This window comes from Cellulomonas hominis, assembly GCF_901521055.1.
GTDB classification, from domain to species: domain Bacteria; phylum Actinomycetota; class Actinomycetes; order Actinomycetales; family Cellulomonadaceae; genus Cellulomonas; species Cellulomonas endometrii.
On sequence record NZ_CABEGA010000062.1, the window covers coordinates 1 to 53154 of the forward strand.

Sequence of the window (53154 nt, forward strand, 5' to 3'; positions counted from 1 at the left end):
ACGGACACGTCGGCGTCGGCGAGCGGTCGGCCGGCGGTCGGGTCAGCGGTGCGGCGGGGCCGGCTCAGCGCGGCGCGGCGGTGGTGCGCCGCTGCACCAGGGACGTGGGGAGCCGGACGTGCGGCTCGTCCACCGTGGTGCCGTCGAGCAACGCGGTGAGCATCTCGATCGCCGCGGCGCCCATCTGCTGGATCGGCTGGTGCACGGTGGTCAGCGGCGGGTCCGTCTGGGCGGACTCCGGGATGTCGTCGAACCCGATCACCGACAGGTCCTCGGGCACGGACAGGCCCAGGTCCCGGGCGACCTCGATGGTGGCGATGGCCGAGAGGTCGTTCGCGGCGAACACGGCAGTCGGCCGGTCCGCGCGGGACAGCAGCTCGCGCGCCGGCTCGCGGGTCGACTCCTTGCGGTAGTCGCCGGCGCGGACCAGGGCCTCGTCGACCGGGACGCCGGCCGCCGCCATCGCCTGCCGGAAGCCCTGCTCGCGCAGCCGCGACGACTCCAGGTCGGAACGCCCGCCCAGGAACCCGATGCGCCGGTGGCCGAGCGCGAGCAGGTGCTCGGTGCCGAGCACGGCGCCCGTGAGGTTGTCGGAGTCGACGGTCGGGAGCCCGGTGGGGCCGGTGTGCGGGTCGATCGCGACCACGGGCACGCCGGCGTCCGCCTCGACGACGGTGGGCGTCACCAGGACCGCACCGTCGATGAGCGTGCCGCTGAGCCGGGAGAGGTACCGCCGCTCCCAGCCCGCGCCGCGGCCCTGGAGCCCGCCGGTGTAGGCGAGCAGCTCGTAGCCGGTGTCGGCCAGCGCGCTCGCCGCGCCCTTGAGGATCTCGGCGGAGAACGGCTCGAACTCCGCGACGAGGATCCCGATGACGTGCGTGCGGTGCGAGCGGAGGCTGCGCGCGACGAGGCTCGACTCGTACCCGAGGTCGTCGATGACCTCCATGACGCGGGACGACGTGGCCTGCGCGACGCCGTACCGCCCGTTGAGCACCTTCGACACGGTCGCGACGGAGACGCCGGCGGTCCGCGCGACGTCCGAGATGGTCACTCGCTGCCCCATGCCGAGATCGTAGCGCGCCGAAAACGTTATCGATAACGATACTGACCCGGCGTGGCGCTCAGCGGGCGGCGCGGCCCCGGCGCGGGTCCATGGCCGGGTCCATCGCGAGCCGCAGCGCCACGTCCAGCGGCAGCCGGGTCCGCGCCCGCCGGCGCCGGGCGAGCAGCGCGGCGCGCTCGCGTGCCCGGGTGTCGGGGAGCCGGTGTGCCGTGTCGTGCGCCATGCCACCACTGTGCCGCCGGGGACCGCGCCCCGTCGTCGGCCCCGCGGCGGAGATCCGCGTCCACCGAAAGGTGGACTCCCAGGTCGCGGAGGTGCCGCCCTGACCGTAGCGTCCGAGTCCAGGCACGGTGCGGCAGAGAGCGGGCGAGGCATGCGCGGGGCACGACGACGAGCGGGCGAGCGGCTGCCGGACGCGGCCGCCCGGACGGGCGCCGTCCCGCCGGGGGAGGTCACGACTGCGTCGGGCACGCGGCCCGGCGCCCGGACCAGCGGCTCGCTGTGGGCGGACAGCTTCGGGCGGATCGGCACCCGCTCGGTGCAGATCCTGGCGCTGCTGGCGGTGGTGGCGATCGCCACCTTCGCGATCACCCGCCTGACCCTCGTGGTGATCCCGGTGCTGATCGCGCTGGTGCTGGCGGCCGCGATCCACCCGCTGGTGTCGTGGCTGCGCCGGCACCGGTTCCCCTCGCTCCTGGCGACCTGGGTGGCGCTCGTCCTGATCGTCGCCGTGCTGGCGGGCGTGCTGACGCTCGTCGTCCGCGCCGTCATCGACCAGTGGGACGAGCTCGCCGACCAGGCGATCGAGGGGTTCGCGCAGCTGCAGGACTCGCTCACCGCGCTGCCGTTCCAGGTGGACGAGGAGCAGATCGCCGGCGCCCGGGAGAGCGTGACGGACTTCCTCACGTCGAGCAGCTTCGGTGCGAGCGCGGCTGCCGGGTTCTCGGCCACGGCGAACTTCGTCACCGGCTTCTTCCTCATGATCATCGTGCTGTTCTTCTTCCTGAAGGACGGCCCGAAGATCTGGGAGTTCCTGCTGCGCCCGTTCGAGGGCGAGAGCTACGCGCGCGGCAAGCGCGTCGGGTCCCGCACGGTCAGCACGCTCGGCGGCTACGTCCGCGGGACGGCGATCGTCGCCGCGGTCGACGCGATCGGCATCGGGATCGGCCTCGTCATCGTGGACGTGCCGCTCGCGATCCCGCTGGCCGTCCTGGTGTTCCTGCTGGCGTTTATCCCGCTGGTCGGCGCCACGCTGGCGGGCATCCTGGCCGCGCTGGTCACCCTGGTGGCCAACGGCTGGGTCGACGCGCTGATCGTGGTCGCGATCGTCGTGGTGGTGAACCAGCTCGAGGGCGACCTGCTCCAGCCGCTCGTCATGGGGCGCTCGCTCCGGCTGCACCCGCTGGTCATCCTGGTCGCCCTGACCGTCGGGACGGTGCTGGCGGGCATCACGGGCGCGGTGCTGGCGGTGCCGATCGCCGCGTCGATGTGGGGCGCCGTGCAGGTGTGGAACGGGGAGGACGAACCGGCGCGGCCCGCGCGGCAGAAGAGACCCGAGACCGCAGAGGGCCGCTGACCGGCCCACCGACCCGCACGCGTGCGGCACGATGGGGACGCCCGCCGACGACGACGGAAGGACCGGCATGGACATCCAGCAGCTCGCCCACGACCAGCTCGCCCTCGCGCACCAGGACGCCCACGGACGCAGCGCCCAGATCGTGGTGCACGACGGCCCGCTGCGTCAGACGGTGATCGCCCTGACCACCGGCACCCGCCTCGCGGAGCACAACTCGCCGCCGGCCGGGAGCATCCAGGTGCTGCGCGGCACGGTGGGCGTGAGCACGGGGGAGCGCGTCGACACCCTGCCGGCCGGGTACCTGGTGACCCTCACCCACGACCGGCACGGGGTGGAGGCGCTCAGCGACGCCGTCCTGCTGCTGACCACCGTGACGAACGTCGACGAGCCGTCGCACGGCTGACCCGGACGTCCGCGGTGCCCGACGCCCTGTTCGCCCACCCGCGCCTGGCCGCCGTCTACGACGCGTTCGACGCCGACCGGTCCGACCTGGCGCTGTACCGGGCCGTCGCGCGGGAGCTCGGCGCGCGGACCGTGCTCGACGTCGGCTGCGGCACCGGGACGCTCGCGCTGCTGCTCGCCGCGGACGGGCTGGAGGTGACGGGCGTCGACCCGGCCGCCGCGTCGCTGGACGTCGCGCGCGGCAAGCCCGGGGCGTCCGCGGTGACCTGGCTGCACGGCGACGCGACGGCGCTGCCGCCGCTGCAGGCCGACCTGGCGACGATGACCGGCAACGTCGCGCAGGTCTTCCTCACCGACGACGACTGGCTCGCGACGCTGCGCGGCGTGCACGACGCACTGGCACCGGACGGGCACCTCGTCCTGGAGACGCGGCGTCCGGAGCGCCGCGCGTGGGAGGGCTGGGCCGCGGCGGCCGGGCGCGTCGAGGTGGTCGACGTCCCGGGGGTCGGGCGCGTGGAGCAGGAGCTCGACGTGACCGAGGTGGCGCTGCCGCTCGTCTCGTTCCGGTCCACGTACCGGTTCGCGGCCGACGGCGCCGAGGTCGCGTCCACGTCGACCCTGCGGTTCCGCTCGCTCGACGAGGTCCGGGACACGCTGGCCGCGGCCGGGCTGCGGACCGTCGACGTCCGCGACGCGCCGGACCGGCCGGGCCTCGAGCACGTGGTGCTCGCCCGGCGCCCGGCGGAGTAGGGCCGTGGGAGCGGACGCCGGGGCGGCGCGGCCCGGCGCGGCGCGACCCGGCGCGGTGTGGCCGGGCGCGGTGTGGTCCGACACGGACGCGGCGGCCGACCCCGGCGGGCGGCACCTCGTCGTGCTGCTGCACGGGGCGGGCGGGGTCCCGCAGGACATGGTGCCGGTGTTCGACGTGCTGCCGCCCGGCGCCGTGGGCGTGTCGCTCGCGGGCCGGCTGGCGGTGCGGGACAGGCACGCGTGGGCGCCCGTCGACCGGTACGACCCCCGGGCGTTCGCGACGTCGGCGCGGAGGGTCGCGAGCTGGCTCACCGAGCAGCGCGGGTGGTCCTCCGTCGGGCTGGTCGGCTTCTCCCAGGGCGGTGCGGTGGCGGTCCAGCTGCTGCGCGCGGACCCGGCCCGGTACCGCTCCGTCGTGACGCTGTCGGCGTTCCTCGCTCCGGTGCGGGACGCCCGGGACGCCGCCGTCGCCGCGGTGCGGCCGCCCGTGCTCTGCTGCCACGGCGACCGCGACGACGTCATCCCGCCCCGGGACACCGCGCGGCTCCTGGCGTGGGCCGACCGGTGCACCCGCGCCACGGTCCGCCGGTACCCCGGCCTGGCGCACACGATGGACGCGACCGAGCTCGCCGACGTCGGCGAGTTCCTGGCGGCACCCGGCTGACGCCCGATGTCGATCCGGAGGTTCCCCCGTTCGACACCGGGGTGAGAGGGTCCGGAGGGGACCCCCGGAACCAGGAGGAACGACCGTGAAGTACATGCTGATCATGCGGGCCACCGAGGAGTCGTACGCCGCGATGCAGGACGTCGACTTCACCGAGGTGCTGAACACGATGGGCGCCTTCAACGACGAGCTGATCTCCTCGGGCGTGCTCGTCGCCGCGGAGGGGCTCGACGACGCCGACAAGGGCGTCGTCGTCGACTACTCCAGCACCCCCCCGATCGTCACCGACGGCCCGTACGGGGAGGCGAAGGAGCTGTTCGGCGGCTACTGGATCCTCGACGTCGCGTCGCAGGAGGAGGCCGTCGAGTGGGCGAAGCGGGCGCCGATGGGCGGGCCCGGGATGAAGGCCGAGATCCGGCGGATCGCGTCGATCGACGAGTTCCCGCAGGACAACGAGTTCGTCCAGCGGGAGCGGGCGTGGCGCGAGGCGACCGGCCAGCTGTGACCCCGGCCGGCACGGGCCGGGCCGCGGTCGAGGCGGTGTGGCGGATGCACTCCGCGCGCATCGTCGCGACCCTGGCCCGGTCCACCGGCGACTTCTCCCTCGCGGAGGACCTGGCGCAGGAGGCCCTCGCCGAGGCGCTCGTGCAGTGGCCGCGCGAGGGCGCGCCCCGCAACCCGGCCGGCTGGCTGGTGACGGTGGGGCGCCGGCGGGCGGTGGACACGTACCGGCGCGGGGCGGCCCTCGACCACCGGTACGCCGCGGTCGCCCGGGACCTCGGCGAGGAGGAGGCGCGGGCGGCGACGGGCGACGCGGACCTGCTCTGGGACCCCGACCGCGTCGACGACGACGTCCTCGCCCTGATGTTCGTCGCCTGCCACCCGCTGCTGTCGCGCGAGTCGCAGGTCGCGCTGACGCTGCGCGTGGTCGGGGGGCTCGGCAGCGACGAGATCGCGCGGGCGCTGCTCGTGCCGACCGCGACCGCCCAGGCGCGGATCACGCGCGCGAAGAAGACGCTGTCGGCGGCGCAGGTGCCGTTCGCGGTCCCGCCGCCCGAGGACCGCCGGGAGCGCCTCGGCTCGGTCCTCAGCGTGGTCTACGTGATCTTCACGGAGGGCTCGACCGCCACGTCCGGCGACCACTGGATCCGGCAGGACCTCGCCGGCGAGGCCGTGCGGCTGGCGCGGGTGCTCGCGCAGCTGCAGCCCGCGGAGCCCGAGGTGCTCGGCCTGCTCGCGCTGCTGGAGCTCACCTCTGCGCGGTTCGGCGCCCGGACGGGACCCGACGGCGCGCCCGTGCTCCTGGAGGACCAGGACCGGCGGCGGTGGGACCGCTCGGCGATCCGGCGGGGCCGCGCCGCGCTGGCCGCGGCCGGGCGGACCGGGCGCGGGCTCGGCGCCTACGGTCTGCAGGCCGCCATCGCCGAGTGCCACGCCGTCGCGCCGTCGGTCGGGGCCACCGACTGGGACCGGGTCGTCGTGCTCTACGAGGCGCTCGGACGACTGGCACCCTCACCGGTGGTCGACCTGAACCGCGCCGTCGCCGTGTCCATGGCCCGCGGGCCCTCCGCGGCGCTGCCGATCGTCGACGAGCTGGCGCGCGGCGGGGCGCTGGGCGGGTCGCACCTGCTGCCGAGCGTGCGCGGGGAGCTGCTGCGGCGGCTCGGCCGGACCGGTGAGGCCCGCGAGGCGCTCCGGGACGCCGTCGCCCTGTGCGGGAACGCCACCGAGCGGCGCCTGCTGGAGCAGAAGATCGCCGCCCTGGGCTGACGCGTCAGCCGGCGCGGCCCACGACGCGCGCGAGGCGCGCCCGCACGCGCTCGCGGACCGGGACCCACGGCGCCTGCTGCGGCCAGTGCAGCACCACCGACCGCCAGCCGCGGGCCAGCCGCAGCACCAGGCCCGCGGGGGAGCGGAACGGCCGCGCCGAGATCGACACCGCCAGCGCGTCGTCGTAGCGCACGGACCCCGGCTCGAGGTGGAAGCTCAGGTCGAGGTCGTCGTGCACGTCGTGGTCGCGGTGCACCGAGGACCGCGCCGCGCGCCACGCCGATGCCCGCATCGCGAACGCCGAGCCGAACACCGGCGTGCCGCCCACCGCCAGCGCGCCCAGGCGGAAGTACGTCTGCATGTACAGCAGGTGCGCCAGGTGCCGGGGGACGAGCCGCATGCCGCGGAACCGCCCCGGCCCCGTGACGGCGCCGGTCGACGGGTCGTCCCGCAGCAGCTCGTCGACGCGCGCCAGCCAGCCCGGCGGCAGCACGCTGTCGGCGTCCACCCGGGCGATCACGTCACCCGTCGCGGCGTCGTACCCGGTGGCCGCGGCGGGCCAGATGCCGCGCCGGGGCTCGTGGACGACGCGGGCCCCCGCCGCCGCCGCGAGGTCCGCGGTCGCGTCCGCGCTGCCGTTGTCCACGACGACGACCTCGTCCGGCGGCCGGGTCTGCGCCGCGAGGGAGGCGAGGCACCGGGGCAGCCGCTGCGCCTCGTCGAGCGCCGGCACCACCACGGTGATCCGCAGCGGCGCGGGGTCGCGGGGGAGCGTTCGGTCGGGCACGGCTCATCCCCTCACGCGGCCGCCGGCCCCGCAACCGCGCCCGCTGCCCCGCGTGAGCCACTTCCTGCGGCGGCCGCACTACCGGTGCGTGGCCGCCACCGGTCGCCGGGACGCGGCAGCGCGGGTGAGGCACAGGCCACCGAGGACCAGCACGGCGGCCGCCCCGACGAGCGCCCACGTCTGCGCGGGTCCGGACTCCGCCAGGGCGGTGCCCGGAGCCGCGGCGTCGTCCGCGGTGGCGGCCGCAGGAACCGGCGCGGCGACGGGCACCGCGGGCGCGGCCGCGGGCGTCACGACGAGGACCGTGGGGGCGGAGGACGAGGGCGCGTAGCTGCCGAAGCCGCTGTAGTCGGCGACCAGGGTCACGTCGGTCGCGGTACCGACCGGCAGGGACAGCGTGGCGACGCCGTCCGGGCCGATGGTCGCGGTGCCGACGGCGACGCCGTCCGCCGTGAACGTCACCGTGCCGGTCGGCGTGGCCGCGCCGACCGCCGAGACCGTCGCGGTCACCGTGGTGCTCCCGCCGGCGGTGGCGGGGGACGCCGTCACGGTGGTCGTGGTCGGCGTGGACACGCAGGACGGGTCCGTGAACACGTTGTCGTCCAGCGTCACGGCGCCGTTGCGCGCCAGTACGCGGCCCGCGACCGTCGTGCCCGTGTCGAGCGTGATGGACGTCAGTGCCATCACCGTGCCCGCGAACGCTGTGCTGCTCCCGAGCGTCGCCGAGGCACCCACCTGCCAGAAGACGTTGCACGCCTGGGCGTTCCCGGTCAGCACGATGCTGGTGCTCGACGCCGTCGTCATCGACGCGCCCACCTGGAAGACGAACACCGCGTTCGGGTCGCCCTCGCCGTCGAGGGTCACCGCGCCGCTCACGCCGAGGCTGCTGGTCGCGTTGTACACGCCGGCGAGGTAGGTGCCTCCGGCCACCGCCGAACCGAGGCTCGTGCCCGTCGGTGCCCGCCCCTCCGCGTCGAGGTAGGCCGTCGTGAGCGAGGACTGCGCCGACGCGGCGGCGGCGTCGCCCGCGTGGATCGCGCCACCGGCCGTACCGGGCGGGAACCCGGTGATCGCGTTGCCGGGACTCACCCCGAGCTCGCCGCTCAGCACCGAGGGGCCCGTATTGGTCACGGTCGACCCGGCGAGCACCGAGTAGGCGCCGGCCGTGCCCAGGCCGACCGCGTCCTCGTACGAGGCCGCCCCAGCCGGTGCGGCCACCGCCACCAGGCACGCCACGAGCGCGGCGGCTCCCAGAGCGCCCGACGCCCCGTGGCGCGACCTCGGGCGTCCGGTGCGCAGCAGCGCGAGCGGGGTAGGACGTGCGGCACGATCCGACATGGGAAGCCTCTCGAGGAGCTGGTCCCGCGACCTCACCGCGGGGGTTCCCGGACGGCGCCGTGTCGGACACGCGTGCATCCCCAGGTGCGGGAGTTCCCACGTCGACGGTGATGGCGCGTCGACGGCCTGGGACGGACAGTACGCGCGTTCCCGGGTGCTGCGGGGGCGAGACCCGTTTGCCACACCGGCTGCGTCTCATCCGGTCGCCGGCGCGGACGATGGGGAGGAGGCCGTGCCCGGGAACCGCCCGGCGCCGACGCACACCGAGGGGGCCGTCACGGACGCCGACAGGGACGCGCCGCCGGTGGACGACCCGGCCTGGCGGTCGGTGCTGCAGGACGTCCTGCGCGACCCGGCGCGGCACGCGCTGCACGCCCAGCCGATCGTCGAGCTGGCCACGGGCTTCGTCACCGGGTACGAGCTGCTGTCGCGGTTCGACGGCCCCTGGCGCGCCGCACCGGACGTCTGGTTCGCGGCCGCGGAGCGGTGGGGGCTGAACCCGCCGCTGCAGGCGCGGGTGCTCCAGAAGGCCGTCGCGGCGCGGGACGACCTGCCGCCGAACACGTTCCTGACCGTGAACGTGGACCCGCACCTGCTGGCCGACGACCTGGTCGCGGGGGAGCTGCTCCGGCACGCGGACCTGTCGCGCGTCGTCCTCGAGCTCACCGAGCACACGCAGGTGGACGGCGAGGGGCGCGCGATGGCGGTGCTGGACCGTGCCCGCGCCGCGGGCGCGCTGGTCGCGATGGACGACGCCGGCACCGGCTACGCCGGCCTGCAGCTGCTCCTGGAGCTGCGGCCGGACATCGTCAAGCTCGACCGCGCGCTCGTGTCGGGTGTCGACGCCGACCCGGTGAAGCGGGCGCTCGTCCAGGTGTTCGGCGACCTGGTCGGCCGGATGGACGCGTGGGTCCTCGCGGAGGGCATCGAGACCCGCGGCGAGCTGGACGCCCTGATCGGGCTCGGTGTGCCGCTGGGTCAGGGGTGGGCCCTGGGACGCCCCGCGCCGCACATGCTCGCCGCCCTGCCGGCCGAGGACGCGGCGCACATCCGTGCCACGGCGTCGCGCGCCTCGTTGACGGGCAACGTCGCGAGCGTCGTGCGACCGGCGCGCGCCGGCCGGGACCGCGCGCAGTGCGACGTGCTGCTGGCCGGGAACGGGATGGTGCTGGAGGTCCGCGGTACATCCGGCCGGTGGGCCCCGGCGATGACCGTCGCGCCGAGCGCGTCCGTGGTCGACGTGGCCCGCCGGGCGATGCTCCGGGACGAGCGGTGCCGGTGGGACCCGCTGGTGTGCACCGACGCGAACGGGGCCGTCGTCGGGACCGTCCCGGTCGACGCCCTGCTGCTGGCCGTCTGCGACTCATCCGGGACCTGACGCTGCCGATGGACCGTACGGCAGCCCCGTCGGGGCACGAGACCGAGAAGAGGACACCACATGAAGGCCTTCCGCTGCGGCGACGTCGTCCCCGGGTGCGCCCGCGCGTTCACCGGCACCGAGGACCAGATCCTCGCCGAGGTGGCCGAGCACGCCCGGCACGACCACGGCCTGGTCGAGGTGCCTGCCGAGCTGGTGGTCCAGGTGCGCGCGGCGATGGTCGCCGCCTGACCTAGGCCGCCAGGTGGAACGTCCGGGCGAACCGGTCCAGGAGCTCCCCGCGCCCGCCCAGCACCTCGACCACGCTCGTGGCGATGGCCCGGTCCGGGGGCAGCTCGCCCGAGATGACCCGGCGGATCCCCGGGCCCGCGGCGAACACGAGGTCCGCGGGCCCGGTCCCGGGCGTCACGTCGAGCGCGGGTCCGTCCACCCGGATCAGCAGCTCCGCGGGGCCGAGGTGCGCCGCGTACGCGGTCGGGGGCAGGTCCGCCGCCACCTGCGGCCGGAACGCGGTGCGCAGGGCGACGGTCATCGAGTCGGGCGTGATCACCTGCCCCTCGCGCGGCTCGCCCATCGCCTTGAATCCCCACGCCCCGAGCGCGTGCACCACCGGCTCGAGCTCGCGCCCGTACGGCGTCAGCTCGTAGACGATCACCCGGGAGCGCGGCGCCCGCCGGATGACCCCGGCCTCCTGCAGCTCCTTCAGCCGCGCCGCCAGGACGTTGCTGGGGATGCGGGGGAGCCCCGCGGCGAGCTCCCCGTAGCGGCGCGGTCCCACGAGCAGGTCGCGGACGATGAGCAGGGCCCAGCGCTCGCCGACGAGCTCGAGGCCGCGCGTCACCCCGCAGTACTGCCCGTAGTCGCGCGCTGCCACCGGAGTCAGGCCTGCTGGCTCGTCACGGCCTCGGGGCCGTTGGCGGCGGCGACAGGGTCCATCCAGCCGAACTCCAGGACGTTGCCGTCCGGGTCGGTCAGCTGGCGCTGGTACATGAAGCCGTAGTCGGAGGCGGGGCGCTCCTCGGTGCCGCCCGCCGCGATCCCGTCGGCCACCGTGGCGTCCACCGCCTCGCGGCTGTCCAGGAAGATCGCCGTGGCCACCGACACCGTGGTCGCCGGGTCGCCGACCGGCCGGTCGCTGAACGTCTGGAAAAAGTCCCGGGTCACGAGCATGAAGTAGCTGTGGTCGTCCTCCACGACGACGCACGCCGCGTTGTGGTCCGTGAAGAGCGGGTTGATGGTGAACCCGACGCCCTCGTAGAACGCCTTGGCGCGGTCCAGGTCGGTCACCGGCAGGTTGACGAACATGGCGGTCATCGTGCTCTCCCTCGAACGGTCGACGTGCTGACGGCCCCACACTTGCGAAAAACAAGTGCGACGTCAAGACCCCGCCCGGATCGCGGCGCGCGCGCGGGAGCGCGTGCCAGAGTGGGGCCGCGGCCGCCGGCACCGCGGCGCCACGGAGACGACGAGGAGGCGGCGATGACGCAGTACCTGATCTCGTTCGACGAGGGCGCGATGGCGGCCCTGACCCCGCAGGAGCTGGCCGTCGCGTCCGACGTCAGCCACCGGGTCGTCGACGACGCCCGGCGGGCGGGCGTGTGGGTGTTCGGCGCCGGCGTGGTCGGCGGGGCGGCCAGCATCGTCGGCACCGACGGGTCGGTGACCACCGGCGAGCACCCCGAACGCAAGGCCGTCATCGGCGGGTTCTCCGTCGTCGACGTCGCCACGCGGGACGAGGCGCTGCGCTGGGCCGCTCGGATCGCCGAGGCGTGCCGGTGCGCGCAGGAGGTCCGCCAGCTCATGGACGACGACGACGCCTGAGGGCGCAGGGACGACCACGCCCCTCATGCCGTGGGCGGACGTGGGCCGCGCCCCCGGGGGGACGCGCGGTCGTGCACCGGGCACGGACGATCGTCACCATGGAGCAGCTCACGCGGTGGATCGACCTCGCACTGGCGGCGGGCCTGGTGGCCGTCGCGATCACGGGGATCGCCCGCCGCGGCCGGCCCCGGGCTCTGCTGCTCGGGGCCGGCGCCGCGGCGCTCGCGCTGACCGTGACGGCGTACGCGCTGGAGGGGCTCCGGTGGCAGGTCCTCGCACTCACGGCCGTCGGCGGGGTCGTCGCCGCGCTGGCCACCTGGTCCCGCCGGCGCGCGCCGGGACGCCTGCCGCGCGGCCTCGCGACCGCCGGTGCCGTGGCGGCGACCGTCGTGGTCGCGCTCGCCGCCTGGGCGCTGCCGCCCGCGGTCGTCCCCGCGCCGACCGGGACCTCCGCCGTCGGCGTCTCGACCGCGGTGTTCACCGACCCGGCGCGCAGCGCGCACGGCGGCGCCCCGGACGGCACGTCGCGCTCCCTCCCCGTGACGGTCTGGTACCCGGCGGAGGCCGGCCCGGGCGGGCCCCTGCTCGCCGACGACGCCGCGACCACGGTCGGCGGGCTCGCCGACCAGTACGGCCTGCCCGCCTGGGTGCTGGCCGAGCTGCGGGACGCCCGCGGGCACGCGACCCCCGACGCCGCCGCGCGCGACGGCGCGTTCCCCGTCGTGCTGTTCTCGCCCGGGCTGACCAGCAGCCGGTGGCTGGCGTCGTCCTGGGCGGCCGAGGTCGCGAGCCACGGCACCGTCGTCGTCGCGGTCGACCACCCCTTCGACGCCGCCGCCGTCACGACGGCCGACGGCGTCGTCGCGAGGAGCGCGCTCGTCGCGACGGGGGACGCGGAGACCGACGCACGCCTCGCGCAGGAGTGGGCGCGGACCCGTGCGGCGGACCTCGCGGCGGTGCTCGACGCGCTGGCCGCGGCGCAGCCCGGGACGCCCGCGCTCGCCGGCGCGGACCTCGAGCACGTCGTCGCCACCGGGCACTCGGCCGGGGGCGCCGCCGCGCTGCTGCTCGCGAGCACGGACCCGCGGGTCGACGGCGTCGTGGACATCGACGGCATGCCCCGGTCACCGGCCGTCGACCGGGGGATCCCCGCGGTCGTGCTGGTCGCGGGCGACGCCGGCCCGATGCCCGAGTACGCGCGGGCCACGGACGCCCTGGTGGCAGCGGGCGCGACCCGCGTCACCGTCGACGGCGTCGCCCACCTCGGCTTCACCGACGCCTCCCTGGTGCTGGCGCCGGTGCCGCGGGTGCTGGGCGCGCGGGCGGGTGCCGGCCCCGCGACGGCCGCGGCCGCGACGCTGGCCGTCGTCGACGCCGCCGTGACCGGCGCGCCGGTGGACCGGGACGCGCTGGCCGCCCTGGGCGCCGTCGGCTGAGGCCGGTGCCTCGTCCCGTGCGGCCGCCCTACGCTGTCCGGATGAGCCGAGCGCTGGACGACGGGCCCTTCTTCCACGGCACGAAGGCCGACCTGCGGACCGGTGACCTGCTCACGGCGGGCTTCCGGTCGAACTACCGCCCCGAGGTCGTGATGAACCACGTGTACTTCACGGCGATCTCCGACGGCGCCGGGCTCGCCGCGGAGCTCGCCGCCGGCGACGGCGCACCCCGGGTGTACGTGGTCGAGCCGACCGGGCCGTTCGAGGACGACCCGAACGTCACCGACAAGAAGTTCCCCGGCAACCCCACCCGCTCCTACCGCAGCAGCGCACCGCTGCGGGTGGTCGGCGAGGTCACGGACTGGACCCGCCTGACGCCCGAGGCGCTGGCGACGTGGCGGCGGCGCCTGAGCGCGCTCCGGGACGACGAGCGCGGCGAGATCATCAACTGACCGCGCCTCGGGCACCCCGGCCGCTGCGGCTGCGCACGAGGCCGCACACCACCAGCGCGCCGGCGAGTGCAGCGAGCACCCCGCCGGCGACCGGGACGACGCGGTCGAACTGCCCGGCCTGCGCTCGCGTCCAGGCCGCGGTGGAGACGTCGCCCGTCATGAGCGTGGCCAGGACGGTCCCGCTGACGGCGATGCCGGCCGCGGTGGTCACCTGGACCGCGGTGTCGACCAGCGCGGCGCCGATCGTCGTCCGGTCCGCCGGCAGGCCCCGCATGACGTTCGTTCCGGCCACGACCCCGTTGACCCGCATGCCCGCGGCCACGAGGACGAGGGAGACCGCCACCCAGCCGTAGCCGGCCGTCCCGAGCCCGGCGTAGACGGCCAGGCCGAGGACGACGGTCACGGCGCTGACCGAGGCCGCCCGCTCCAGGCCGAGCCGCTCCATGACCGGACGGACGAGGAAGCCGCCGCCGATCAGCACCAGCACCTGCGGCAGCGTGCCGAGGGCGGCCTGCGCCGGCGTCCAGCCCCACGCGAGCTGCAGCTGCAACGTGACCAGGTAGCCCAGGCCGGCCGTCGCGAGGCCCGTGGCGGCCTTGAACGCGAGCCCGGACGACACCAGGGGGCGCGCGATCAGCGGCAGGTCGATCAGCGGGTGCCGCGCCGAGCGCTCGCGCCCCACGAACGCGAGACCCGCGCCGACGGCGCCGGCGGTGGCCGCCCAGGGCAGCCACGCCGGGACGTGCGTCTCGACGAAGAGCGTCGGCGCCACGAGCGTGAGGACGATCGCCGCGGTGCCGAGGAGCCCACCGGGGACGTCGACGGGCGCGCGGTGCAGCTCGGCCGGGTCGTCGGCGGCGACACCGCGGCGGATGCAGGCGAACGCCAGAGCCGCGACCGGTGCGTTCACGAGCAGCAGGACCTGCCACGGGGCGAACGCGAGCGCGAGGCCGCCGGCAGCGGGACCGAGCCCGAGGCCCACCAGCCCCACGGTGGAGATGACGGTCGTCGCGCGGACCCGCAGCGCGTCCTCGTCGAACAGGCGGAACGCGAGGGCCAGCGAGCCGGGCGTGGTCATGGCCGCGGCCACCCCCATGCCGGCGCGGACCGCGACCAGCTGCCCGGTCGTCGTGACGAGCGCGGCGGCCAGACTGGCCACCGCGAGCAGGACCAGCCCGGTCAGCATGACCCGACGCCGTCCGACACGGTCCGCGAGGGCGCTGATGGTGAGCATCAGGCCGCCGAAGACCACCGCGTAGGCGCCGGTGACCAGCTGCAACGACGCGGCGGAGGCGTGCAGGTCGCGGCCGATGGTCGGCAGCGCGACGTTCAGGATCGAGTTGTCGAGCATCTCGACCAGGAACACGGCCGACAGGCCGAGCAGGGCGACCCACGCCTCGCGCAGGTTCCTCGGGGGTCGATCGGGGGTGGCCGTCGCGGCGACGCGCGGGTGCTGCTGTGCGGACATCGGGGTGCACTCCTTCGAGGAAGAAGTGGCGACTCACCCGAGACCGCGTGCGCGCGCCGACCCGTACGGGACGGCGTTTTTCCTTCAGACGACCGCGAGCGTACCCCCGTCGCCCAGCAGGTGCCCGCGGCGCCAGACCGCCCGGATGCCGAGGCTGTCGCCGATCGTCGTGGTCGGGTCCCCGTCGACGAGCAGCAGGTCCGCGCGCTTGCCGGGTGCGATGCGCCCGCGGTCGGCGAGGCCGAACCGCCGTGCGGGGGTGCTGGTGGCGGCACGCAGCGCCTCGACCGGGGTCAGACCCGCACGCACCAGGTACTGCAGCTCGTGGTGGACGCTGGCCCCGTGGGCGAGTCCGCCCATGAACGGCAGCGGGACCGAGGCGTCGGTGCCGACCAGCAGGTCGACCCCGGCGTCGTGCAGCGCCTTGACTGAGGCGAGCACGTCGTCCAGGCGCCCCTGCGGGTAGCGGTCGAAGCTCGAGCGGAGCGTCCGCAGCCAGGCGTCGCCGAGCCGCTCCGACACCCGGGGGTCGGCGGCGAGCTCGGCACCCGTGACGCCCATCATGGACGCGTCCAGCACGACGCACGGGACGACGAACGCGCCGGACGCCGCGATCAGGTCGATGATCTCGGGCGTGTGCGGGCGGTCCATGAACAGGTGGACCAGGCCGCCGATCCCGGCCTCGACCGCCATCCGGGTGGCGTCCACGGTGAGGGCGTGCGCGACCGTGAGCATGCCCGCGCGCCGGGCGGCGGCGACCCCCGCCTCGAGGGTCGGGCGGTCGAGGGCGGGCAGGCCCGGGTGCCCCTCGACCGTGCCGTCGTCGACCATGAACTTGATGTAGTCGGAGCCGGACGCGACGAGCCGCGGGACGAACGCGACCGCCTCCTCGGGGGTCGTGACGAACGGCATCACCGGGGGCGCCTGGTCCCCGGCCGCCCCCGCCGCGCCCGCGCCGGGCGGGGGGCCCGGGCGGAAGCCGTCGGGGAACAGCTCGGACGGGTGGCCGCCCGGGGGAGTGAGGGCGAACCCGGACGAGCGCACGTCGGCGACGGTGTCGTCCTCCTCGATGCCGGCGCGGTTCGGGCGGGTGTGGGTGCCCTGCATCTCGAGCTGGGTCGTCACCCCGAACCGCAGCGCGAGGGCGAGGCTGTCCCGGTTGGTGTGCACGTGCGCGTCGAACAGGCCGGGCAGGACCGTGCCACCCCCGGCGTCGACGACCCGTGCGCCGGGGTCGGGCTCACCGCCGACGGCGGTGATGGTCGTGCCGTCGACGGTCAGGCTCCTGGCGGGCAGGACGACCTCGCCGTCGAAGATGCGGACGTTCGTGAGGTGCGTGCTCATGCGGCTCTCCTGGAGCTCGGGGGTGCGTCGCGGGTGGGTGCGACGTTAACGAACATGTTCGTCACGAACAAGTTCGGCACGCCGGTCGTGGTCGCGCCCGGCCGGTCGCCGCCCGTAGATTGACCGCCATGCCTGCACCTCGGAGCCGCCGCGAGCGACCGGCCAAACCGGCGCTCACCAGGGAGGGGATCGTCGACGCCGCCGTCCGGCTGATGGAGCAGGAGGGCCTGGAGCGCGTCACGATGCGGCGCCTGGCGACGGAGCTGGACACGGGAGCGGCGTCGCTCTACGTCTACGTGGCGAACACGGCGGAGCTGCACGCGGCGGTCCTCGACCGGCTCCTGGCCGAGGTCGACCTCCGGGCGGCGGGCGCGCGGGGGTGGCGGGAGCGGCTCGACGCCGTCGTCGGGAGCTACACCGACGTGCTCCAGGCGCGACCCGCGCTGGCCCGGTCGGCGATGGTGACCCGGCCCAACGGCCCGCACTACCTGGACCTGGTGGAGACGCTGCTCGCCCTGCTGGAGGAGGGCGACGTCCCCGCCGCGCAGGCGGCGTGGGGGGTCGACCTGCTGCTGCACAACGCGACGGCGATGGCCGCCGAGCACGCCGCCGGCCCGGACGACCGGCAGGCGGCCCGGGAGTGGGACCGGCTCGGTGTCCTGCTCACCCACGCCTCGCCCGAGCAGCACCCGCGCGTGCACGCCCAGGCGCAGCACCTGCTGTCGGGCACCCCCGACGAGCGCCGGCGCTGGCGCCTGCAGACGCTGGTCAACGGCATCCTGGCGACGCCCTCCGACGGCTAGGACGACGGCGGCCGCGCGTACGGTCCCTGCCGTGCCGGCTGGTCAGCCTCGCGACAGCGCCCGGGCGAGGACGCCCGCCGCGACGGCGAGCCCGACGAGCACGACGCCCACCTCGTGGAACGCGGCGAGCGCGGCCGACCCGTCGCCGCCCGCCGCGGCGATCGAGCCGAGCACGCTCACCCCGACCGCACCACCGAGCCGCTGGACGATGTTGTACAGGGTGTTGCCGTCGGCGAGCTCGCGCTCCTGGAGCGGTGCGAGGAACGCGCTGAGCAGCGGCGTCGTGACGAACCCCGCGGCGAGAGCGCGGCCGCAGAGCATGATCGCGGTGGCCCACAGCGGCGTGTCCTGCGTGAGCAGCAGCATGACCCCGCTCGACGCGGCCAGCACCGCGAACCCGAGCGTCACGAGGGTGCGCAGCGGCAGGTGCTCCGAGATGCGCTGGCCCAGCGCGGTCCCCAGCCCCATGACGACGCCCTGGGGGAGCAGGGCGACCCCGGTCGCCAGCGCCGAGTGGCCCTGCACCTGCTGGGTGAACACGGGCATGAGGAACACGGTGCCGAAGGCGATGACCGACGCGAGGACCTGGAGCGCCAGGGCGAGGACGGACTGGCCGCCGCGGACGACGTCGAGCCGCACGGCGGGGGACTCCCGGCGCACCGCCCACCGGACGTAGGCCGCGAGCAGGAGGACGCCGACGGCGAGCAGGGTGAGGGGCTGCGCCCGGCCCCACCCGTCCGCCGCGCCGCGGGTGGCGCCGAGAAGCACCGCGACCAGGCCGCCGGAGAGCAGGACGAACCCCGCCGGGTCGAACCGCGTGCCGCTGCGGGAGCGCTCACCGACGTCGCGCAGCCGCAGGGCGAGCAGCAGCCCGACGGCACCCACCGGCACGTTGACCAGGAACACCCACCGCCACCCGCCGGCGCCGATCAGGAGACCGCCGAGCGAGGGCCCGAGCGCCGGGGCCAGGAACAGCACGACGGCCGCCGACACGGGGACCGTGCCGCCACCGACGCCGTCCTTGCCGAGCAGGATGCTGAGGGCGAGCGGCACCAGGGGAGCACCGACGAAGCCCTGGACGACCCGGGCGGTGACGAGCAGCTCGATCGTCGGGGCGAGGGCGCACACCGCCGACACGACGACGAAGCACGCCATGCTCACCAGGTAGACCCGCATCGTGCCGAACCGGCGCGAGGCGTACGCCGTGAGCGCGAGGCCCACCGCGAGCGACAGCAGGTAGCCGGACACGACCCACTGGACGGTGTCGAGCCCGACCGCCAGGTCGTGCGCGATGTCCGGCACCGCGACGTTGACGATGCTCGAGTCGAGCATGCTCAGCGCGGGCCCGACGAGCAGCCCGTAGCGCGCGACCGTGCCGAGCGTCGTGCCGGTGGTGCGTGCGTCCTCGCCGGCGACGGTCACGGCCGCTCCGCCTCGGAGCGCAGGGCGTCGAGCCACCGCAGCTCCTGCTCCAGGCGGTCGACGAGCTGCTCCTGCGCGCGGCGGCGCCACGGCCGGGCAGGTCCCGGCGCCGGCCCGGCGAGCAGTCCCTGCACCTGGGCGAGCGCCTGCTCGACGACCTCGCGTCGCACGCCGAGGACGTCGAGCCGTGCCGGGACCGGCAGCTCGTCGAAGAAGCTGACGCGGAGCAGGAACTCCTCGTCGTCGTCCGCGAGCTCGCGGGGGAGCGTCGACACCAGGTCGATCAGCAGCGCCCGGCCGGACTCCGTGATCGTGTAGACGTTGCGCGGCGGGCGGCCCTCCTGCTGCTCCACGGCCTTGGTCACCGCGCCGTCGCGCTCCAGCCGCCGCAGCGCGGGGTACAGCGCGTTGTTGTTGACCGGCGCGATCGAGGGGCGCCGGATCCGGTTCTTGAGCTCGTAGCCGTGGACCGGCCCGCCCCGCAGCACGCTGAGTGCGTAGATCTCCACCGTCATTCGTCCACCGTAACCTAGGTCGAACTGGACGGACCCGGATGTCCCCCGAACGGACGTCGGTAGGCTCGCGGGCGTGACGCACCTGGTCGGGGACATGGACGGGACCTCGCTCCACCCCGCCGGCCGGCAGCCGCGGTTCGCGGTGATCGGACCCGGCGCGATCGGCACCACCATCGCCGCCGCCCTGCACGAGCGAGGCCGGACCCCGCTGGTCGCCGGCCGCACGCCGGCGCGCGAGCTCCGGCTCGAGTCCGAGCAGGGGGACGTGGTCGTGCCCGGACCGGTCCGCACCGACCCGGACGGCGTTCGCGAGCCGGTCGACGTCGTCTTCCTCGCGGTCAAGGCGACGCAGACGGCGTCCGCCACGCCCTGGCTCGCGGCGCTGTGCGGTCCGGGGACTGTCGTCTGCGTGCTGCAGAACGGCGTGGAGCAGGTCGACACCGTGACGCCGCTCGTCCGCGGAGGCGTCGTCGTGCCGGCCGTGGTCTGGTTCCCTGCGGTCCGCGAGCCCGGCGGCGCCGTCCGCCTCCTGGCCGACCCGCGCCTCACCGTGCCGGACGCCCCCGGGTCCGCGACGATCGGCGCTGCGCTGGACGGGACCCGCTGCGCGGTGGAGGTCGCCGCCGACTTCCCGACGATGGCGTGGCGGAAGCTCCTGCAGAACGCGGCGGCCGGGCTCATGGCGATCACCGGCCGGCGTTCGGGCGTGTTCCGCCGCGAGGACATGGGCGGTCTGACCCTCGCCTACCTCGCCGAGTGCCTCGCGGTCGCGCGGGCGGAGGGCGCACACCTGGGGGACGACGAACCCCGGCGGATCCTTGACGCGTTCCGAGCGTCCCCGGCCGACCGGGGGACCTCGATCCTCGCCGACCGCGAGAACGGGCGACCGCTCGAGTGGGACATCCGCAACGGCGTCGTCCAGCGACGCGGCAGGGAGCTCGGCATCCCGACGCCGATCAGCGACGTCCTGGTGCCGCTGCTCGCCGCCACGAGCGACGGGCCGGGCTGAGGACGACGACGCTCCGCGGCGCCGACCCAACGTTTCAGCGGGCCCACGACTTGTAGAGGCATGAGACCGACACGGCGGGACGAGCCGCCGCCCGACTTCGCGGCCTGGTACGCCACCGAGCTGCCGCGCACCTGCCGCACCCTCACGCTCGCCGTGGGCGACCCGGGGCTCGCCGAGGAGGCCGCCGCCGAGGCGTTCGCCCGCGCGCTCAACGCCTGGGACGCCGTGAGCCGCATGGACCGCCCCGCGTCGTGGGTGTACACGGTGGCGCTGAACGAGGTCCGCCGCACGTGGCGTCGCGCGCCGCTCGAGCGCCGCTACGTCGCGCGGCTGCGGGACGAGCGCGTCCCACCACCCGCCCCGCCCGACGACGCGCTCTGGCGCGCGGTCGCCGCGCTCCCGCCCCGCACGCGCACCGCGGTCGCGCTGCGCTACGTCGCCGACCTGACCGAGCCGCAGGTCGCCGACGCCATGAACATCTCCCGCGGCACCGTCGCGTCCACCCTGTCCGACGCCCGCCGGCGGCTCGCCGCCGCGCTGGGCCCCACCCGTGAGGAGCTCGCCCGATGAGCACCGACCCCCTGTCCCGGCTCGCCGACCTCGAGACGGCCAGCCCCGTCCCCGACCTCGCGGCGGTGCAGCGCCGTGCCCGGGCCCTGCGGACGGCCCGCCGACGCACGCGCCTGACCGTGGGGACGGTCGGCCTCGCCGCCGTGCTGACGGTCGGCGGCGTCGTCGTGCCGCAGCTGGGCGGACAGACGCCCGGAGTGCCCGGCGCGCCGGCCGTCGCCCTGGCGCTGGGCGTCGCACCCGCTCGCGCCTCCGACGCGGCCACCGGCTGCGGCTCCGGCTACGCCGAGTGGGCCGACCCCGACGAGTGGGCTGCCGACAGCCGCGTCACCCGCGCGGCGACCCTGCTCGGGGACGCCCCGTGGCCGCTCGCGAGCGTCGGCGTGCACGGCCAGACCATGGACTGCCCGGACGCCATGCCCGTCGCGGTGCTGCTCGACACCGACCCGCTGCGGGGGATCGCCGTGTACGCCGACGTGGCGGACCCGTTCCCCGCCGGCACCGACGGGGTCACGGACGTCAGCGTCCGAGGCGTCGACGGGCGGCTGCGTGACCTCGGCGCCGGCATCCTCATGACCTGGGTCGACGAGGCCGGGGTCCGGTGGCTCGTCAACGGCAGCGGGATGACCGCCGACGACCTGGTCGCCGTCGTCGACGGGCTCGCCGTCGACGGCGTCCACGTCGACGCCGCGTCCGCACCCGCCGCCTACGAATGGGTCCCCGTCCCGGACGGACCCGCCGACCGCACCACGCGCACCTGGTGGGTCACCTACGGCGAGACGGCGTCCGTCGAGAGCTCCGACGGCACGGCGGAGCCGCCCCGCGGTGGCGGGGTGGAGCTGCAGGCACAGCTCGCGACCGCACCGCCGGAGGTCGCGGTGAGCTACTGGGCGCAGGAGACCGTGCTGGTCGACGTCGGCGGTCACCGGGCCGTGTTCAGCCCCTGGGGCGACCCCGACTCCGACGTGGGCGGGTGGCTGAGCTGGCAGGCCGACGGTGTCCGCTACACGGTGTCGGGCGCGCTGCCGGTCGAGGAGCTCGCGGACCTCGCCCGCCGCACGGTGCCCGCGGACGTCACGGACCCGCGGTTCGCGGGACTGCCGGTGCTGCCGGGCGTGAGCTGATCGGCGCCGGCGGAGCCCGCGCGGCCCTCCTGACGACCGTGCCCGCGGTGGTCAGGAGGGCGCCTGCGCCCCGGGGGCCGGCAGGCGGGCGAGCCGGCGCACCGCGGCCAAGCCGTCGGCGCTGCCCGGCCAGTGCCGCTCCAGCGCCCCCGCGCCCGAGCGCCGGACCACCGCGCGCAGCACCAGCGCGACGACCACCGCGTCGTCCGCGAAGCCGATCACCGGGATGACGTCCGGCACCAGGTCGAACGGCAGGGCGAGGTACGCCATCAGCAGCCACAGCCGGACGCGGACGCCGCGGGGGAGCGAGGGGTCCCCGGCGAGCCGGCGGACCAGCCGCAGCACGTCGGGCAGCAGCCGCAGCGCCTCACGCGCCGCGCCCTCCTCGGGGCGCCCGACCCACAGGGCGACGACCAGCGCGAGCCACAGGAGCAGGACGCCGCCGGCGACGGCCAGCGTCCAGGTCACCAGTGCGTGGTCCACGGGGTCGAGTGTCGGGGTCAGGGCGCGTCGTCCGCGACCCGGAGCGTCACGGCGCCGGGCGGTCGATGGCCTCCGCGGAGGTCAGGTTCGCCTCCAGGTCGGCGAGTGCGGCGAGGATCTCCGTGACGCGGTCGCCGGGCAGATCGCCGGCCGTGGTCCGCTCGAGGGTCGCCCAGGCGTCCGAGACCTTCTGACGGAGCGCGAAGGCGGCCTCCGTCGGGTGGACGATCACGACGCGGCCGTCGGTGGGCGACGGCTCGCGCCGGACGAGCCCGGCCTTGGCGAGGCGGGCGATGCTCCGCGCCATCGTCGGCGCGTCGGAGTCGAGGGTCTGGACCAGATCGACCTGACGCTGCGGCCCGTCCCGCCACAGCGTCATGAGCACGAGCTCCTGCCCGGGTCGGAGCCCGGCGTCGCGGAGCAGGCGGCCGGCGAGCGCCTTGTGGAGCCGCGCCAGCCTAAACACGGCGTAGCTCAGGGGGTGCTCGTCGAGGCCCGTCGGTTCGTCCACTCCAGGAGCGTACGTGCTCACCGCCACGCGGTCGGTCCCGGAAGTTGTTCGAACAGGGAATTTCCCGCGCCAGTAGTTGTTCGGCTAAGTGTTCTGGTCCCACGACAAGGAGCACTCCGATGACCGACCGCCCGACCACCGCCTTCCAGCCGATCACGGCGGGGAGCCTCCAGCTCCGCAACCGCGTCGTCATGGCGCCCATGACGCGCAGCCGCGCGTACGGCAACCGCGCCACCGCGGAGATGGCCACCTACTACGCCCAGCGCGCCGGCGCCGGGCTCATCGTCACCGAGGGCATCCAGCCCAGCCCCGTCGGGCAGGGCTACCCGGACACGCCCGGCCTGCACGCGCCCGAGCAGGTGGAGGCGTGGCGCGTCGTCACCGACGCGGTGCACGCCGCAGGCGGCGCGATCGTGGCCCAGCTGATGCACACGGGGCGGGTGGGGCACCCGAGCACCACCGAGGCGGCCGGCCACGGGCCGCTGACGCCCGTCGGGCCGTCGGCCGTGCGGGCGGCCGGGCAGGTCTTCACCCCGACGGGTCTGCACGACCACGTCACTCCTCGTGAGCTCACCGAGGACGACATCGCCGCCACGACCGCCGACTTCGCGTCCGCGGCCCGCAACGCGGTCGCCGCCGGGTTCGACGGGGTCGAGGTCCACGGCGCCAACGGCTACCTGCTCCACCAGTTCCTGTCCACGAACGCCAACCGGCGCACCGACCGGTGGGGCGGCAGCCCGGAGAACCGGGCCCGCTTCACTCTCGACGTGGTCGCCGCGGTGACCGAGGCCGTCGGCGCGGACCGCACCGGCCTGCGCATCTCCCCGGCCAACGGCCTGGGGGACACCGTCGAGTCCGACCACGTGCAGACGTACACGCACCTCGTGCGCGAGCTGAGCCGGTACGGGCTCGCCTACCTGCACCTGGTCGAGGCGGGCGACCCGGACCTGACGCCCGTCGTGCGCGACCTCTGGCCCGGGGTGCTGATCCTGAACCCCGCGACCCCGGACCCGCTGGACCACCCGAGCCGCCTGGACCTGGTCGAGCGGGGTGCTGCCGACCTGATCTCGTTCGGCCGGCTGTTCATCGCCAATCCCGACCTCCCCGACCGGCTGGCGACCGGCGCGGCCCTGATGCTCCCGGACATGTCCCGGGCCTACGGCGGCGACCACCGCGGCTACACCGACTACCCGACCCTGACGGCCTCGGCATCAGCAGCGACCGTCTGATCAGACCCCTCTCGAGACACGACCCGGGTGGCTGCGGTGGCTCGCCGCAGCACCCGGGGCCGTCACTGCGGTCGCCAGCCGCCGTCGTCCCGGACGGCCCGGCTGATCCGCTGGCTGATCTCCCGCAGCTGCCGGGCCTGCCGCGCCGTGAGGCGGTCGAGGACGAGCCGGTGGACGACTTCCACGTGGCCGGGCGTCGCGCTCCGCACCTTCTCCGCCCCGAGGTCGGTGAGGACGGCCAGGGTGTAGCGCCCGTCGGCCGGGTCCGGTGTGCGGCGCAGCCAGCCCTGGGTCTCCAGCCGGGTGGCCGCGCGGGACAGCCGCGACAGGGTGCTGTTGGCGTATCCCGCCAGGACGCTCATCCGCAGCGTGCGGTCGGGCGCCGTGGCCAGCGCGTACAGGACGCCGTACTCGAAGTGGGAGAGCTGCGCGTCGCGCTGGAGCTGGCCGTCCAGCGCAGCCGGCAGCCACTCCAGGACCGTCGCCAGGGCGGCCCACGTCTCGAGCTCCTCACCCGTGAGCTCCGTGGGCGCGCTCGTGGGGGCATCGGGGTCCGGCATGGCGGTCAGCCTACGCGGACACGGCCGCCGATGGTGGTGTGATGACTTGCCCAAGCAAGTGCTACGTTCGTCTGCAGCACTTGCTTGGGCAAGTGAGACGACGGGAACGGGAGAGCAGCGGTGGATCTGGATCTGGTGGGGAAGCGGGCGTTCGTGAGCGGGTCGACGCAGGGCATCGGCTACGCGATCGCCGAGGCGCTGCTGGCCGAGGGGGCGGAGGTGGTCGTCAACGGGCGGAGCCAGGACCGGGTGCAGACGGCGGTGCGTTCGCTCGAGGCCGCCGTCCCGGGCGCCACGGTCTCCGGTGCCGCGGCCGACTTCGCGGACCCCGCACAGGTCAGGCGGCTGCTCGGGTCGCTGGGGGAGGTCGACGTCCTCGTCAACAACGTGGGCGTCTTCGGCGTCGGCGCGTTCGAGGACGTCGCCGACGAGGAGTGGCAGCGGTACTTCGACGTCAACGTCATGAGCGGCGTGCGCCTCTCCCGGCACGTGCTCCCGGGCATGCTCGCGCGCGGCTGGGGCAGGATCATCTTCATCAGCAGCGAGTCCGGCGTGGACGTGCCGTCCGACATGCTGCCCTACGGGATGTCCAAGGCGGGGACGCTGGCACTCGGCAACGGCCTGGCCAAGCTCACCCGGGGGACCGGCGTCACCGTGAACACGATCCTCGGCGGCCCGACGTACTCCGACGGCGTCGCCCGGGCCGTCGAGGACATCTCCCGCGCGCAGGGCGTGCCCGTGGACGACATGAAGAGCGCGATCGCGGCCTCGAACGCGACCTCGCTGCTGCAGCGGTTCATCGAGCCGGCCGAGATCGCCAGCCTCGCCACCTACCTGGCGAGCCCCGTCTCCTCCGCCACCAACGGCGCCGCCCTGCGCGCCGACGGAGGAGTCCTCACGACGATCCTCTGAACCCGTGGGCCGCAGCGGTCAGGCGCCCGTCTTCCGCACGGCGGCACGGGTGCTCGCCGTGGTGGCGCTCGTGCTCGCGGCCGGGTCCTCGGGGCCGGTGCCGTGCCAGCGGAAGCGCTCGACGAGGGCGGCGGCCCAGGGCACGCGCGTGACCGCGGCGAGCAGGAGGTAGCCGGCCGCGCCGCCGACGACGTTGAAGACCAGGTCGTTGACGTCAGCGAGGTGCCCGCCACCCAGCAGGTGCGCGGTGACGAGCTGCGTCACCTCGATCCCGAGGCTGACGCACGCCGCCGCCGCCACGGTCCGCCACCACGAGGGCCGCACCATGAGCAGCGGCACCAGCATCCCGAGCGGGACGAACACCACGATGTTCATCACCGCGTCGGCCATCTCGTACCCCGCCAGAGGCACCAGGGCCAGGTGGTCGCTCCAGGGCGCGCTGCCGGCGGGCTTGTCCAGGAAGACCGGGAAGACCGTGTTCGCCACGATCCCCGCCGCGTACACGCAGAGCGCGAGAGCGAGGGCGGCGCGCGGGACCGAGAGCCGCCCACGCCGCGCGAGGGACCACAGCAGCACCGCCAGGGTGGCTGCGGCCAGGGGGACGACGACCGGGAGGACGGGGACCTGGCGGAACACGGGCGGACAGACCTCTCGGGCAGGATGCGGCGGCGGCACGTACCGACGACGAGCCAGCGTCGCAGTGACCCGCGGAGACGTGCATCCACCTGGGGTCGGACATCGTCGTCAGGTGGCCGGCTCGGCCGGCGAGCTAGGGTCGGCGCCGTGCGGGATCCGTCGCTGACCATGCTGTGGGAGCCCGTCGACGCCCGCGCGGCGCTCTCGCACCGCTTCGGTCTCGACTCGGCCGCCGCGGCCGGTGCCCACGTCGCTGCCGCGGTCGCCGACCACTGGGACCTCCGCACCACGTGCGAGCGCGTGGTCCTCAGCGACCAGAACCTGCTGGCGTGGGTGCACGGCGACGGCCGGACGTTCGTCGTCAAGGCCTGTGCCGCGGAGCCGTCGTTCGCCCGGCTCGCTGCCGTCGCGGACGTCGTCGCCCTGCTCGGCAGCCAGGGACTGCCGGTGGCCGCGCCGTTGCCGGCGCTGGACGGCTCGCACCGCGTGGTGGTCGACGGGCCCGTGCGGCTGTCGGTGTTCGTCATGCCGCTGGTCGTGGGGCGGTCGCTCGACCCCCGGGACGCCACCGCCGTGCGGGCGACCGGCGTGGCGCTGGCCCGGATGCACCGCGCGCTGGCCGGGATCGACGTCGAGCTGCCCGGGCCCGTGCCGCCGGCCGTGGCCGGGGTCGCCGACCCGCGGCCGGTCCGGGCGCTGCCGGACGGCGCGCCCGGGCGGACCCGCGCACCGCGAGCCGCCGCGCGGTTGGACGCGCTGCTCGCCGACCTGCCGGACCTCGACGTCACCCCGACGCTCCTCCACGGCGACGTGCGGGGGGCGAACGTGCTCATCGCCGACGGCGGAGCAGCGGTGCTGCTCGACCACGACACCATGGGGCTCGGGCACCGCGTGCTCGACCTGGCCCGCGGGGCCGCGACGATCGCGACGCAGTTCCGCGCCTGGGACCCGCCGCCTCCCGGCGCGCGCCGTCACCTGGTCGACGGGTACCGCGAAGCTGCTCCGCTGACGCCGGTCGAGGAGCGGTGGCTCGAGGCCGCGCTGCTCGCGGAGGGCCTGCGCCACGTGCCGGCGGGCGACGACCCCACGGGCTGGGCGGCGGCCGTCGAGCGCGACGTGGACGCGTAGGGGGCGACTCGGTCGAGCGGGTGGGCTGACGCCGTCCGCCTGCGCGGACCTGCGAGATCACCGCGTGGACGTCGTGTGGACGTCCTGCTCGGGCCGGCGGAAACCGCCGCCCCGGCAGCGGCGAGCCCCTAGCGTCCCGCGCATGGGCGTCCTGAGAGAACCGGACCCGGACCTGCCGGCAGACCCGCGCCGGGCGACGGTCCTGCTCCGTTGGTCCCGCGTCCTGCGGTGGTCCGCCGCCGCGATGCTGCTCCTCCCGGTCGCGGCGGCGGCGTGGGCCGTCGAGATCCGCGAGCCCGTGGTGGTGGCCGCGTGGTTCGTCGCCAGCCCGCTCGTGGTGGGCCTCGCTCTCGCCGTGGCCGCGACGGTCGTCGCTCTGGGCGCCGCCGCCGTCGGCCTCGCCGCGCAGGAGGTGGGGGCGCCTCCGGGCAGCCGACGGTGGTACGTGCGGTGGCCGGTCAACACCGCCAAGCTCGCACTGCTGCTCGCCGGGTGGGCGGGGGCTGGTCTGGCGTTCCTCTTCGGCCTCGGCCTGGGCGATGCCCATCTGCTGCGCCCGACGAGCGCGGGGGGTTGCCGGGTGATCGTGGTCGAGCGTGCCTACGGCGGCGTCGACGTCTACGCCGCCCCGGCGGGCGCGTTCCGGTCCCGGCCCGTGGAGGACGTGTACGACTCCGGCTGGGCTCCCGTCTCGCTGGGCACGTACGACCTGACGTGGGACGGTGAGACAGCTGACCTCGTCCTGCGCGGCATGTCCTTCTCCCTCCGGCCGGAGGACGACGCACCTGCCCGGGCGGTCGTCGACTGCGAAGCGCTCTCGCGCCGGGAGGGCAGCGCGTGACGGCCACGTCTCGTGCCCTGACTCAGGACCGCCTCGCCGACGCGCCGACACGGTGAGCTCGACACTGTGCTGTCCGGGAGGGGCGCGAGCCGCTAGCGCGTCGCGTACCGCGCCGACATGGTCAGCGCCGCCTCCTCGACGGCACGGGCGACCGCGTCGGCCCCGGGGTCCCAGTCGAGCAGGAACATCCGCGGCCACAGCACGAAGTTCGAGATCATGCCCATCATCTGGGTGGCCGCCATCGTGGGGTCCTCGACAGACAGCGTCCCGGCTCGGGCGGCGGCCTCGAGGTAGCGACGCACCTCCTCGAAGAACGGCAGCTTCCCGAGGTCGAACTGCCGGCGGCCGAGCTCCGGCGATGACGGCGCCTCGCTGATGACGAGGCGGAACAGGTCGGCCATCCCCGGCCGGCTCAGCAGCTCGGCGTACACGGTCCCGAGTGCTCGGATGCCCGCCTCCGGGTCGGCGGGATCGAGGTCCGCGGTGAGCTGCGTCCGGGGCGTCCACACGTCGTCGACGATCGCGTCGAACAGCGAGTCCTTGGTGGGGAACTGCTTGAACAGCGTGGACTTCGAGACCTGCGCGGCCGTGGCGACCTGCGCGAGGGAGGTGCGCGCGAACCCCTGGCTCCCGAAGAGCGTGGTGGCTGCGGCGAGGATCGCGGCCCGCTTGTCTGCGGCGACGCGCTCGTGGAACGACGACATACCCGGCACGGGCCTCAGCGTACCGGTGCGCGAGTCGCTTGACTCGCCTCACGCGACGGGTGCACGCTTCGTGGGGCGAGTCGGTCGACTCGCTGCACGTGGAGGGAACCACCATGGGAACGCGCTACAGCGAGGACGTCGTCCTCATCACCGGAGCCACGGGCGGGATGGGTTCGTCCCACGTCCGCGGCTACCACGCCGAGGGCGCACGCGTCGTCATCGCGGGCCGCCGCGACGACGCGGGGGAGGCGCTGGCCCACGAGCTCGGGGCACGCGCCGCGTTCGTCCACCTCGACGTCACCGAGCCCGACCACTGGTCGCGTGCGGTCGAGGCGACCGAGGCGGAGTTCGGGCCGATCTCCGTCCTGGTGAACAACGCCGGCCTGCAGACGCCACCGGCGCCGATCGAGCACACCGACCCCGCCGACTGGTCGCGCGCCCTCGCGGTCAACGCCACCGGTGCCTTCCTCGGGATCCGGGCGGTGGCGCCGTCGCTCCGCCGCGCCGGAGGTGGCTCCGTCGTCAACATCGTCTCGACGATGGCCCACGTCGGCACCGCCCTGTTCGCGCCCTACACCGCCGCCAAGTGGGCGGTCCGGGGGCTGACCCGCACCGCCGCGCTGGAGCTCGGCCGCGACCGCATCCGGGTGAACTCGGTGCACCCCGGCGTCGTCTCCACGCCGTTCGTCCACGACCCGGTGCCCGGCTCCGACGTCGCGATCGCCGACGCCTACTCTCCGGACGCCTTCGCCGTCCCGCGCCTGGCCGAGCCGCGCGAGGTGACCGACATGCTGCTGTGGCTGACGTCCCGCGAAGCCACCTTCGTCACCGGCGCGGAGTTCGTGGTCGACGGGGGCCTGCTCCTGGGACCTGCGCTGCCGGCAGGGGAGAGCGCCCGTGCCTGAGCCCGCCGCCGTCAAGGCGGCCCTGTCGCTCGGCCGGTCGTCGAGCGCCGCGGCACGCACGATCGACCTCACGACCACGGGAGCGCGCTCCGGGCGCCCGCGCAGGATCGAGATCTGGTTCTACCGGGCCGGCGACGAGCTGTACCTGAGCACCGCGCCCGCGCGGCGGGACTGGTACGCCAACATCCTCGCCGACCCGAGGATCGTCGTGCACCTGAAGAACGGCGTGCGGGCCGACCTGCCGGCCACCGGCGTCGCCGTCACCGACCCCGCCGAGCGCGCACGGGTGCTCCGGGAGATCGTCGACGAGCTCCGGCACCCGGACAACCGCGGCGGGGTGCAGGACGTGATCGGCTCGGCCGACGACTGGATCGCCGGGAGCCCGCTGGTGCGCATCGACCTGGACGACCTGTCGCTGCTGCCGGGTGACCGGTAGGACCAGGCTCACGCTGCCGTTCTAGGGCACCCCCTGCCACGCGTCGTCATCCAGGAACGTCGTCAGCGAGACGAGCAGGACGCCGGACCCGGCGCGCGACATGTGCGCACCGTCGACGGGGACCACGTACACCCTCTCGATGCCGCTGCCCTCGAGCTCCCTGCTCCGCCGCATGAGGCGGTCCGCCTCTCCACCGGTCGGCGTCAGGGCCGTGGTGATGATCGTCTCGCGCTGCTCTCTGATCCACGTCTGCGCATCGGACTCCCACGAGTCGTCGCCGACGAGTGTCAGCACACCCGTGCCCCCGCTGGGCCAGAGGTCGGCCTTGTCGACGAGCGCGCGGTATCGCGCCACCCAGACGTCCTCCGCACCCGGAGGTGGTGGCACCGGCTGGGGCGCCGAGACGATCTGCGGCACGTCGGGAAGGACGTCGAGGGCGAGGGCTGCTCGAACGTAGAGCAGCTCGAGCAGCGCGACCGGCAGGTCGAACGTGAGCCGGGCGGAGCGGGTACGTCTCATGGTGTCTGCACGGACCGCGCCGTCGGCGGGGGAGTGCCGACCTCCTCGACGCCGTGGTCACCGCAGGGGGACGTGGTCACGCTGGCGTGCTCGATCCGCGTCACGAGGAACCAGCGGATGTCGCTGCGCAGGCGGCACCAGCCGATCAGGTACCACCGGCCGCTCCTCGACCCGAACATGATCGGCTCGACGTCACGGGTCGACGTGCTGCCGTCGCCCGCGACGTACCGGATCCGCACGACGCGCTGCTCGGCCATCGCCTCCTCGAGCGCGGACCGGATCGCGCGCGACGACGACGGGGGCGCGTCCACCCACACGCGGCCCGCGAGATCGTCCGCCTTCTTCCGGGTGGCGGGGTCCAGGACGTCCAGGATCTTCCGCACGCCGGCCGACGCGAGATCCGCGTAGGGGGCGTCGGAGGCGGCGGAGACGGCCGCGAGCAGGGCGACCGCCTGGGCGGGGGACAGGCTGATCGGCGGAAGGTTCGCCCGAGCGGCGAGACCGTACCCACCACCGGGCCCCGGACGCGACCAGATCGGCGCACCGCTGCTCTCGAGCGCCGCGAGATCCCGCTTCACCGTCCGCACCGACACCCCGAACTCCGCAGCCAGGCGCTCCGCGGTGCACCCGCGGGACCCGTGACGGCGCAGCATCTCGGACAGCGCGTGCAGCCGCTCTGCCCGCCTCACGGTCGGCCCCCGGAATTCATGTCAGAAATGGTGACATACCGCTGTCCTGCGGGCTTGCGAGCATCGCTGCATGACGAGCACGACGAGCACGACGAGCGAACCGACCATCCTCCTCATCGCCGGCCACTGGCTGGGGGCGTGGGCCTGGGACGAGGTGGTGCAGCACATGACGGCCGCCGGCAGGCGAGCGGTCCCGATGACGCTCCCCGGCCTCGACCCGACCGACCCCGAGCGCGCGTCCAGAACACTGGACGACCAGGCAGCGGCGATCGAGCAGGCCATCGACGACGCCGGGGCCGGGCAGCCGGTGGTGATCGTGGCGCACAGCGGAGCGAACGCCCCGGTCAGCCTCGTGCTCGACCGGCACCCCGAGCTCGTGCGCCGCGTGGTCTGGGTCGACAGCGGGCCGGTCGCGCCCGGGACCGTCTTCGCCCCGGACGACCTGGACGAGCTGCCCCTGCCGCCCTTCGAGGTGCTGCGGGAGCAGGCGAGCCTCGACGGCTTGAGCAACGACAGCCTCGACCGCTTCCGCGCGCGAGCCGTCCCGCAGCCGGGCCCGGTCCTCCGCCAGCCGGTCGAGCTGACCGACGACGCCCGTCTGCGGGTCCCGACGACGCTGGTGTGCTGCTCGATCCCGGGTGCCCAGGTGATGGAGCTGGCCGGCGCCGGTCACCCCGTGTTCGCCGAGGTCGCGAAGCTCGAGCACGTCGACGTCGTCGACCTTCCGACCGGCCACTGGCCCATGTGGAGCCGCCCGGAGGACCTGGCCCGCCTCCTCGCCACGGCAGCGAGCTCCGAGGTCAGCTGAACCGGACGTCCCGCCGAGGGGGCCGGCCGCGCAGGCCGGCACCCTCGGTCCCCACCGCGGGCGTCATGCGTCACGCGTCCTGAGCGTGAGGTGGGCGGCGAGTGTCGTCCGGAGCGTGCACACCGCCGGCTCGCTCGTCGTACGCAGCGTCCTCGTGAGGCTTGAACGCCCAGGCTCGCGCCGGGTTGGCGCCGAGCGCGAGCTGCGCAAGTGCGACGTCGATGGCGTGGGGTCCGGTTCGCGTCCACTCCAGCAGGCCCGCAGCGTCGCGCCCCGTGGCGAGCGCGGCAGCGGTGGTGGTGTCGGCGCCGAGCAGGATCTGGCCGGCGTAGCCCTCGCTCGCGAGCAGCTCGACCTGGGCGCGAAGTCCCTGCGTGGTCGTGCCGTACGACGGGGCGGGGCTGTCGAGGCAGAGCCACGCTCCGCTGGACGCTGTCTCGAGGAGCTCCTGCAGGTCGGGATTGCGGCCGAGGTGGCCCAGGACGACTTTGTGAGCGGCCACGCCTTCCTCTCCCAGGATCCGGAGGACGCGTTCCGCGCCGGCGCCACCTTCGAGGTGGACGGCGATCGGCGCCCCGGTGAGCACTGAGGCGTGAGCGGCGGCGAGGAGGCTCTCGCGCTCGTCGTCACTCAGACTCCCGGGGCCGGTGCCGACCTTGACCAGCCCGCAGCGGCGTTCGGTGATGTCGCGGACGAACCAGTCGGTGAGGTGCTCGCTGTCGAGCTCCGAGATCGACGCGCTCGCGGGGTAGACCTCACGCCGGTGCCGTCCCGTCGCCGCCACGATCTGGACCCCGGTCGCCAGGCTGAGGCGTCGCAGGTCGTCGAGACGCCGACCCAGTCCGGCGGGGGTCCACTGGACCACGGTGCGGCCGCCGGCCGCCTGGAACCGGGTGAGCTGCTCGCGGGCTCGGGCGAGGTCGTCGAGCTCCTGGCCGGCCAGGAGCGGGGTGCGGATGAACAGGTGGTCGTGGGAGTCGGTACTGCCCACGGTGTGGGGGGCCACGTCGGCGAGGACCGTGCGGACGACGGCATCCGGGTCGTCCATCACCGCTCCTGGTCGTCTCGGCACATCCGCTCGGCGGATCTTAACGGCCGAACCGTGACGATGTGCGGCATGGGTGACCGGTTCCGTACCGACGGCGGCGCGACCTGGTTGAACCTGCTCGCGACGCGCGGGCAGTCGTTCGGGGCCCGCCCGGTGGAACGGCTCCCCGACGTCGCGTCGGCGCGTGACTGGCTGACCCTCGTCGGCCTGCCTCCCGCCGAGGACCCGACCGAGAGCGACCGGGACGAGCTCGTCGCGCTCCGTGAAGCACTGCGCGAGCTCGCCATGGCCGCCGTGGAGCAGCGCCCACCCCATGAGCAGGCACGTGCGTCGGTGACCGCGACGGCCGGCGCTGCCGGTGACGGCGCCCTCAGCCCGAGTGCCGAGCCCGTCAGCTGTGCGCTGGCGCGTGCGTCGATCGCCGTCCAAGCACTCGTCTCGGTGCGCGGGCCGGACCGCGCCTCCTTGAAGGAGTGCGCCGAGTCCGACTGCCGGTGGGTGTTCCTCGACCCGTCCAGCCGTCGGCGATGGTGCCCAGCACCGGCGTGCGCGTCACGAGGCCGGGTCCGAGCCCACCGCGCCGCGGCGTCCTCGTCGGGCTGAGCCGCACCACCGTCGCGACCCGGGGAGTGGCCGCCCGCCCCAGGCCGTCGGCGACTCGCGCAGCGGCGTGGTCAGCCCGGGATGCCCTGGGCCTGGAGCCGCGCGGGATCCCCAGCGACGGAGACGACGCGGGTGTTGCGGCTCGTCAGGGGAGTGCCGTCGACGCCGACGGGCACAGCGGGAGCGACGGGGGCGCCCTGTGCGTCGACGAGCGTCGAGTGGGCCTCTCCCTCCGCGAAGGCGTGTCGCTCTCCCCAGTGGCGAAGCGCGAGGACGACGGGAAACAGGTCCTCGCCGGCTGCCGTGAGCTCGTAGTGCTTGCGCTTGCCGGAGGGCGCGTCGACCTGGTCGACGAGCCCGGCGGCCGACAGCTTGCGGAGCCGGTCGGTGAGGATGTTGCGCGCGATGCCGGTGCGCTTCTGGAAGTCGGTGAAGGTGCGCGCGCCGTCCATCGCGTCGCGGACGATCAGGATGCTCCACCGGTCGCCGACCACGTCGGCCGCCCGGGCGACGGGGCACTCCGGGTCCGTCCACCGCGCACTGCCGTTCGGCTCGGACATGACGCCTCCCAAGAGTTGCGATTCGCAACCATCGTGCTCTACGGTCCATTGAGTATCGATTTGCAACCATTGTAGGGGTGCCGTGACGCTCAGGACCAAGACACTGCTGGCCGTCATCTGCGCCGTCGCGGTGGCGGCCGTGTACGCGGCTCAGCCCATCCTCGCCGACATGGGCCGCGGCCTCGGCGTACCGACGGACGTGCTCGGCTGGCTCGTCGCCGCGGGGCAGGTCGGCTACCTGGTGGGCCTGGTCCTCCTGGTGCCGCTCGGTGACCTCGTCGACCGCAGGCGTCTGATCGCGGTGCACCTGGTGGTGGTCGCCATCGGGCTGCTGACGGTCGCGGCCGCCCCCGTCGCCTGGGTCGCCTTCGGTGGCCTGGCGCTGTCCGGCCTGTTCGCCGTGGTCGTGCAGACCACCGTCGCCTATGCCGCCGCCGCATCTGCGCCGGGCGAGCGCGGCCGCACGCTTGGTTTCGTGACGTCGGGAGTCGTCATCGGCATCCTCGGCTCCCGGCTGCTGGCCGGGGGAGTGGCGGACCTGTGGGGGTGGCGCAGCGTCTACCTCACCCTGTCGGTGGTGGCGGCGTCGCTGGCAGTGGCCGCGCTCCTCCTGCTCCCTGCTGCCGAGCGGTCACCCTCGCGGCGGTACGCCGACCTGCTCCGGGAGGCCGGCCGGCTGTTCGTCGACCCGGCGTTCCTGAGCCGAGGACTGATCGCGTTCTTCCTCTTCGCCTCGTTCGGGACGCTGTGGAGCGGGATGGCCCTGCCGCTGTCCGGCGCACCGTGGCACCTGACCCAGGTGCAGATCGGCCTCTTCGGTCTCGCCGGCCTCGCGGGTGCCCTCGGTGCCAGCCGTGCCGGCCGGCGGGCGGACGCCGGGCAGGCGAACGCGGTCAGCGGCATCGCCCTGGCGGTCCTGCTCGCCTCGTGGATGCTGATCGGGCAGCTGCCCTGGACTCTGACCCTGTTGACGATCGGCGTGATCGCGCTCGACTTCGCGGTGCAGGCCGTCCACGTCGGCAACCAGCACCTCCTCGTGGCCCGGCACGCCGACCGCGTCTCCACGACGATCGGCGCCTACATGGTCTTCTACTCGCTCGGCTCGGCGACCGGCGCGGCGAGCACGACCGCGGTCTACGGCGCGGCGGGGTGGGCCGGCTGTGCCCTTCTCGGCGCGGTGTTCGCCGGCGCGGGACTGCTCACCTGGGCGCTCGGCGTGCCTGCCGTGCGTGCCGCCCGGACAACTCACCCCCGAGCGACCGTCGGAGCGTGAGCGTGGACCCCCGAAACCCGCCCGCTCGAGGATGATGACCGCAGATCGTCGCCGAGCCACCGGCCCGTCACCCCACCCAGCAGGAGCACCGGCATGACCACCGTTCGCGGCGACACCACTCGCGGCCTGGACCACGCACTCACCACCGAGCGCCTCCGGCTGCGGCCGGCCACCGTCGAGGACGTCGACGCCACCTGGACCTTCCGGCAGCTCGAGACCGTCAACGAGTGGCTCACCGGCTGCCCGCCCGACCTCGACGGCTACAGGGCGCTGTTCACCGACCCCGAACGGCTCGCGACCACCGTCGTCGTCGAGCTGCTCGACGGCACCGTCATCGGCGACTTCATGCTCCGCCGCGAGGACGCCTGGGCCCAGCTCGAGGTCACCGACCGGGCGGCGGGCACCCAGGTCGAGCTCGGCTGGGTCCTCGACCCCCGCTACAGCGCCCGCGGGTACGCGACTGAAGCGGTCCGCGCGATCGTGAGCTACTGCTTCGCCACCCTCGGGGTCCGCCGTGTCGTCGCGAACTGCTTCCTCGACAACGAGGCCTCCTGGCGGCTGATGGAGCGCGTGGGGATGCGTCGGGAGACCCACGCGGTCCGTGACGCGCTGCACCGCTCCGGCCAGTGGCTCGACAGCGTCGCCTACGCGCTGCTCGCCGACGAGTGGGATCCGACAGGCCCTTGACCGTCGAGCGACTCGAACGTCTACCGCCGGCGTCCCACGACCACTACTGGCACCTCTGGGTACCCCGTGTGGTCGTCCTCGCGTCGGCGGCCGTCAGGGGGTCGCGTCGCGCTGTCCGCACGCCGCGACGTCCGGTGCCTGCCGCACCCAGTCCGGCAGGTCGGCGCGGAACGCCGCGGCCACGTCGGGGTCTCCGCTGAGCGACCAGCGCACGTCGCCACCGACCTCCACCTCGTACTTGTCCCAGTCGAACCAGTCGACCAGCCGCAGCGTGGGCACCCGCTCGCGCACGTCCTCCGACAGGATCTGGCGCCACCACGCCTGCTTGATCGCCATCGCGGTAGCGGCGTCGGCACCGGCGGTGACGAACGCCGCGGTCTCGGGAATCGCCAGAGGCTTGCCGCGGGCCTGCGCGTAGTCGGCCGCGAAGTCCGGCACCGCGGACTCGTCGCCCGCCGCACCGACGTAGGAGCCGGTCAGCTGGTCGACGAACTTGTCCGGCTCCGGCACCTCGTCCTCGCCCCAGGGGTACGCGTCGCCCCAGTGGTAGAGCGACATCCCGACCCAGTCCACCGCGTCGTCGCCGGGGTAGTAGGGGGCGTAGGGGTCGTCGACCGCGGTCACCGCACCGTCGCCGTCGGTGTCGAGCACCACGTGGTCGGCTGTCCCCGGCTCGACCTTGTACTGCCCATCGGGGAACGGGTACCCGCCGCCGTAGTTCGGCGCCCACAGGGTCTCGGTACCGGGTGCACCTTCGTGCACGGCGGCGGCCACCCGGCGGAACGTCTCGACGTAGGCAGTCGGCTGCTGCCCCCACGCGTACCAGGAGCCGTTCATCTCGTGGGCGAAGCGCAGCAGCACCGGGACGCCCGACTCGTTGATCTCCACGAGCAGGTCGACGAGGTCCGCGACGACCGCGTCCGTGACGGCGCCCAGCCCGTCGGCGGGCTCGAGCGTCAGCACCAGCACGCCGCCCGGCCCGGCCACCTGCTCGGCGGCGGCCCGCACGTTCGCGACGTCGGTCTCGTCGAGCGGCACCGTGCTGAAGGACACCGCGGCCGCCGGTTCGATCCCGGTCCTCTCCGTGAACTCCGTCAGCGTCTCGCTGCCCCAGTCGGGGTTGACGCCGACCGCCACGCCGTCGACGGGCAACGCCTGCGAGGGGAGCGCGGCGGCGCACCGCTCCGCCGCGGGCGTCGGCGACGGAGCGTCGCCCGGGCCGGGGGAGCACGCCGTGACGAGGGCCGCGGCACCCAGGCCGGCGAGCACGGCGCTGGTCGCGGTGCGGGTACGACGGGTCACAGAACCAGCTCCTCGCGAGGGACGGGACAACCCCCCGATCGTCACCCGCTGCGCGCGACCGCGCGAGATGGGGCGGCGGCCGCTCCGGCGTCGGCCGTCGCTGAACCCGCGGCCCCCGCCCGGGGAGGGTGGCGCCGTCGGCGTGGTCCATCAGGTGCGGTACGCAGTCCGATCTGACATAACGTCCATTATCGGCGTTCGCTCGGGATGAGTCCGAGGTCCGGAGTCAGCTCTCGTCGGCCCCAGCGGCAGCCTTGCGCCGGCGCGACGCCGCCGACCGCGGCGGGGTGCGGCGCATGTGGTCCCGCGCGCGCCCGAGGATGTCGGTGAGCGTCTCGATGTCCTCGCGCGTCAGCGGCGCGAGCAGCAGGTCGTCGACGACGGCCACGTGGCCCGGCATGACGCCGGCGAGGACCGCGCGACCCTCGTCGGTGATGCTGACGGTGACGCTGCGCTCGTCGTCGAGCGCCGGCGCGCGGACGACGAGGCCGCGCTTCTCGAGCGCCTGCGCCTGGTAGGTCAGCCCGCTGCGGCTGTAGACGACGCCGTCGGCCAGGTCCGTCATCCGCCGGCTGCCCTGCGGCGCGTCACCCAGCGTGGCCAGCAGCTGGAACTGCACGTAGCTCAGCGCTCCGGCCTCCTGCAGCTGCTGCTCGACGGTGTGCCTGAGCAGGCTGCTCGCCTCGATGAGCGCGAAGTACGCGCCGAGCTCGGTGGCATCCAGGGACCGCGGGGTCGACGTCATGTCGTGAGTGTACCGGTGCTTCGAACCCGTAGTACTTGCTTCTGATTCGAAGCAGTACTAGCGTCACCGGTACTTGCTTCGAAACCGAAGCACATCGCGGACGGAGAACGACCATGAAGGCAGTGCGCTTCCACCAGACCGGTGGCCCCGAGGTCCTGCGCTACGAGGACGCCCCCCAGCCCGTGCCCGGCGCCGGGCAGGTGCGCGTCCGGGTCGCCGGCTCGGCGTTCAACCCCGCCGACGGCGGGATGCGCGGCGGGTTCCTGCCCATCCCGGTCACGCTCCCCCACATCCCCGGCTACGACGTCTCCGGCACGGTCGACGCGCTCGGCGAGGGGGTCGACGGCCTCGCGGTCGGCGACGCCGTCGTGGGGTTCCTCCCCATGGCGACGGACGGCTCGGCCGCCGAGTACGTCGTGGCGCCTGCCGACGCGCTGGTGCCGGCCCCGACCCGCATCCCCCTGGCCGACGCGGCCGGGATGCCGTCCGTCGGGCTCACCGCCTGGCAGGCGCTGTTCGAGGCCGGCGGGCTGGAGGCAGGGCAGCGACTGCTCGTCAACGGTGCCGGCGGCCCCGTGGGCGGGTACGCCGTGCAGCTCGCGAAGCGAGCCGGTGCCCAGGTCGTCGCCACCGCGAGCCCGCGCAGCTGGGACAGCGTGCGCGCCGCGGGCGCCGACGAGATCGTCGACCACACCACGACCTCGCTCCTCGACGCGGTGGCCGAGCCGGTCGACGTCCTGCTCAACCTCGCACCCATCACCGCGGAGGACTTCACCGCCCTCGTCGCGCGGGTGCGGGACGGCGGCGCGGTCGTGTCCACGACGCCGATGGTCCCCACGCCCGGCGACGAGGAGCGCGGGGTGCGCGCCGCGACGGTCTTCGTGCACCCGGACGCGGACGTGCTGTCCCGGCTCGTCGCCCTCGTGGACAGCGGGGAGCTGCGCGTCGAGATCGCCAGCAGGGTGCCGCTCAGCGAGGTCCCCGCGCTCCACGAGCTGGCGGAAGCCGGTCAGGTGCACGGCAAGGTCGTGATCCTCCCGCCGGCCGCGTGACCACGGCGGGCGGTCCCAGGACGCCGCCAGGTGAGAGGCGGAGGCCCCGCTCCTCACCCGGCGGCGACCGACGCGCCCGGCTCCCGCGCCGCACCCTTCAGCTCGACGAACACGACGTGCGTGTCGGTGTCGCCGATGTTCTCGCCGGCGTGCTCCTGCGCCGGCAGCCACAGGGTGCTGCCGGCCTCCACCGCCACGTCACGAGAGCCACCGCCGGGCGCGTGCAGGCGTCGCCGGAAGGTGCTGAGCGCGTACATCACGCTGTCGGGGTGCTCGTGCGGATGGGTCCGGACGCCGGGCTGGTCGCGGTACTCGAGCACCCGCACCTGCTCGTTCTCGAAGACGACCACGTAGTGGTCCGGGTCGGTCGCACAGGGATCGAGACCCACCACGCACCTCCGTCGGCAGCACAGCCTGGGTCGAGCATGGCAGTGCGCCCGCCCGTTGACCAGGCCTCCCCCGCAGGAGCCGGCGTACTCGGTGTCAGGCCCGGCGGTGGAACCGGAAGTGCGCGTGGTGCAGCGTGGCGCCCCGCAGCGTCGCGTACGCCCAGAACCCCAGGTCGTCCCGGTACACGACCCGGTCGCCGTGCACCCAGAAGGACCCCTGGTAGGCGTGCCGCCGCCCGCCGCGGGTCTCGTCGTACCGGCCGTCGGCGCCGAGCTCCTGGAGGACGTCGGCCCGGTCGTCGTACCAGGCGCCGACGAGCGGGCTCTCGACGGATCGGGCCGCCCGCACCGCCGCACTCCGCCGCGTCCGCCCGCGGTCACCCCCTGGACGGCTGGGCGCGCCGTCGACCCACAGCGTCGCCTCGTCGTCGTACCAGACGACCTCCTCGAGCGGGCCGGGCCGCGTGGCCCGCGTCGGCAGCACGCCGAACGTCGCCGGGCTGCCGGGTGCCAGCGCGCCCACGCGGCGCGAGGCCGGTGCGGCGGCGGGCACCAGGGTCGTGCCCGCGCAGTCGACGACCCGGGCGCCCCGGCCGGCGGCGGCGACGAGGTCGTGACCGACCGCGGTCACGACGCCGTCCTCGATGAGCACGTCACCGACGGCCAGGTCGCCGACGACGTCGTCGAGCGTCCGGACCAGCGCACCGGTGAGGACGACGCGGGCAGCGTGCCCACCCCCGGCCGACGCGCGACCGGCGTCCTCCGCCGCCGCACCGTCGAGGTCGTCCTGCCGTGCCATCGCGTTCCTCTCCTCCGGACCCGGGGCCGGCCAGCCCGGCCGCTCCCCCGCGGTCACCGTCGCCCCGCGACGCCCTGCCAACCAGGCCGTGACGCACCCAGGCACGCCCGCCCGCGGCTCGGTTTCCTGGTGGTGCGGGGCCCACCCGCCCCCACACCGACGACGCAGAACCCCCCAGACAGGAGGTCGCGATCCATGGACCGCACGGGCACCCCGCTCCCCACGAGGACGGTCGTGGTCACCGGCGCCGGCAGCGGCATCGGCCGGGCCTGCGCCCGCCTGCTCGTCGAGCGGGGCGACGCGGTGGGCCTGGTCGACCGCGACCGCCGCGCCCTTCGGGAGGTGGCCGACGAGCTGGCCCACGCCGGAGAGCGGGTGGCGACCGCGGAGGTCGACGTCGCGGACGGGTTCGCGCTCCGCGAGGCCCGCGACGAACTCGCGGAGCGGCTGCCCGGGCCCGTCGACGCGGTCGTGGCCGGGGCCGGGACCATGGCGGGCGGCGCGTTCGCCGCGGGCGTGCCGGGCGAGTGGGCGGACATGATCGACTCCAACCTCACCGGGATGCTCCAGACCGCGCAGACCTTCGTGCGTGACCTCGCGCTCGCGGCCGCCGAGGGGCGCAGCGACCTGGTCGTGGTGGGCGCCATCGCCGGCACCGCGGGCTTCCCCCGGTTCGCGGTGTACTCGGCGGTCGAGGCGGCCGTCGGCCAGCTCGCCCGGACGCTGCGCGCCGAGCTCGGCGTCCAGGGGATCCGCGTGCACCAGGTGCAGCCCGGGGTCACGGGAACCCGGCTCGGGTCGGCGATGAGCGACCGTGCGGCGCGCAGGGAGTGGAGCGCCCTGCACCGCGACGTCCCCCCGGTCGACCCCACGGCCGTGGCCAGGGCGGTCCTGTTCGGGCTGGACCAGCCGCCGCACGTGACGGTCACCGACATGGTGGTCCTGCCCACCCGGCAGGACGCGGCGCTGCCCACGGTGCAGGGCACGCCCGAGCCCGCGCACCGGCGTTGGAGCCTGCGGTGACCGGCGCGGGAACCCGCGAGGGTGCGGTCCCCGCGCGGCTCCGCACCTCCCCCGCCGCCGCCGCCGCCGCCGCGATCCTGCTCGCCGCCACCGCCGCCGCGCTGGTCTGGGCGAACCTGCCCGGCTCGACGTACGAGGACTTCTGGCACACGCCGGCGGCGGTGACCGTCGGCGGCGCCGGGGTGTCCCTGGACCTGCGGCACTGGGTCAACGACGCGCTGATGGCGCTGTTCTTCTTCCTGGTCAGCCTGGAGGCCCGGCGGGAGCTCGCCGTGGGAGAGCTGCGCGACCGGCGGCGCGCCCGGGTCCCGGTCATCGCGGCCGTCACCGGGCTGCTGCTCCCCGCCGGCCTGTACGTCGCGCTGCTCACCTGGGCGGACGCGCCGCGCGAGGCCGTCTCCGCGTGGGGCGTCGTCATCTCGACGGACACGGCGTTCGCGCTGGGGCTGCTGGCCGTCGTCGGCCGCCGCGCCCCGGCCGCCCTGCGGCTGTTCCTGCTGACCCTCGCCGTCGTCGACGACGTCGGCGCGCTCGCGGTGGTCGCGCTGGCCTACACCGACGAGCTGCGGCTCGGCCCGCTCGCCGTCGCCGGCGCGGCCACCCTCGCCATCGCCGGGCTGCGGCACCTGCGGGTGTGGCGCGGGCTGGTGTACCTGGTGCTGGCCGCCGTCACCTGGGTCGCCGTGCTGGAGTCCGGCGTGCACGCGACCATCGCGGGCGTCGCGATCGGCCTGGCGATGCCCGTCTACCCGCCGCGGCGGGAGAAGGTCGAGGCCGCGATGGACGCCGCGGTGCGGTTCTCCCGGGCGCCGAACCCGCGACGAGGGCGCGACGCCGCCCTGCGGATCGCGCGCGCCGTGTCGGTGAACGAGCGGCTGCACACCCTGTACGCGCCCTACGTGAACCTCGTCGTGGTGCCCGTGTTCGCCCTGGCGAACGCCGGCGTCGCGCTGGACGGGCCGACCCTGCGCTCCGCGGCCGTCTCCCCCGTCACCTGGGCCGTCGTGGTGGGCCTCGTGGGCGGGAAGCTGCTCGGCATCACCCTCGGCACCCACGCGGCCGTCGCGCTGCGGCTCGGCCGGCTCGCCCCAGGTCTGCACACGCGCCATCTCGTGGCGGGCGGGCTCGTCTCCGGGATGGGCTTCACGATCTCGCTGTTCATCGTCGACCTGGCGCTGACCGACCCGGTGCTCCGGGCCGACGCGCGGATCGGGGTGCTCGCCGCCTCGGTGCTCGCCGCGCTGCTCGCCACGGGGGCGTTCGCGCTGGCCGCGAGGACGGACCGGCACCGGCACACCGCACCCGACCCGCTGATCCGGCCGGTCGACCCCGCCCGGGACCACCTGCGTGGCGATCCCCGCGCGCCCACCCGGCTCGCGGTCTACGCCTCGTTCGCGTTCCCGGACGCGGGCCGTGCGGTGGAGACCGTCGAGGAGCTGCGGTCCGAGCTCGGCGACCGGCTGGTGTTCACGTTCCGGCACCTGCCCACCGACGACCCGATCGCGCTCGAGGCAGCGCAGGCCGCGGAGGAGGCAGCGGCGCAGGGCCGGTTCTGGCCGATGCACGACGCGCTCGCCGCGCGCACGGGACGGCTCACCTCGCGCGAGGTGCGACGGTGCGGCGCCGAGGCCGGCCTGAACCTGGACCGCCTCGACGACGCCCTGCGGCGCGGCACCCACCTGGCCCGCGTCACGGAGGACGTCGCGGACGCGGCGACGATGCGCCTGCCGGGCCCGCCGGCGTTCTTCGTGGACGACCGGCGCTACGACGGCCCGGTCGACGTCGACGAGCTGCGGGCGGCGCTGCTGGCCGGCGCCGCCTCCCCCACGACCGACCCCACCGCGGACCCCGCCGCGCACCCCGCGGCGGACCCCGCGGCCGGCCCTGCCGCCGAGCCGCACCCCGACCCCGACCCCGATCTCGCCCGGACCTGAGGAGGACCACCGTGTCGCTGGTGCAGAACGCCCGCCTGGAGGACGACCCCTTCCCGCTGCGCGGCCGGACCGCTGTCGTGACCGGCGCGGCCGGCGGCATCGGCCAGGCCATCGCCCGGTCGCTGCAGCGCGCCGGTGCCCGCGTCGCGTCGATCGACACCCGCGAGTCCGTGCTCCGGGCCGACCGGACGGCCACCACCGCCCCCGGCGCGGACGCCCTGGGCATCGTCGCGGACGTGACCGACGTCCAGGCGCTGCACCGCGCCCGCGACACCGTGCACCGGGCCTGGGGGCGCGTCGACCTCGTCGTCGCCAACGCGGGCGTGATGTTCGGCGCCCCGTTCGAGCGCGCCTCCGAGGCGCAGTGGGCGCAGATGGTCGACGTGAACCTCGTGGGCTCGGTCAACACCGCACGGGTCTTCGTCGACGACCTGCTCCGGGCGGCGGACGAGGAGCTGGCCACCGACCTGGTGCTCATCGGCTCGGTGGCGTCGCACCTGCTGCTCCCGGAGTTCAGCGTCTACGCCGCGACGGCCGCCGCCCGCGCGCACCTCGCCCGAACCCTGCGAGCGGAGCTGTCCGGCCGCGGGGTGCGCGTCCGGCACGTCGAGCCCGGCACGACGCTGACCGCCCTCGGGTCGGAGATCGACGACGAGGTCGCCCAGGAGCGGCTCCGCCGGCTGCGCGCCGTGGAGCGGCCGCTCACCCCGGAGGACGTGGCGCACTCCGTGCTGTTCGCCGCGTCGATGCCCGCGCACGTGAACGTCGCGGAGATCGTCGTGATGCCGACGCGCCAGGTGTGACGCGGGCGGGTGTCGTCGCAGGTCACCGGCGCGCCGGCGGACGCCGAGCCTTGCCGCGGGCGGGACCCGCGGCTAGTTTCACCGCATGGCGAAGGGGAACGAGCTGGGCAGCTTCCTGCGTGCGCGGCGGGCCGCCACGTCCGTGGCGGACGTCGGGCTGCGGTCCTACGGCGCGCGGCGCGTGCCCGGTCTGCGCCGCGACGAGGTCGCCCAGCTGGCCGGCGTGAGCGTCGACTACTACACGCGCCTGGAGCAGGGGCGTGAGACCCGGCCGTCCGCCCAGGTGGTCGACGCGCTCGCGCACGTGCTGGGCATGGACGCCGCCGACCACCGGCACGCGTACGCGCTCGCCCAGCTCCTGTGGGTGCCGCCCCTGCCGGACGCGCCGCCCCCCGTCGACCCCGCGCTCGTGCGGCTGATGGGCTCCTGGCCCGGGGCCGCGTGCTTCGTGCTCGATCCGGTCCTCGACATCCTGGCGATCAACCCGCTGGCCGAACGGCTGTTCTCCCCGTTCGCGGCGACGTCGAACCTGGTCGAGATGGTGTTCCTCGACCCGGCCGGGCGGACGTTCTACACCGACTGGGACCGCGCCGCGACGAGCTGCGTGGCGAACCTGCGGGCCACCTCGGACATCCACGTGGGCGCGCGGCGCCGCGAGCGGCTCGTCCAGCGCCTGCACGACGGCAGCCCCGAGTTCGCCCGGCTGTGGACGGCGCACGAGGTCACGCCCAAGACCCACGACTCCAAGCAGCTGCACCACCCCGAGGTCGGCACCCTCACCGTGGACTTCGACGCGCTGGAGGTGGCCGGGATGCCGGGGCACCAGCTGGTCGTCTACCGCGCCGAGCCCGCCACGGTGGACGGGCAGCGGCTCCGGGCGCTGGAGCTGGCCCTGGCCGAGCCGGTGACCGCCGAGCCGGCGCCCGCTGATCCGCTGCCCGCCGCGCTGGAGGGCGCTGGGGAGCAGTAGCGCGGCCAGGTTCGCGCCCGCCGCCCCGGCCTAGCGTCGAGGCGTGCACCTCGACGACCCCGGGGCCGGCGACGTCGCCGCGATCCTCGGCGACGCCCTCGGCGTCGTGCGCGCCACGCACCGCTGGCGCGCGCTGCACGCGCCGCTCGGCGTCGTGACCGACCTGGCGAGCGCCGTGTTCACGCACCCGTCGGCGGCGTGGTTCTACCTGGACCTCGCCCAGGTCCAGGTCGCCGTGGTCGCGCAGCTCCGGGCGCGCGCCACGTCCGGCGGGCCCGACGCACCCGGCACGCCCGGCGCGTCCGGCACGCCCGGCGCTCGAGGCGACGGACCGGTGCCGCCGTCAGCCGTGGGGCTCGCCGCCCGGAGCGAACGGTTCCGCGCCCTCTGGTCGGGACTCGCCGTCGCGCACCGGCCGCGGACGCCCTACGAGGTGCGCCACCCCGCGCTGGGCGTGCTGCGGCTCGACCGCGTGACCGTCCGGCAGCCCGACGGGACGTGGTGCGAGCGCCTCGTGCCGCGCCCCGGCGATCGCGGGGACCGGGACGCGGAGTCCCTGGCGCTGCTCGACCTGCTGTGAGAGCCCGGACGGGGGGCCAGGGCGCTGCCGCAACTCGAGAGCCTGGCCGCGACGCTGCCTGGTTCGCCGGGCACCGCCCGGCCAGGCTCGACGGCAGGTCGCGACGCACCGACCCCGGCGGGGCCACCCGCCCCGTCCGGACCAGCTCGACGAGAGGAACCCGCCCATGTCCACCATCGTCCTGACCGACGCCGCCCTGGCCGGTCGCACCGCCGTCGTCACGGGAGCCTCCAGCGGCATCGGCGAGGCCACCGCCGAGCGGCTTGCCGCGCTCGGCGCCCGGGTCGCGGTGCTCGCCCGGCGCAAGGACCGCCTCGACGCCCTGGCCGAGCGGATCACCGCCGCCGGCGGCACCGTCCTCGTCCTGCCGACCGACGTCACCTCCCGCGAGGAGGTCTCCGCCGCCGCCGAGGCGATCCGTCGCGAGTGGGGGCACGTCGACCTGGTGTTCGCGAACGCGGGCGTGCAGCTGATCTCGGAGATCGACGCGCTCGAGGTGGCCGACTGGGAGGCCCAGATCGACCTGAACATCAAGGGCGTGATGTACACCGTCGAGGCGTTCGTCCGGTCGCTGGAGGCCGCCGCGGCCGAGGGCCGCCCCGCCGACCTCATCACCACGTCCTCGATCGCGGCCACCCGCGTGCTCGAGAAGTTCTCCGTGTACTCCGGCACCAAGGCGTACGTGAGCCACCTGACGCGGCTGCTGCGCACGGAGCTCGGCCGCAAGGGCGTCCGCGTCGCCACGGTGGAGCCGGGCATGGTCGACACGGAGCTCCCCGACCACGTCACGGACCCCGACGCGAGCCGCCTCATGGCGGACCTGCTGCGGGAGATCGACTGCCTGCAGCCCGCCGACGTCGCGGAGACCGTGGCGTTCGTCGCCGCCGTCCCGCGGCACGTGAACCTCACCGAGATCACGATCCTGCCGACCGCCCAGGCGGTGTGACGACCCGCCGCCGACCGCGCGCACGACGACGCCCCCGCCGGACCGCGGCGGGGGCGTCGTGCCGCCCGGACCAACCAGCAGGCCGCCGCCCGTCGACCGCGGCGGCCCCGTTCCCTACGGTGGGGCGATGGGGCGCCTGATCTACTCGATGTTCACCTCCCTCGACGGCTACGCGTCGGACACGTCCGGCAGCAGCGACTGGGGCGGTGCCCTCGACCCGAGGCTGCACGACTTCGTGTCCGAGCAGACGCGGTCCATCGGCACGTACCTGTACGGCCGCCGGATGTACGAGACGATGTCGTACTGGGAGACGGCGCTCGACCAGCCGGACGCCCCCGAGTTCGTCCGCACCTACGCCGGTGTCTGGCAGGCCGCGTCCAAGGTCGTCTACTCCACGACGCTGGCCGCGCCGACCACCGCCCGGACCACGCTCGAGCGGACGTTCGACCCCGAGGCCGTGCGCGCCTCGGTGGCGGCGCTGGACCACGACGCGTCCGTCGACGGCCCGACGCTCGCCGCGCAGGCGCTGCGGGCAGGGATCGTCGACGAGGTGCAGCCGTACGTCGCGCCGGTGTCCGTCGGCGGCGGTCTGCGGTTCTGGCCCGAGGACCTCCGGCTGGACCTCGAGCTGCTGGAGCAGCGGCAGTTCGAGAACGGCACGCTCTGGCTCCGCTACGCCGTCCGACGCGACTGAGCCGGCCGACGTACGCTCCGCACGTGCTGCACCTCTCCCCCGTCCGGCTCGCGTTCGTCACCGACCGCCACCTGGCCACCCTCACCACGCTCCGGCCCGACGGGACCCCCCACGTCGTGCCCGTCGCCTTCACCTGGGACGCCGACGCGGGCGTCGCCCGGATCACGACGCGCCGGCACACCGCCAAGGTCGCGAACGCGCGGCGCGCCCCGGGCGAGCCCCTGGGGCGGGCGGCGCTGTGCCAGGTCGACGGCCGCCGCTGGCTGACGCTGGAGGGCACGATCGAGGTGGTCGAGGACCCCGTCGAGATCGCCGACGCCCTGCGCCGGTACGGCGAGCGCTACCGGCCGCGTGAGTACGACCCGGAGCGCGTGGTGCTCCGCGTCGCCGCGGACCGGGCGATGTCGTCGTCGCACCTGGCTTGAGCACGCCCGACCCGGGGCGTACTACCCGCCCGCGGCCTCGAACCCCGTCATCCGGACGAGCCGGGCGGGCACGCCGGCGACGATCGCGTTCGCCGGCACGTCCCGGGTGACGACCGCACCCGCGCCGACGATCGCGCCGTCCCCGATGGTCACACCGGGTACGACCGTCACGGACGCGCCGAGCCACACCTGGCGGCCGATCACCACCGGTGCGGGCACCATGTCCGCGCGACGGGCGGGGTCGACGGCGTGGTTCAGCGTGGTCAGGGTGCTCCCGTGCCCGATGAGCGTGCCCTCGCCGATGCTGATGCCGCCGGTGTCCTGGAACCGGCAGCCCTGGTTGATGAAGACGCCCCGGCCGAGCCGCAGGTTCTTGCCGAACTCGCTGTAGAACGGCGGGAACACGGTCACCGACTCGTCGACGTCGGTCCCGGTCAGGCGGCTGAGCAGCGCCCGCACCTCCTCCGGCGTCCGGTACCCGGTGTTGAGCTCGGCGACCACCCGCAGCGCCTCCTGGGCCGCGCCGTGCATGAACGCGTGCGCCGGCGACCCGCCCTCGATCAGGGCGCCGCGGTTGACGTGGTCCAGGAAGTCGCTCAGCTCCATGCCCCGATCCTGGCACCGGACCCGCCACGGCGAGCGCAGCGCCCCGTACGATCCGCGTCATGCCGGACCCCGACCGCGCCCCCGCTCCCCCGCCGGCCACGCTCACCGTCCCCGACGTGTCGGCCTGGCGCGCGTGGCTCGACGCGCACGAGGACGACCCCGACGGGGTGTGGCTCGTCCTGGCCAAGAAGGGCACGACGTCCCCGACGTCGCTGACCTACGCCGAGGCGCTCGACGAGGCGCTGTGCAGCGGGTGGATCGACGGGCAGAAGCGCGGCCACGACGACGCCACGTTCCTCCAGCGGTTCACCCCGCGCCGGGCACGGTCGCTGTGGTCGCAGCGCAACATCGAGCACGTCGCGCGGCTCGTCGCGTCCGGCCGCATGCGCCCGCGCGGAGCCGCGGAGGTCGAGCGGGCCCGCACCGACGGCCGCTGGGACCGCGCGTACGCCGGCTCCGCCGCGGCGGAGGTGCCCGACGACCTGCTGCGCGCGCTGGCCGCCGCCCCGGACGCCCTCGCGCGGTTCGAGGCCCTGAGCCGCCAGGAGCGGTACTCCGTCCTGCACCCGCTGATGACCGCGGCGACGCCGGAGACCCGCCGGCGGCGGCTGGAGCGCGCGGTCGACCGGCTCGGCGGGCCGCAGGAGCCCTGACCCGTCGGGGTGACCCGGTCCGTGGGGCCGCTCTCGACGCGCCACGAAGCCGTCGCCGTGGTCCACTGCACCGAGCTGCGGGCCGACGCCCGCCACCGTCCCCCCTGCGCGGGGCGACACCACCGCACCTGGAGGAGCACCGATGACATCGACGAGCGCCGTGGGTCCCGCCGGACCGCCCGCCGGGGCCCGTGCGCCGGAGCCGGAGCCGACCGTCACGACGCAGGACGCCGGGCCGCTGCGCTCGGTCGTCGTGTACAACCCGGTACGCGTCACCGACCTGGACGACCGGCGGGCGGCCGTCGAGGCGGCGCTCACGGCCGCCGGCTGGCCGCTGCCGGAGTGGGTCGAGACCACCCAGGACGACCCCGGCGCCGGTCAGGCGCGGCAGGCCGTCGAGGACGGGGCGCAGGTCGTGTTCGTCTGCGGCGGCGACGGGACGGTCCGGTCGTGCGTCGAGGGCCTCGCCGGCACCGACGCCGCCCTCGCCGTGCTGCCCGCCGGCACGGGCAACCTGCTCGCCGCGAACCTCGGGGTCCCCGACGACGCGGGCGCCGCGGTGCGCCTCGCGACCGAGATGGGGCGCCGCCGCATCGACGTCGGCGAGGTCGACGGCCGGGCGTTCGTCGTCATGGCGGGCATGGGCTTCGACGCGGCGCTGCTGGACGACGCCTCGACGACCCTCAAGGCGAAGGTCGGCCCGATCGCGTACGTCCTCTCGGCGCTGCGCCACCTGCGGGACCGCCGGATGCACGTCGAGGTGTACCTGGACGACCGTCCGCCGCTGCGCCGCCGCGCGCGCTCGATCCTCATCGGCAACGTCGGCCGCCTGCAGGGCGGGGTCCGGCTGCTCGCCGACGCCGAGCCGGACAACGGCCAGATGGACGTCGCCGTCCTCGCGCCCCGCTCGCTGCGGCACTGGGTGCAGACGTCCTGGACGGTGCTGCTGCGCCGTCGGGACATCGCCCACATGGACGTGCTGCGCGCCAGCCACATCCGGGTCGTCAGCACCCGGGAGGAGGCGCGCCAGCTCGACGGCGACGTCATCGACCCCGGTCGTTCGCTGACGGTGACGGTCCGGCCGGCGGCGCTCGAGCTCTGCGTGCCCCAGCCGGAGCGCAGCCCCGACCTGGCGGAGGGCTCCGGCCGCCTGACCTGACGCGCCCGGCGGCGTCAGGACGGGCGCGGGGCGCCGCCGAGCAGGATGTCCCGGGCCTCCTCCGCGGCGCGCAGGATGCTCGCGCTGACGAAGTCCATGAACCGGGCCATGTTCTCGAGCCGGTCGCCGGCGGGCGTGTCCCGGCCCAGCAGCTGCACGCCCTGCCGGGCCGTCTCGGCGAGCTCGGCGTTGTTCCGGACGGTGGCGATCATCGACTGGTACCAGACGTCGCCGTCCGCGACGTAGCGCTCCCGCCGCCCCTCCCCCTTCTCGCGGGCGACGAGGCCGTGCACCTCGAGCACCGCGATCGCCTTGGAGATGGACGACGGGCTGACCCCCAGGCGCCGGGACAGCTCCGCGGCGGTGAGGCTGCCCGCGTTGGTCGTGTAGAGGCAGGTCAGCACCCCGGCGGCCGTGCGCGGCATGCCCGACTGCATCATCAGCGTCGTGAACGTCTCCTCGTACTCGCGCAGGGCCTCGACCTCGGGCGCGGGGGCGTGCGACCGGGGCGGCACCGTGGCGCCCCGGCGGTGGGCGCGGCGCTCGGTCGCGCGGTGGGCGAGGTCGGCGCGGTAGGCGCCGGGGCCGCCGTTGCGCGTCACCTCCCGCGTCACGGTGGACGTGGGCCGGCCCAGGCGGCGCGCGATCTCCGCGTACGCCACGTCGTCGGCCAGACCCAGGGCGATCTGCTGACGTTCCTGCTTCGTGAGCCTGCCTCCGGGCACGGTGCCCCTCCTGTCGTCGGGACGCCCACAGTAGCGTTCTCCGCACCCGGATGCAACGGGGTAGTGGCGGCGCTGTTGCGTTGTCGCTGAGCACAGCGCAACGATTCATGCCCGCTGACCTGCGTTGTTGTCGATCCAGTGCAACAACGTCGTTGCCTCGGCGCGAAACGCTCCGTAGCGTTTCGCTTGTCCGAAACGCCGCGAACCACGTCTCCGAGGAGCTGAGCCCGATGCAGACCTTCCCCACCCCCCACCCGATCTCCGCGGTGGTCGACGTCCCCGCCGGCCGGGTCCGGCTCGTCGCCGCGGACCGGGCCGACACCACCGTCGAGGTCCGGCCCGGCGACGCCGCCCGGGGCCGGGACGTCAAGGCCGCGGAGCGCACCACCGTCGAGTTCCGCGACGGCGTCCTGCGCGTCGCCACGGCCGCCCGCACCGAGGTCTTCGGCCCGTCCGGGACCCTCGACGTGACGATCCACCTGCCCGCCGGCTCCGCGGCCGAGGTCCTGGGCAGCGCCGGGACGGACGGCGTCGGGCGGCTCGGTGACGTCACCGTCCAGGGGTCGTCCGACGGGATCCGGCTGGACGAGGCCGCCACCGTCCGGCTCTCCGCAGCCGCCGGTGACGTCGTCGTCGGCCGCCTCACCGGCCCCGGCGAGGTCAGCACCACGCAGGGCGACATCCGGGTCGCCGAGGCCCTGGGCGGCACGCTCGAGCTGCGGACGCAGCAGGGCGACATCACGGTGGGCGCCTCCGCGGGGGTCCCCGCCGCCCTGGACGCCGGCACCGGCCTCGGCCGCATCAGCAACGCCCTGCGGAACGACGGCACCCCCGTGCTCGACATCCGCGCCACCACCAGCCAGGGCGACATCACCGCGCGCAGCCTCTGAGCCGCGCACCGGTCGGTCCGCCCGTCCCCCGCACCCAAGGAGCACCCATGTCCGTCACCGCCCGTGGACCCGCCGTCGAGGTCACCGGTCTGCGCAAGTCCTACCGGTCGAGGTCCGGGGAGCAGCTCGTCCTCGACGGGCTCGACCTGGTCGTCCCCGCCGGTACCGTCACCGCCCTGCTGGGCCCGAACGGCGCCGGCAAGACCACCGCCGTCGGCGTCCTCACCACCCTCCTGCGTGCCGACGCCGGGACAGCCCGGGTGGCCGGTCACGACGTCGTCCGGGAGCCGGACGCCGTCCGCGCCGCCATCGGCGTCACCGGTCAGATCACCGCCGTCGACGACCTGCTCACCGGCGCCGAGAACCTGCGCCTCATGGCCGACCTGCACCACCTCGGTCGGGCCGCCGGGCGCCGGCGGACGGCCGAGCTGCTCGAGCGCTTCGGCCTGACGGAGGCGGCGGGCAAGCCCGTCGCGACCTACTCCGGTGGGATGCGGCGCAAGCTCGACCTGGCGATGACGCTCGTCGGTGCGCCGTCCGTCGTGTTCCTCGACGAGCCGACCACCGGTCTCGACCCCCGGAGCCGCCGCACCCTCTGGGACGAGGTGCGGGCGCTCGTCGCCGGGGGCACCACCATCCTGCTCACCACGCAGTACCTGGAGGAGGCCGACCAGCTCGCCGACTCCGTGGCCGTGCTGACCGGCGGCCGCATCGTCGCGCAGGGCACGCCCGCCGAGCTCAAGCAGGTGCACGCCGCGGGCTCGCTCGACGACGTGTTCCTCGCGCTCACCGAGCCGCCCGCCGAGGCCGGCACCGACCCCACGACCGAGAAGGAGAACATCCGATGACGACCGTCGCCGACGTCGTCACCATGGTGCGCCGCAGCCTGCTGCGGGCCGTGCGCTACCCGGGGCTGACGGTGTTCCTCGTCGTCGGGCCCCTCGTGATGCTGCTGCTGTTCGTCTTCGTGTTCGGCGGCGCGTTCGGTGCGGGCGTGGCCGCCGGCGTCACGCCCGGGGCCGAGGGCCGCGCTGCCTACCTCGACTACATCACGCCCACTCTGCTGGTGATCACGGTGGTCGGCGGCGCGACGTCGGTGGCCACCAGCGCCGCCATGGACGCCGCCGGCGGGATCATGGCGCGGTTCAGGACCATGGCCATCGCTCCCGGGTCCGTGCTCTCCGGTCAGGTGATCGGCTTCCTGCTGCAGGCTCTGGCCGCGCTGGTGCTCGTGC

64 protein-coding genes (1 of these 64 only partly in view) are annotated in these 53154 nt (G+C 75.2%); 39 read left to right on the forward strand and 25 right to left on the reverse strand.

Features of this window, described 5'->3' with window-relative positions; all coding sequences use genetic code 11:
* Positions 1–64 precede the first annotated feature (64 nt).
* Positions 65–1063: a LacI family DNA-binding transcriptional regulator gene (locus KJP73_RS15250; protein ID WP_213283727.1), complete on the reverse strand. Its 999-nt coding sequence runs from the start codon at positions 1061–1063 to the stop codon at positions 65–67.
* 58 nt (positions 1064–1121) lie between these two features.
* The gene (locus KJP73_RS15255; RefSeq protein ID WP_213283728.1) at positions 1122–1286 is read right to left on the reverse strand and encodes a hypothetical protein; all 165 of its coding nucleotides are present in this window, start codon (positions 1284–1286) and stop codon (positions 1122–1124) included.
* 150 nt (positions 1287–1436) lie between these two features.
* On the opposite strand from KJP73_RS15255, the gene KJP73_RS15260 reads away from it, so the two are divergent.
* The 6 genes from KJP73_RS15260 (at position 1437) to KJP73_RS15285 (ending at position 6225) form a co-directional block, all read left to right on the forward strand.
* Positions 1437–2639, forward strand: a complete 1203-nt coding sequence (locus KJP73_RS15260; RefSeq protein ID WP_213283729.1) for an AI-2E family transporter — start codon at positions 1437–1439, stop codon at positions 2637–2639.
* A gap of 67 nt (positions 2640–2706) precedes the next feature.
* On the forward strand, positions 2707–3042 hold the full coding sequence (locus KJP73_RS15265) for a cupin (RefSeq protein WP_213283730.1): 336 nt from the start codon (positions 2707–2709) through the stop codon (positions 3040–3042).
* Positions 3043–3056: 14 nt separating this feature from the next.
* Positions 3057–3791 carry a class I SAM-dependent methyltransferase gene (locus KJP73_RS15270; protein ID WP_213283731.1) on the forward strand — a complete coding sequence of 245 codons (735 nt, stop codon included), beginning with the start codon at positions 3057–3059 and terminating at the stop codon, positions 3789–3791.
* A 4-nt stretch (positions 3792–3795) separates the two neighbouring features.
* Positions 3796–4455, forward strand: coding sequence for an alpha/beta hydrolase (locus tag KJP73_RS15275; RefSeq protein WP_213283732.1), 660 nt, complete (start codon positions 3796–3798; stop codon positions 4453–4455).
* Positions 4456–4549: 94 nt separating this feature from the next.
* Positions 4550–4960 carry a YciI family protein gene (locus KJP73_RS15280; protein WP_213283829.1) on the forward strand — a complete coding sequence of 137 codons (411 nt, stop codon included), beginning with the start codon at positions 4550–4552 and terminating at the stop codon, positions 4958–4960.
* 44 nt (positions 4961–5004) lie between these two features.
* A complete protein-coding gene (locus tag KJP73_RS15285) occupies positions 5005–6225 on the forward strand; it encodes an RNA polymerase sigma factor (protein ID WP_213283828.1) in 1221 nt (406 codons plus the stop codon).
* 4 nt (positions 6226–6229) lie between these two features.
* Here the strand turns inward: KJP73_RS15285 and KJP73_RS15290 are convergent, their stop codons facing one another.
* Together KJP73_RS15290 and KJP73_RS15295 are read right to left on the reverse strand one after the other, a co-directional pair.
* Positions 6230–7012 carry a glycosyltransferase family A protein gene (locus KJP73_RS15290; protein WP_249669436.1) on the reverse strand — a complete coding sequence of 261 codons (783 nt, stop codon included), beginning with the start codon at positions 7010–7012 and terminating at the stop codon, positions 6230–6232.
* Between the two features lie 78 nt (positions 7013–7090).
* Positions 7091–8230 (reverse strand): ice-binding family protein, encoded by a 1140-nt coding sequence (locus KJP73_RS15295; RefSeq protein ID WP_213283733.1) that lies wholly within the window; start codon positions 8228–8230, stop codon positions 7091–7093.
* A gap of 352 nt (positions 8231–8582) precedes the next feature.
* Here KJP73_RS15295 and KJP73_RS15300 point away from each other — a divergent pair, with 352 nt between their 5' ends.
* Both KJP73_RS15300 and KJP73_RS15305 read left to right on the forward strand, forming a co-directional pair.
* Positions 8583–9728: an EAL domain-containing protein gene (locus KJP73_RS15300; RefSeq protein ID WP_213283734.1), complete on the forward strand. Its 1146-nt coding sequence runs from the start codon at positions 8583–8585 to the stop codon at positions 9726–9728.
* A 60-nt stretch (positions 9729–9788) separates the two neighbouring features.
* On the forward strand, positions 9789–9959 hold the full coding sequence (locus KJP73_RS15305; protein WP_213283735.1) for a DUF1059 domain-containing protein: 171 nt from the start codon (positions 9789–9791) through the stop codon (positions 9957–9959).
* Position 9960: 1 nt separating this feature from the next.
* On the opposite strand, the gene KJP73_RS15310 is transcribed toward KJP73_RS15305, so the two are convergent.
* Together KJP73_RS15310 and KJP73_RS15315 are read right to left on the reverse strand one after the other, a co-directional pair.
* Positions 9961–10602, reverse strand: coding sequence for a winged helix-turn-helix transcriptional regulator (locus tag KJP73_RS15310; RefSeq protein ID WP_213283736.1), 642 nt, complete (start codon positions 10600–10602; stop codon positions 9961–9963).
* Between the two features lie 5 nt (positions 10603–10607).
* Entirely contained in the window at positions 10608–11042 is a 435-nt protein-coding gene (locus tag KJP73_RS15315) for a VOC family protein (RefSeq protein WP_213283737.1), read from the reverse strand.
* A gap of 165 nt (positions 11043–11207) precedes the next feature.
* Between KJP73_RS15315 and KJP73_RS15320 the strand changes: the two genes are divergently transcribed.
* The 3 genes from KJP73_RS15320 (at position 11208) to arr (ending at position 13437) form a co-directional block, all read left to right on the forward strand.
* Positions 11208–11549: a YciI family protein gene (locus KJP73_RS15320; RefSeq protein WP_213283738.1), complete on the forward strand. Its 342-nt coding sequence runs from the start codon at positions 11208–11210 to the stop codon at positions 11547–11549.
* A gap of 98 nt (positions 11550–11647) precedes the next feature.
* Positions 11648–12985 (forward strand): hypothetical protein, encoded by a 1338-nt coding sequence (locus KJP73_RS15325; protein ID WP_213283739.1) that lies wholly within the window; start codon positions 11648–11650, stop codon positions 12983–12985.
* A gap of 41 nt (positions 12986–13026) precedes the next feature.
* Positions 13027–13437, forward strand: coding sequence for an NAD(+)--rifampin ADP-ribosyltransferase (arr, locus tag KJP73_RS15330; protein WP_213283740.1), 411 nt, complete (start codon positions 13027–13029; stop codon positions 13435–13437).
* On the opposite strand, the gene KJP73_RS15335 is transcribed toward arr, so the two are convergent.
* Together KJP73_RS15335 and KJP73_RS15340 are read right to left on the reverse strand one after the other, a co-directional pair.
* Positions 13430–14905 (reverse strand): MFS transporter, encoded by a 1476-nt coding sequence (locus KJP73_RS15335; protein ID WP_213283741.1) that lies wholly within the window; start codon positions 14903–14905, stop codon positions 13430–13432. The two genes, arr and KJP73_RS15335, sit on opposite strands and share 8 nt — an antisense overlap.
* Positions 14906–14989: 84 nt before the next feature.
* Complete coding sequence (locus KJP73_RS15340) at positions 14990–16249, reverse strand: amidohydrolase family protein (RefSeq protein WP_213283742.1); 1260 nt, start codon at positions 16247–16249, stop codon at positions 14990–14992.
* A 128-nt stretch (positions 16250–16377) separates the two neighbouring features.
* Here KJP73_RS15340 and KJP73_RS15345 point away from each other — a divergent pair, with 128 nt between their 5' ends.
* Positions 16378–17052, forward strand: a complete 675-nt coding sequence (locus KJP73_RS15345) for a TetR/AcrR family transcriptional regulator (protein WP_213283743.1) — start codon at positions 16378–16380, stop codon at positions 17050–17052.
* 42 nt (positions 17053–17094) lie between these two features.
* On the opposite strand, the gene KJP73_RS15350 is transcribed toward KJP73_RS15345, so the two are convergent.
* Together KJP73_RS15350 and KJP73_RS15355 are read right to left on the reverse strand one after the other, a co-directional pair.
* Positions 17095–18474, reverse strand: coding sequence for a DHA2 family efflux MFS transporter permease subunit (locus KJP73_RS15350; RefSeq protein ID WP_213283744.1), 1380 nt, complete (start codon positions 18472–18474; stop codon positions 17095–17097).
* A complete protein-coding gene (locus tag KJP73_RS15355) occupies positions 18471–18989 on the reverse strand; it encodes a PadR family transcriptional regulator (protein ID WP_213283745.1) in 519 nt (172 codons plus the stop codon). Before KJP73_RS15355 ends, KJP73_RS15350 begins: the two co-directional genes overlap by 4 nt.
* Before the next feature lie 73 nt (positions 18990–19062).
* On the opposite strand from KJP73_RS15355, the gene KJP73_RS15360 reads away from it, so the two are divergent.
* Genes KJP73_RS15360 through KJP73_RS15370 form a run of 3 tightly spaced genes read left to right on the forward strand, consistent with a single transcriptional unit; the run spans position 19063 to position 21692 of the window.
* The gene (locus KJP73_RS15360) at positions 19063–19998 is read left to right on the forward strand and encodes an oxidoreductase (RefSeq protein WP_249669437.1); all 936 of its coding nucleotides are present in this window, start codon (positions 19063–19065) and stop codon (positions 19996–19998) included.
* 60 nt (positions 19999–20058) lie between these two features.
* Positions 20059–20568, forward strand: coding sequence for a sigma-70 family RNA polymerase sigma factor (locus tag KJP73_RS15365; RefSeq protein ID WP_213283746.1), 510 nt, complete (start codon positions 20059–20061; stop codon positions 20566–20568).
* Positions 20565–21692, forward strand: coding sequence for a hypothetical protein (locus KJP73_RS15370; RefSeq protein WP_213283747.1), 1128 nt, complete (start codon positions 20565–20567; stop codon positions 21690–21692). Before KJP73_RS15365 ends, KJP73_RS15370 begins: the two co-directional genes overlap by 4 nt.
* 51 nt (positions 21693–21743) lie before the next feature.
* On the opposite strand, the gene KJP73_RS15375 is transcribed toward KJP73_RS15370, so the two are convergent.
* Both KJP73_RS15375 and KJP73_RS15380 read right to left on the reverse strand, forming a co-directional pair.
* On the reverse strand, positions 21744–22175 hold the full coding sequence (locus tag KJP73_RS15375) for a YkvA family protein (RefSeq protein ID WP_249669438.1): 432 nt from the start codon (positions 22173–22175) through the stop codon (positions 21744–21746).
* Positions 22176–22221: 46 nt separating this feature from the next.
* Entirely contained in the window at positions 22222–22686 is a 465-nt protein-coding gene (locus KJP73_RS15380; RefSeq protein ID WP_213283748.1) for a MarR family winged helix-turn-helix transcriptional regulator, read from the reverse strand.
* Positions 22687–22805: 119 nt separating this feature from the next.
* Here KJP73_RS15380 and KJP73_RS15385 point away from each other — a divergent pair, with 119 nt between their 5' ends.
* A complete protein-coding gene (locus KJP73_RS15385) occupies positions 22806–23915 on the forward strand; it encodes an alkene reductase (protein ID WP_213283749.1) in 1110 nt (369 codons plus the stop codon).
* 62 nt (positions 23916–23977) lie between these two features.
* Here KJP73_RS15385 and KJP73_RS15390 read toward each other — a convergent pair whose 3' ends face one another.
* Positions 23978–24475 (reverse strand): MarR family winged helix-turn-helix transcriptional regulator, encoded by a 498-nt coding sequence (locus KJP73_RS15390; protein ID WP_213283750.1) that lies wholly within the window; start codon positions 24473–24475, stop codon positions 23978–23980.
* A gap of 120 nt (positions 24476–24595) precedes the next feature.
* Here KJP73_RS15390 and KJP73_RS15395 point away from each other — a divergent pair, with 120 nt between their 5' ends.
* Entirely contained in the window at positions 24596–25387 is a 792-nt protein-coding gene (locus KJP73_RS15395) for an SDR family NAD(P)-dependent oxidoreductase (RefSeq protein WP_213283751.1), read from the forward strand.
* 18 nt (positions 25388–25405) lie between these two features.
* Here the strand turns inward: KJP73_RS15395 and KJP73_RS15400 are convergent, their stop codons facing one another.
* Positions 25406–26023, reverse strand: coding sequence for a VanZ family protein (locus KJP73_RS15400; RefSeq protein ID WP_213283752.1), 618 nt, complete (start codon positions 26021–26023; stop codon positions 25406–25408).
* A 147-nt stretch (positions 26024–26170) separates the two neighbouring features.
* On the opposite strand from KJP73_RS15400, the gene KJP73_RS15405 reads away from it, so the two are divergent.
* On the forward strand, positions 26171–27151 hold the full coding sequence (locus tag KJP73_RS15405) for a phosphotransferase enzyme family protein (protein WP_213283753.1): 981 nt from the start codon (positions 26171–26173) through the stop codon (positions 27149–27151).
* Positions 27152–27293: 142 nt separating this feature from the next.
* Positions 27294–27992, forward strand: a complete 699-nt coding sequence (locus tag KJP73_RS15410; protein ID WP_213283754.1) for a hypothetical protein — start codon at positions 27294–27296, stop codon at positions 27990–27992.
* Positions 27993–28084: 92 nt separating this feature from the next.
* Here KJP73_RS15410 and KJP73_RS15415 read toward each other — a convergent pair whose 3' ends face one another.
* Complete coding sequence (locus KJP73_RS15415; protein ID WP_249669447.1) at positions 28085–28696, reverse strand: TetR/AcrR family transcriptional regulator; 612 nt, start codon at positions 28694–28696, stop codon at positions 28085–28087.
* Positions 28697–28809: 113 nt separating this feature from the next.
* Between KJP73_RS15415 and KJP73_RS15420 the strand changes: the two genes are divergently transcribed.
* The gene (locus KJP73_RS15420; RefSeq protein ID WP_213283756.1) at positions 28810–29601 is read left to right on the forward strand and encodes an SDR family oxidoreductase; all 792 of its coding nucleotides are present in this window, start codon (positions 28810–28812) and stop codon (positions 29599–29601) included.
* Positions 29594–30037, forward strand: coding sequence for a nitroreductase/quinone reductase family protein (locus KJP73_RS15425; RefSeq protein ID WP_213283757.1), 444 nt, complete (start codon positions 29594–29596; stop codon positions 30035–30037). The genes KJP73_RS15420 and KJP73_RS15425 overlap by 8 nt, the downstream gene beginning before the upstream one ends.
* Before the next feature lie 21 nt (positions 30038–30058).
* Here KJP73_RS15425 and KJP73_RS15430 read toward each other — a convergent pair whose 3' ends face one another.
* Positions 30059–30556 carry a hypothetical protein gene (locus KJP73_RS15430; RefSeq protein WP_213283758.1) on the reverse strand — a complete coding sequence of 166 codons (498 nt, stop codon included), beginning with the start codon at positions 30554–30556 and terminating at the stop codon, positions 30059–30061.
* Complete coding sequence (locus tag KJP73_RS15435) at positions 30553–31245, reverse strand: helix-turn-helix transcriptional regulator (RefSeq protein WP_213283759.1); 693 nt, start codon at positions 31243–31245, stop codon at positions 30553–30555. The genes KJP73_RS15430 and KJP73_RS15435 overlap by 4 nt, the downstream gene beginning before the upstream one ends.
* 70 nt (positions 31246–31315) lie before the next feature.
* Between KJP73_RS15435 and KJP73_RS15440 the strand changes: the two genes are divergently transcribed.
* On the forward strand, positions 31316–32053 hold the full coding sequence (locus tag KJP73_RS15440) for an alpha/beta fold hydrolase (RefSeq protein WP_213283760.1): 738 nt from the start codon (positions 31316–31318) through the stop codon (positions 32051–32053).
* A 70-nt stretch (positions 32054–32123) separates the two neighbouring features.
* On the opposite strand, the gene KJP73_RS15445 is transcribed toward KJP73_RS15440, so the two are convergent.
* Entirely contained in the window at positions 32124–33101 is a 978-nt protein-coding gene (locus KJP73_RS15445) for a phosphotriesterase family protein (protein WP_213283761.1), read from the reverse strand.
* Between KJP73_RS15445 and KJP73_RS15450 the strand changes: the two genes are divergently transcribed.
* Complete coding sequence (locus KJP73_RS15450; RefSeq protein ID WP_213283762.1) at positions 33048–33704, forward strand: CGNR zinc finger domain-containing protein; 657 nt, start codon at positions 33048–33050, stop codon at positions 33702–33704. The two genes, KJP73_RS15445 and KJP73_RS15450, sit on opposite strands and share 54 nt — an antisense overlap.
* 71 nt (positions 33705–33775) lie before the next feature.
* Here the strand turns inward: KJP73_RS15450 and KJP73_RS15455 are convergent, their stop codons facing one another.
* The gene (locus tag KJP73_RS15455; RefSeq protein ID WP_213283763.1) at positions 33776–34264 is read right to left on the reverse strand and encodes a winged helix-turn-helix transcriptional regulator; all 489 of its coding nucleotides are present in this window, start codon (positions 34262–34264) and stop codon (positions 33776–33778) included.
* A gap of 82 nt (positions 34265–34346) precedes the next feature.
* On the opposite strand from KJP73_RS15455, the gene KJP73_RS15460 reads away from it, so the two are divergent.
* Positions 34347–35537, forward strand: a complete 1191-nt coding sequence (locus KJP73_RS15460; RefSeq protein WP_213283764.1) for an MFS transporter — start codon at positions 34347–34349, stop codon at positions 35535–35537.
* Positions 35538–35630: 93 nt separating this feature from the next.
* Positions 35631–36224 (forward strand): GNAT family N-acetyltransferase, encoded by a 594-nt coding sequence (locus KJP73_RS15465; protein ID WP_213283765.1) that lies wholly within the window; start codon positions 35631–35633, stop codon positions 36222–36224.
* 93 nt (positions 36225–36317) lie between these two features.
* On the opposite strand, the gene KJP73_RS15470 is transcribed toward KJP73_RS15465, so the two are convergent.
* Entirely contained in the window at positions 36318–37526 is a 1209-nt protein-coding gene (locus KJP73_RS15470; protein WP_249669439.1) for a glycoside hydrolase family 26 protein, read from the reverse strand.
* A gap of 226 nt (positions 37527–37752) precedes the next feature.
* On the reverse strand, positions 37753–38271 hold the full coding sequence (locus KJP73_RS15475) for a MarR family winged helix-turn-helix transcriptional regulator (RefSeq protein ID WP_213283766.1): 519 nt from the start codon (positions 38269–38271) through the stop codon (positions 37753–37755).
* A gap of 113 nt (positions 38272–38384) precedes the next feature.
* Between KJP73_RS15475 and KJP73_RS15480 the strand changes: the two genes are divergently transcribed.
* Positions 38385–39323: an NADP-dependent oxidoreductase gene (locus KJP73_RS15480; RefSeq protein WP_213283767.1), complete on the forward strand. Its 939-nt coding sequence runs from the start codon at positions 38385–38387 to the stop codon at positions 39321–39323.
* 53 nt (positions 39324–39376) lie between these two features.
* On the opposite strand, the gene KJP73_RS15485 is transcribed toward KJP73_RS15480, so the two are convergent.
* Together KJP73_RS15485 and KJP73_RS15490 are read right to left on the reverse strand one after the other, a co-directional pair.
* Positions 39377–39712, reverse strand: a complete 336-nt coding sequence (locus KJP73_RS15485; protein ID WP_213283768.1) for a cytoplasmic protein — start codon at positions 39710–39712, stop codon at positions 39377–39379.
* A gap of 94 nt (positions 39713–39806) precedes the next feature.
* Positions 39807–40511 carry an Atu4866 domain-containing protein gene (locus KJP73_RS15490; protein ID WP_213283769.1) on the reverse strand — a complete coding sequence of 235 codons (705 nt, stop codon included), beginning with the start codon at positions 40509–40511 and terminating at the stop codon, positions 39807–39809.
* Between the two features lie 195 nt (positions 40512–40706).
* On the opposite strand from KJP73_RS15490, the gene KJP73_RS15495 reads away from it, so the two are divergent.
* The 8 genes from KJP73_RS15495 to KJP73_RS15530 all read left to right on the forward strand — a co-directional run bounded on the left by KJP73_RS15495 (position 40707) and on the right by KJP73_RS15530 (position 47886).
* Positions 40707–41534 (forward strand): SDR family oxidoreductase, encoded by an 828-nt coding sequence (locus KJP73_RS15495; protein WP_213283770.1) that lies wholly within the window; start codon positions 40707–40709, stop codon positions 41532–41534.
* The gene (gene nhaA, locus KJP73_RS15500; RefSeq protein WP_213283771.1) at positions 41531–43468 is read left to right on the forward strand and encodes a Na+/H+ antiporter NhaA; all 1938 of its coding nucleotides are present in this window, start codon (positions 41531–41533) and stop codon (positions 43466–43468) included. The genes KJP73_RS15495 and nhaA overlap by 4 nt, the downstream gene beginning before the upstream one ends.
* A gap of 11 nt (positions 43469–43479) precedes the next feature.
* Entirely contained in the window at positions 43480–44271 is a 792-nt protein-coding gene (locus tag KJP73_RS15505; protein WP_213283772.1) for an SDR family oxidoreductase, read from the forward strand.
* Between the two features lie 85 nt (positions 44272–44356).
* A complete protein-coding gene (locus KJP73_RS15510; RefSeq protein ID WP_213283773.1) occupies positions 44357–45241 on the forward strand; it encodes a helix-turn-helix transcriptional regulator in 885 nt (294 codons plus the stop codon).
* 43 nt (positions 45242–45284) lie between these two features.
* Positions 45285–45821, forward strand: coding sequence for a hypothetical protein (locus tag KJP73_RS15515; RefSeq protein ID WP_213283774.1), 537 nt, complete (start codon positions 45285–45287; stop codon positions 45819–45821).
* A 166-nt stretch (positions 45822–45987) separates the two neighbouring features.
* Positions 45988–46767 carry an SDR family oxidoreductase gene (locus tag KJP73_RS15520; protein ID WP_213283775.1) on the forward strand — a complete coding sequence of 260 codons (780 nt, stop codon included), beginning with the start codon at positions 45988–45990 and terminating at the stop codon, positions 46765–46767.
* A gap of 127 nt (positions 46768–46894) precedes the next feature.
* Positions 46895–47461: a dihydrofolate reductase family protein gene (locus tag KJP73_RS15525; protein ID WP_213283776.1), complete on the forward strand. Its 567-nt coding sequence runs from the start codon at positions 46895–46897 to the stop codon at positions 47459–47461.
* Positions 47462–47484: 23 nt separating this feature from the next.
* A complete protein-coding gene (locus tag KJP73_RS15530) occupies positions 47485–47886 on the forward strand; it encodes a pyridoxamine 5'-phosphate oxidase family protein (protein ID WP_213283777.1) in 402 nt (133 codons plus the stop codon).
* A gap of 21 nt (positions 47887–47907) precedes the next feature.
* On the opposite strand, the gene KJP73_RS15535 is transcribed toward KJP73_RS15530, so the two are convergent.
* Positions 47908–48492 carry a DapH/DapD/GlmU-related protein gene (locus KJP73_RS15535; protein ID WP_213283778.1) on the reverse strand — a complete coding sequence of 195 codons (585 nt, stop codon included), beginning with the start codon at positions 48490–48492 and terminating at the stop codon, positions 47908–47910.
* A 59-nt stretch (positions 48493–48551) separates the two neighbouring features.
* Here KJP73_RS15535 and KJP73_RS15540 point away from each other — a divergent pair, with 59 nt between their 5' ends.
* Positions 48552–49145: a YdeI/OmpD-associated family protein gene (locus KJP73_RS15540; protein ID WP_213283779.1), complete on the forward strand. Its 594-nt coding sequence runs from the start codon at positions 48552–48554 to the stop codon at positions 49143–49145.
* Positions 49146–49287: 142 nt separating this feature from the next.
* The gene (locus KJP73_RS15545; protein WP_213283780.1) at positions 49288–50304 is read left to right on the forward strand and encodes a diacylglycerol/lipid kinase family protein; all 1017 of its coding nucleotides are present in this window, start codon (positions 49288–49290) and stop codon (positions 50302–50304) included.
* A 14-nt stretch (positions 50305–50318) separates the two neighbouring features.
* Here KJP73_RS15545 and KJP73_RS19730 read toward each other — a convergent pair whose 3' ends face one another.
* Positions 50319–51029, reverse strand: coding sequence for a GbsR/MarR family transcriptional regulator (locus tag KJP73_RS19730; RefSeq protein ID WP_213283781.1), 711 nt, complete (start codon positions 51027–51029; stop codon positions 50319–50321).
* Between the two features lie 230 nt (positions 51030–51259).
* Here KJP73_RS19730 and KJP73_RS15555 point away from each other — a divergent pair, with 230 nt between their 5' ends.
* The 3 genes in view from KJP73_RS15555 to KJP73_RS15565 are tightly spaced (at most 47 nt apart) and all read left to right on the forward strand, a layout consistent with a single transcriptional unit that may run on beyond the window.
* A complete protein-coding gene (locus KJP73_RS15555; protein WP_213283782.1) occupies positions 51260–51919 on the forward strand; it encodes a DUF4097 family beta strand repeat-containing protein in 660 nt (219 codons plus the stop codon).
* A gap of 47 nt (positions 51920–51966) precedes the next feature.
* A complete protein-coding gene (locus KJP73_RS15560) occupies positions 51967–52767 on the forward strand; it encodes an ABC transporter ATP-binding protein (RefSeq protein WP_213283783.1) in 801 nt (266 codons plus the stop codon).
* Positions 52764–53154, forward strand: partial view of an ABC transporter permease gene (locus tag KJP73_RS15565; RefSeq protein WP_213283784.1) — the start only. It continues 407 nt past the right edge of the window; the window shows 391 of its 798 coding nt (coding positions 1–391); the start codon lies at positions 52764–52766; its stop codon lies beyond the right edge, outside the window. Before KJP73_RS15560 ends, KJP73_RS15565 begins: the two co-directional genes overlap by 4 nt.

Excerpts from the sequence above, each read along its gene's own strand:
- KJP73_RS15545 (WP_213283780.1), top strand. The coding sequence starts at position 49,288 with ATGACATCGACGAGCGCCGTGGGTCCCGCCGGACCGCCCGCCGGGGCC.
- KJP73_RS15525 (WP_213283776.1), top strand. The coding sequence starts at position 46,895 with ATGGGGCGCCTGATCTACTCGATGTTCACCTCCCTCGACGGCTACGCG.
- KJP73_RS15430 (WP_213283758.1), bottom strand. The coding sequence starts at position 30,556 with ATGAGACGTACCCGCTCCGCCCGGCTCACGTTCGACCTGCCGGTCGCG.
- KJP73_RS15520 (WP_213283775.1), top strand. The coding sequence starts at position 45,988 with ATGTCCACCATCGTCCTGACCGACGCCGCCCTGGCCGGTCGCACCGCC.
- KJP73_RS15480 (WP_213283767.1), top strand. The coding sequence starts at position 38,385 with ATGAAGGCAGTGCGCTTCCACCAGACCGGTGGCCCCGAGGTCCTGCGC.
- KJP73_RS15345 (WP_213283743.1), top strand. The coding sequence starts at position 16,378 with ATGCCTGCACCTCGGAGCCGCCGCGAGCGACCGGCCAAACCGGCGCTC.
- KJP73_RS15325 (WP_213283739.1), top strand. The coding sequence starts at position 11,648 with ATGGAGCAGCTCACGCGGTGGATCGACCTCGCACTGGCGGCGGGCCTG.
- KJP73_RS15445 (WP_213283761.1), bottom strand. The coding sequence starts at position 33,101 with ATGGACGACCCGGATGCCGTCGTCCGCACGGTCCTCGCCGACGTGGCC.
- KJP73_RS15335 (WP_213283741.1), bottom strand. The coding sequence starts at position 14,905 with ATGTCCGCACAGCAGCACCCGCGCGTCGCCGCGACGGCCACCCCCGAT.
- KJP73_RS15315 (WP_213283737.1), bottom strand. The coding sequence starts at position 11,042 with ATGACCGCCATGTTCGTCAACCTGCCGGTGACCGACCTGGACCGCGCC.
- KJP73_RS15415 (WP_249669447.1), bottom strand. The coding sequence starts at position 28,696 with ATGTCGTCGTTCCACGAGCGCGTCGCCGCAGACAAGCGGGCCGCGATC.
- KJP73_RS15455 (WP_213283763.1), bottom strand. The coding sequence starts at position 34,264 with ATGTCCGAGCCGAACGGCAGTGCGCGGTGGACGGACCCGGAGTGCCCC.
- KJP73_RS15540 (WP_213283779.1), top strand. The coding sequence starts at position 48,552 with ATGCCGGACCCCGACCGCGCCCCCGCTCCCCCGCCGGCCACGCTCACC.
- KJP73_RS15420 (WP_213283756.1), top strand. The coding sequence starts at position 28,810 with ATGGGAACGCGCTACAGCGAGGACGTCGTCCTCATCACCGGAGCCACG.
- KJP73_RS15285 (WP_213283828.1), top strand. The coding sequence starts at position 5,005 with ATGCACTCCGCGCGCATCGTCGCGACCCTGGCCCGGTCCACCGGCGAC.
- KJP73_RS15355 (WP_213283745.1), bottom strand. The coding sequence starts at position 18,989 with ATGACGGTGGAGATCTACGCACTCAGCGTGCTGCGGGGCGGGCCGGTC.
- KJP73_RS15465 (WP_213283765.1), top strand. The coding sequence starts at position 35,631 with ATGACCACCGTTCGCGGCGACACCACTCGCGGCCTGGACCACGCACTC.
- KJP73_RS15390 (WP_213283750.1), bottom strand. The coding sequence starts at position 24,475 with ATGCCGGACCCCGATGCCCCCACGAGCGCGCCCACGGAGCTCACGGGT.
- KJP73_RS15370 (WP_213283747.1), top strand. The coding sequence starts at position 20,565 with ATGAGCACCGACCCCCTGTCCCGGCTCGCCGACCTCGAGACGGCCAGC.
- arr (WP_213283740.1), top strand. The coding sequence starts at position 13,027 with ATGAGCCGAGCGCTGGACGACGGGCCCTTCTTCCACGGCACGAAGGCC.
- KJP73_RS15495 (WP_213283770.1), top strand. The coding sequence starts at position 40,707 with ATGGACCGCACGGGCACCCCGCTCCCCACGAGGACGGTCGTGGTCACC.
- KJP73_RS15475 (WP_213283766.1), bottom strand. The coding sequence starts at position 38,271 with ATGACGTCGACCCCGCGGTCCCTGGATGCCACCGAGCTCGGCGCGTAC.
- KJP73_RS15255 (WP_213283728.1), bottom strand. The coding sequence starts at position 1,286 with ATGGCGCACGACACGGCACACCGGCTCCCCGACACCCGGGCACGCGAG.
- KJP73_RS15250 (WP_213283727.1), bottom strand. The coding sequence starts at position 1,063 with ATGGGGCAGCGAGTGACCATCTCGGACGTCGCGCGGACCGCCGGCGTC.
- KJP73_RS15555 (WP_213283782.1), top strand. The coding sequence starts at position 51,260 with ATGCAGACCTTCCCCACCCCCCACCCGATCTCCGCGGTGGTCGACGTC.
- KJP73_RS15560 (WP_213283783.1), top strand. The coding sequence starts at position 51,967 with ATGTCCGTCACCGCCCGTGGACCCGCCGTCGAGGTCACCGGTCTGCGC.
- KJP73_RS15320 (WP_213283738.1), top strand. The coding sequence starts at position 11,208 with ATGACGCAGTACCTGATCTCGTTCGACGAGGGCGCGATGGCGGCCCTG.
- KJP73_RS15265 (WP_213283730.1), top strand. The coding sequence starts at position 2,707 with ATGGACATCCAGCAGCTCGCCCACGACCAGCTCGCCCTCGCGCACCAG.
- KJP73_RS15490 (WP_213283769.1), bottom strand. The coding sequence starts at position 40,511 with ATGGCACGGCAGGACGACCTCGACGGTGCGGCGGCGGAGGACGCCGGT.
- KJP73_RS15305 (WP_213283735.1), top strand. The coding sequence starts at position 9,789 with ATGAAGGCCTTCCGCTGCGGCGACGTCGTCCCCGGGTGCGCCCGCGCG.
- KJP73_RS15535 (WP_213283778.1), bottom strand. The coding sequence starts at position 48,492 with ATGGAGCTGAGCGACTTCCTGGACCACGTCAACCGCGGCGCCCTGATC.
- KJP73_RS15340 (WP_213283742.1), bottom strand. The coding sequence starts at position 16,249 with ATGAGCACGCACCTCACGAACGTCCGCATCTTCGACGGCGAGGTCGTC.
- KJP73_RS15385 (WP_213283749.1), top strand. The coding sequence starts at position 22,806 with ATGACCGACCGCCCGACCACCGCCTTCCAGCCGATCACGGCGGGGAGC.
- KJP73_RS15365 (WP_213283746.1), top strand. The coding sequence starts at position 20,059 with ATGAGACCGACACGGCGGGACGAGCCGCCGCCCGACTTCGCGGCCTGG.
- KJP73_RS15510 (WP_213283773.1), top strand. The coding sequence starts at position 44,357 with ATGGCGAAGGGGAACGAGCTGGGCAGCTTCCTGCGTGCGCGGCGGGCC.
- KJP73_RS15440 (WP_213283760.1), top strand. The coding sequence starts at position 31,316 with ATGACGAGCACGACGAGCACGACGAGCGAACCGACCATCCTCCTCATC.
- KJP73_RS15280 (WP_213283829.1), top strand. The coding sequence starts at position 4,550 with ATGCTGATCATGCGGGCCACCGAGGAGTCGTACGCCGCGATGCAGGAC.
- KJP73_RS15410 (WP_213283754.1), top strand. The coding sequence starts at position 27,294 with ATGGGCGTCCTGAGAGAACCGGACCCGGACCTGCCGGCAGACCCGCGC.
- KJP73_RS15260 (WP_213283729.1), top strand. The coding sequence starts at position 1,437 with ATGCGCGGGGCACGACGACGAGCGGGCGAGCGGCTGCCGGACGCGGCC.